This window comes from Meiothermus sp. Pnk-1, from assembly GCF_003226535.1.
In the GTDB taxonomy this organism is placed as follows: domain Bacteria; phylum Deinococcota; class Deinococci; order Deinococcales; family Thermaceae; genus Allomeiothermus.
The window spans coordinates 1-56,682 of record NZ_QKOB01000017.1 but is presented as its reverse complement, the minus strand read 5'-3'; the positions used below and the strand labels follow the sequence as shown (position 1 = coordinate 56,682).

Sequence of the window (56,682 nt, the reverse complement as noted above, 5' to 3'; positions counted from 1 at the left end):
GTGGGTGAGGAAGGGCAAGATCTGGGCTGATTACCACCTGCCCTTGCCCACGGAAGTGGAGCCCGAGGTCCTCCATGTCCTCTTCGTGCACCTATTCCAAAGCCTTGTCCAGTTCTCCGAGTGGCTTGCGGAAAACAGCGAACCGAGTTCCCCGATAGTTATGGCCTGAAAGGAGGGAACATGGAAAGCAAAATTCGGCCCATTACCCGGGATCTTATCTGTCAGGTTCTGGACGAAATAGATCTTCGTTATCTCCGAGACAAGGACGGGGACTTCATCCTGGCGTTTCGGGATGAGGGTAACCTGGGCATGTCCCATATGGTCTCTGTGGCCTTGCAGGGCCACAGAGAGGAGGTGCTCGCCTTAGCGGTCTTCTTTTCTCAGCCCCCTTCCCTGCCCAGGCAGGAAGTTTTGGAGAAGCTGAACCAGTGGAATGCGGAAAGGCGGTGGCCACGGGCTTTCATCAAGGATCAGCACATCTTTTTGGACTTTCACTTGGATCTTGAGGCGGGCGTGCATAGGGAGCTCTTCAGGGATACGCTCCTTTGCTTTCTCCGGGGGGTGGCCCTTTTTCACCTTTGGTGGGAAGGAAGAGAAGGGAAGGACCCGATGGAGAACCTGCTGCGGACCATTCTCCGTCGGCTTAGGGAAAGTTAGGAGGTAACAGATGCCGATCAAGTTCAACCCTTACACCGGAAAGTACGAGTTCGCCGAGGAGGACCACGAGCCCGTGCAGAACGAGTACGAGGGCGGCTACGAGATGGGTTACCAGGACAAAACGGGCTACTCCCCCTTCACGGGCCACTATAGCAAGAAGGGAGAGCGCCTGGTGGACAAGTTCAACCCCTACACCGGGCGCTACGAGCAGGTGCCGGAAGACTGGGAGATCCGCTATAACCCCTACACCGGAAAGTACGAGTTCGGACCCAAGGAGTAGGAGGGAATCTTGGAACTGGACCGCTACTTTGGCCTCAAGCTTTGGGAAATTGCCCGGCGATTGGTGGAAAAAGTGCGCTCCCTTCCCGTTCCCGCCGAGGAGGACGAAGAAAAACCGTTTAGGGCGTTCTTCATGTTCTCCGTGGAAGAAACCCCTTGGGATATCTATCTGCGCCGTCTGGAACGCTTTACAGAAAAGGGGGTGTGGGGGCTATAATGCCCCCCACTTCAGTGGGGGGATACATGGACCCCCGCTCAGTTCATCGAACGATACAATGAAGGAGATGACCAAAGCCGAGCGCATCCGGGCTTCTCTCCAAGCGACCAAAGAGCGCAGGAAGCAGCAGCGGCCTCTGGTCATCAAGCTCAAGCTCCAGAACCTCTCGAAGGAGCAGGAAGCCAAGGTGCACCGGGCCTTCCTGGAGGCGTATTTTCGCCGAGCGTAGCGAGGGGAAGCCAAGTGGCTCTACAACTGGCTTTTGGAGAACCCCGAGGAGAGGCTTAAGCTCGAGGCCGGGAAGCTCAAGACGGTCACGGTCAAGGTGGGGGAATCCCAAGAGACGAGGGAGCTTATCCAGCTAGGCTCTCAGGTCAAGCAGGGCATCCAGGAAGAAATCAGAAGGAGCCTGCGCTCCTTAGCCGCGCTCAAAAGGAAAGGACACCGTGTGGGCCGGCTCAGGTTCAAAGCCTTCGTCAACGCCCTCCCCCTCAAGCAGTTCGGTATCACCTATAGCTTCAAGGAAGGGCAGAAGGTTTCCATCCAAAACCTCGAGGAGTTCAGGGTCCTGGGTCTCCGCCAGATCCCCCAAGATGCCGAGATTGCCAATGCGGTTCTCGTCAGGAAGCCGAGCGGGTTCTACCTGCACGTCACAGTCTACACTCCCAAGAACCCGCCTTCCTCCGAAGGAACGAAATCCAAACCTATCGACAAACCTATTGGCCTAGATTTTGGAGTCAAGCACCAGTTAACCCTCTCCAACGGCCTCCGCTTCGGCTACGAGATCCCCACCTCCAAGCGCATCCAGAAGCTCCAGCGGAGGCTCGCGCGGCAGGAGAAGGGATCAAAAAACCACAACCACACCCGCCACCTGCTGCGGCGGGGGTACGAGCGGCTCTCTAACCGGAAGAAGGACATCCAGAACAAGCTCATCGCCTTCCTCAAAGGCTACGCTGTCGTTGCTTTCCAGGACGACCAGGTAAAGGGGTGGCAGGAAGGGCTCTTCGGTCGGCAGGTCCAGTCCACGGCCATCGGCGGGTTGAAAGCCAGGCTCAGGGAAAGCCTGGCGACGCTGGTGGTGGACCGGTACGAGGCCACCTCCCGGGAGTGCTTCCGCTGCGGGTCCCGGTTTGACCTCACCCTCTCCGATCGGTGGGTACACTGTTCGTGCGGGTGGGAGGCCGACCGGGACCGCAACGCGTCTCTGGTCATCCTCAGGAAAGGGCTTGGCCTGAGCCCCGATCAGGCCCTAGGGCTGGACCGGCCCGAAGCGACGCCCCTGGAGATGAAGGCCGCTGTGCGGACGGTGGGGAGCAATCCCTACGTGCGCATAAGCCTTGTCGGCGAAGGGGGAAGCCTCCCGCTTTAGCGGGGGGAGGAGGTCACTGAAGTGTTTTTCCGAAATCCCGAGGTACGCGAAGCCTTCCGAAAGGTGGGCCTCGAGGCGTGTGAGGTAGGCGGCTTCTGGCTCATGATGGACAGCCTACAGTTTTTCCGCCAGAAGGTGGAAGCGGAACTGGGACCGTCTTTCCCCGAAAAGTACTATCCCCATCACCTGGCCGAAGTCGTAAGCGGTTACTGGTCGGGGATCTGTAAGTGGCAGCGCTAAGGCCTTTTAGGAGGGGGTATTGGAGCTTCAGGTCACGGATATCATCAGCTTCGTGCGCCTACAGTTTTGCGACAGGCATCTGGCCTTCCGGCAGGGTAAGGCCCGGGAGCGGGTTGCGCCCATCCTCGCCCGCTTCCCGGTCGGGATGGACCCCACCCATCAGGAGGTGGGGCTGGGAGCTGAGGAGGCCCTGGAAAGGCTCCTGGCCAAGGAGGGCGTGCAGGAGGCGGGAAGAGGGCTTTCCTGGAAGGCGTGGTGTGCTCGGCTCCAAGAGGCTAGGCCCGGGGTCAACCTTTATGCCCGGGAGGTGGAGATCGAAGGGCGGGTGGGGGCCTTCGCCCTAAAGGGGCGCATGGACTTCGTCCTTCTCCTCTGGCAAAGGAGGCCTTCCTGGCCAGCCTCGCCCTCTCCGAGGAGCTGGCCGGAAGCCGCCTCGAGACCCTCTTCCTGGACGAGGGCTTTGGCACCCTGGACGCCGAGACCCTGGAGCTGGTGGGCGGGGTCCTGGAACGCCTCGGAAGCCAGGGCCGGATGCTGGGGGTCATCACCCATGTGCAGGGGTTGGCCGAGCGCTTCCCCCACCGCCTGCGGGTGCGCAAGGCCCGGGGGGAGAGCGAGGTGGTGTGGGAAACCTGAGCGACGACATCTGTCGCCCCCCTCCCCTACCCTGGGGGCAAGGAGGTAGAAGAGATGAGCCAAAAGCTTGCCCCCATTTCCCGGGTAGCCCTGTTTGTGGACGGTCAAAACCTCTTCTTCGCCATAAAAAAACATGGCCTTCCCCTCCCCCTGGACTACGAGCAGCTGGCCCAGGCCCTGGCTCTAGACCACGGCCTGTTGGTGAAAAAGTTTTATGTCACCGGAGTCTGGATAAGCCCAGAGGAGCGCATCGCTCAGCGTCCCTTCCTGGACGCCTTGCGCTATAGGGGCTGGAAGGTGGCGGAAACCCGGGTGGAGGAGAAGCCCAGAGGCAAGGTGGAGAAGGAGTCGGATGTGGCCCTGGCCTGGGAGATGGCGGCGGATGCGTTGGCGGACTGTTGGGACACCCTGGTCTTGCTCTCGGGGGACGGGGATCTGGCCTATGCCGTCCGCCAGGTGGGGCAAAGGGGGAAGAGGGTGGTGGTGGCGCAGTTCCAGGACTTCATCTCCCTCCACCTGGCAAAGGCGGCCCACGAGGTAAAGCTCCTGAGCGAGGCCGATCTGCAACGCTTCTCCTACCGCAAAAGCGCCTAATATGGAGCGGCCACCCCCTTTCCTGCCCAAAGCCCTAGCCTTGGCGGAAAACCCTCCCTTCTTCACCCGCCGCAAGGACGGCCTAATCCTCATCGGCTACCAGGAGGATGGCCTCGTCAGGGACCTCGCCTGGGACGAGGAGACCCGGGAGCTCCGGGGGATCATCTACCGCGAGGCCACGGGCGCGGTGATCTCCCGCCCCTTCCACCGCTTCTTCAACGTGGGGGACCCCCGGAGCGGGGTGGACCCCCAGCGGCCTCTAGGCCCAGGGGATCTCCTGGCCCCCAAGGTGGATGGGCGGCTCTTCCAGGTCTTCTTCCTGGAAGGGAGCTTGCGTCTGGCCACCCGGGGAAGCCTGGAGCTGGCCAAGGCGGAGCGGGCTTCTTGGCGGAAGGCCTGGACCGAGGACCACGAGCGCCTGGCCCAAAGGGCCCAGGAGGCCTTGGGACCGGTGACCCTGCTCTTTGAGGTGGTGGACCCCGAGCGCCCCATCCTGGAGCACCCCCAGGAGGCGGCCGCGGTCCTGCTAGCGGTGCGGCACGTGGCGACAGGGCGTTACGGGCTGCCCGGGGCCTCGGAAGTCCTGGAGGAACTCCTCAAGGGGCTTAAGGTCCCCCGCATCGCCTGGGCGCCCGCTCCTTTGGGGGAGACGGTGGGGTCCTTGCACGAGCACATCCGGAAAGAGGCGGGGCGGGAAGGGTTCGTCCTTTGGCTTGCGGAGGGGGACTTCCTCAAGCTGAAGACCGACTGGGCCCTGGGCATTCCCAAAGAGCGAGGGCGCGCGCGGGAGCTGCGGCAGGCCTTCCTCGAGGCCTTTCTGGAAAGGCGCCTGGACGACCTGCTCTCGGCCCTGGAGGACGCCCAGGAGAAGGGGGCGATGGCCGAGCTGGCCGCCAGGCTCGAGGAGCTCCTGGCCGAAGCGGTGCAGCGGGCAGAAGCCCACAAGGGCCTGCCCCCAAAAGAGGTCTACGTCCGCCTCGAGGCCACCCTCCTAGGCCAGCCCATGGGGCCTTTGCGCCTCCGCCTGACCATGGGCGCCCACAGGGCCGGGAGGGAAGGGGCCTGGAGGGTCCTGGAGGGGGCCCTTAGGGCCCGGAGGGTTTCTTTGCTGGAAGAACTCCTGGCCTCGCCGCCGGGATTTATGCTGGAATAAACCCCTTCAGGGGTGTATGGGGGAAGCATGGGCCACGCGGACACCAAAACCCGGCGGCTTTTCCAGATGATTCACCTTCTCAAGCAACGCCCTTGGACCACGGCGGAATTGGCGGTGCGGCTTGGAGTAGAGCAGCGAAGCGTACAGCGCTACCTGCACGACATAGAAGAGCTGGCCCCCGACCTCGGCCTGGAGCCGATCCAAGAGAAGGAAAGTTACTTCCTCAAGGACCGCACCCCCATCCTCACCCCCTTTGACCTCCTCTTCTACTTCGTGGCCCAGCGTTTCTTCTTTCACCAGGCCCCAAGCCGCAACCTCTTCTTCCTCCGCCGCCTCGAGGCGCTCCTGCAACACTTCCCCCAACACATCCGGCAGCTCGCCGCCTCGGAACTGGAGCGCTACCGGGATCGGGCGAAAAGCGGGGACCGGGCCTTAGAGCATGTGTTTCAGGCCTGGCAGGAGCACCGGGTGCTGGAGGTGGAGTACGAGGACTTCCAGGGAAGGGTGCGGAAGCGCCAGCTGGAGATCTGGTTCGTGGAGGTCAACCGCTGGAACCTGGGCCTTTACGCCCTGGCCCGCATCCGGGGAAGCTCCCACTCCCACCCCAGCCTCTACAAGCTCACCCGCATGCGCAACACCCGCGTTTTGGAGGAAACCTACGAGATCCCCCCGGATTTCGCCCCCCAAGACTACCTGGGCGGGGCCTGGGGTGCCTCCCTGCATACCCCGGGCACCCAACAGGTAAACGTGCGGCTCCGCTTCGCCCCGGAGGTGGCCCGCCGTCTCGAGGAAGGGGACCTGCCGGAACCCCTGCAACGGGGCCGCAACCCCGACGGGAGCCTGGAGCTGGTCTACCGGATCAACACCGACCAGAAAGGCTTTCCCTTCGAGATCCTGGGCTGGGTGCTCTCCTGGGGAAGTCTGGTGGAGGTCCTGGAGCCGGAAAACCTCAGGCTTCGCTGGAAGGAAGAGGTGCTGCGCCTGGCCGAGCGGCTCCGGGAAGAGGATTAGGCGACACTATCTGACGCCAAGGGAGAGCATCCTGGGGAACGAGGAGGTGCAGTACCAATGGGCAAGGAGAAAGCCGGGATCGGCCTCGAGCTGCGTCTGAACCAAGCTGTGGTGAAGGGGAAGGCCTTTCTGAAGGTAGAGGTGAAGGCCCGACGGCGCCGTCCCCTGACCCCCGGGGTGGCCCTGGTGCTGGATCGCTCGGGGAGCATGGCGGGAAGGAAGCTGGAGGAGGCGAAGGCGGCGGCCCGCCACCTCCTCTCGGCGCTCTCGCCCAAGGCCCGCCTGGGCCTGGTGGCCTACGACCACGAGGTTACGGTGGGCGGTTTTGCCCGCCAGGAGGTGGCGGGCTTCCTTCGGGACCTGGAAGCCCGGGGCACCACCGCACTTCACGCCGGCTGGGCCAAGGGGGTTGAAATTCTAAAGGACGAGAAGCGCCCCCGGGTAGTCTTCCTGCTCTCGGACGGGCTGGCCAACCAAGGCCTTACCGACCCCGAACGCCTGGCCCAGGAGGCGAAAAAGGCCGCGGCGCGAGGGGTGTACACTTTCACCCTGGGGTTTGGCGAGGCATACGATCGCCATCTCCTGGCGGGCATGGCCCAAGCCGGGGGAGGCACCCACCACTACGTGGCCCAGGGGGAGCTTCTGCCCACCCTGGTCACGGAGATGGCCTTTCTCGAGGGGCCGGTCAACCTGGGGGTGCGCCTGGCCCTGGGGAAGAACGTCCATCACCTGGCTCCCTTCGCTCCGGGGGAGGAGCGGGTCCTCCTCCTCCCGGTGGAGGGAGAGGCCCTGGAGGTAGCCGAACGCCTGCCCGAAGATGTGAGGCGTGTCCACCTTCCCCTGCCCGAGCCCACGGCGGAGGAAAGCCCGCTCTGGAAGGAGGCCGAGCTGGAGGTCTTGCTCCTGGAAGGAGCTCAGCTCCTGAAAACCGAGGCCACTTCCCCCGAGGAGGCCTCGGGCTTGAAGGAGCAGGCAGAGACCCTTCTTGCCCACCTCCGGGCTCACCCCTTGGGGAAAACTCCCCGGGTCCAGGCCATGGCCGAGGCCCTAAGCGCCTTCTCCGAGGGCACGGAGCTCTTGGCCCAGCGCTTCGACCCTGGAGTCTCCGACCGCATGGCCCGGGAAGGGCTGGCCTACTCCAGCCAGATGCTCTATCAAAGCCGCCCTCCGTCGTACAGGAGGCGCTTTTAGCCGCGTTCAAATCGCACATGAGTGGCGAGCCACCCTCAATATAATCCCCAGAAGGAGTCTCGGTTATGAATCGCCTTTTCTGGGGATTCTTCCTCGCTTGCACCCTCTCCGCTTGGGCGGCCACCTGCCAGGTGACCCCCACCCAGGCCAAGGTTCCTCCCCTTCTTCCGGAGAGCTATCGCTTCGTTTTCGTGGTAGACACCTCTGGCTCCATGATGGGCCGGGGGGACGGGAAAGCGGTGATCTTCCCCAAAGTACAGCAGGAACTCCTCCGCTTTTTCCGGACCCTTCCTCCGGGCTCCGAGGTGGTCCTTGTTCCCTTTCACCAAGGGCCGCAGGGTGAGGCCCGGTTTCGCTTCCCGGAGGAACGCGCCCAGGCAGAGGCCTACGTTCGCCGTCTTCAGGCCAACGGCCAGAACACCTGGATCTACCGGACCCTGGTCCGCTTGCTGGAGGGGTCTAACCAGAAGCCCGGTCTGGCCACGGCGATCTACATCTTCACCGACGGTGTAGACAACGACCGCACGGGACCTTACCGCATGCGGGACGTGGTGGAGCGCCTCAAGCTCAAGCAGGGGCCTTACGACTGGGTCTACTACGTGGCCTTGGGAGTGGAGGTTCCCCGGGAGGTCCGGCAGGGTCTGGGCAGCCTCCCCCGGACCCGCATAGAGGAGGCCCAAGTAGGGGAGGTTCCCAGGCTGGGTGCCTACACGGTTAAACCGACGGTTCTGCGCCTGGGTAACCTGAAGCTGAACCCGGTGGCCGAGGTTCCTCTCCTCCTGGAGGCCCAGGGCTCCCCGGGTCCTCTAAGGCTCCGGGTGGAGGACGCGGCCCTTCAGGAGAAGGGGGCTTTCCTCCAGGTGGAGCCCAAAACCCTGAGCGCCGGAAGCCACACCCTCCGCTTCCGCCTGCAAGCCAGCTCTCCCCTACCGGACGGCACCTACACCCTCCGGCTCTGCCTCGAGGCCCCCCAGGGCACCGTGCTGCGGCCCGAGGTGCTGCGGGTGGAGCTGGCCTACCATCCCCCGGCCACCTACCGCCTGGTGCCCCTGGAGGTCCCCCCGGCCCTGACCCTAGGACCGGGCCAGAGCGCGGTTCTGCGTTACCGCCTCGAGGGCAACCCCTGGGCCCAGGAGCCCCTGGTACTGGAGGCAGGGGTCCCGAAGGGGCTCGAGGCCCGGATCAACGGCCAGGAGGGGCCGGTCTCCCTCCGCCCGGGGGAAGAGGCGGCCTTGACGCTGGCCAACCAGGGCCTAGCCCCGGGGACGCCGGTGACGCCCACCCTCAAGGCCCAGGCCCCCGCAGGGGCCCAGGTGGAGGCCCTCCCCTCCCTTCCCTCCGTCACCCAGCCCATAACCTGGCTGGACCGGCTCCGGCAGCTGTGGTGGCTCTGGCTTCTCCTGCTCCTCCTCCTGGGGGGGCTTGTGTACTACTCCCGGCGGGGCCGCGGCCCCTGGGGCGATGCCACCCTCATCAGCCCCCCACCCGAGTGCGAAGAAATACCCCTCTCCCTAAAAGGGCGGGTGGATCTGGGCAAGACCTCCGGGAGGGAGGCACTCAACAGGGTCGAGCTGGAGCATAGACAGGGGAAGGCCTATCTGGTCGGTCTACCCCCAGGTTTCCAGGCACGAGCAAGCGGCTTGAGGGTACAGGAAAACGAGTCCCTCCAAAAGGGAGAGGTGCTGGAGCTAAAGGAAGAGGCCACCGGCCAGACCTGGACCCTCCGCCTAGACTGGATCCGGTAGGAAGGAGCGAGCATGCTCAAGGAAAGCCCCGAAAAGGAAGTCCGCAAGCTCAAGCGCACCGTGCTGATCGGCCTTGGGGGTACGGGGAAGCGGGCCCTGCTCCAGGCCAAAAAGCGGTTTCTGGAGACCTTCGGCGAGGAGCCCCCGCTGATCAAGTTTTTGCTCATCGACACCACCAACGCCAACACCGACTCCCTCCGGGTGGAAACCCCTGACGGACAGGAGGTCAAGGCCCGCCTCAAGGCCAGTGAGGTACTCCACATAGAGGCCCGAGGAGCGAGCCTCCTGCCCCAAGTTCACGACGAGGTGCGCACCTGGTTCCCCCCCAAGGCCGACCTCAAGGCCAATATCCTCTCCGGAGCGGGCCAGATCCGGGCCCTGGGCCGGTTGGCCCTCTTCGCCAACGCCGCCACCGTTTACGAGAACCTGCGCGATCTTTTGGCTTTGGCCCGGGACTACCTGGACGAGCGACCCTCGGAGGAGCGGCGCTACATCTACGAGACCTACTCTCCTCACCTCACCGTGGTCCTGGTGGGCTCCCTGGCCGGGGGCACGGGTTCGGGGATCTTCCTGGACATGGCCTTCGTACTCCGGGAGCTGATGAAGGACGAGGACCAGCTCTTCGGCTACTTCCTCCTGCCCGACATCTACCTGAACCGCCCCGGGACCCAGAACGTGGAGGCCAACGCCTACGCCGCCTTGAAAGAGCTGGACCACTTCATGAGCCGGGAGGACACCTGGTCCTATACCTTCGGAGGGCACAGGATCCAGGTGCGCAAGAAGCCCTTTGACATGCTCTTCCTGGTCAACCGGCAAAACCGGGCAGGCAAGACCTTCAACGAGGTGGAGGATCTGGCGGAGCTTTTGGGTCTCGGCCTCTATCTGATCAGCGGGCCCCTGGGGAAGGAGCTGGCCGACGTCTTTGACAACATCGTCCACCAGCTGAACGAGCAGAAGGGCAAGTACTACGGCAAGACCGCCCACTACGCCAGCTTCGGGGCAGCCGAGCTTCGCTTTGACCCGGAGAGCGTAGCCAGCGAGGCCAAGCGGGAGCGGGCCATCGCCACGCTGGAGGGGTGGCTGAGCTCCAGGGCCCCCTGGACGGCCTGGGTAGTGGGGAAATTCCTTGACCAGCTCAAGGACAAGATTTTAGAGCAGGACGAGAGGGGGGAACCCCCGATAAGCCCTCCTGGCTCCCCCGGAGAGGAGGCGTCAAGATGGTCAGAGTACAGGAGCGCCCTGGAGAGCCAGCGGCAGAAGATGAAGGAGCAAGCCCTCAACCGCTGGGAGGACCTGGATCTGGAAGCCCCTTTGGAGGAAGCCTTCCGGGACCACAACCTGCCCGACCTCCTACAGGGCCTCGAGGAGGCCCTGAACCAGGTAAAAAAACATATCGCCCAGCTCCAGCAGGAGGCTAAGGATGCAGACAATCGGTTTAAAGAAACGGTAGAACAGGCCGGTAAAGCCATATCTCAGGCAAATAACCGACCCAGGGGATGGTTCTGGCAGCGATCCCAGGCGCAAGAACCCTACCTCACCCGCAAAAGTATCGCAAACCTGTGGAACCTGGCCACCGAAGCAGGCATCGCCTCGGCCCGCCTGGAGCTGGCCGAAAGGACCAAGAGGCAGATCGCCGAGAGGAAAGAGAAGCTAGAGAACCTCCGCCGCCGTTTGCAAGAGGAGCTGGATAAGCTCCTCCAGCAGAAAGAGGCCCCAGGTGAACCGGGCCAAAGGGGCCAGGACCGCAGTCCTTTCATCCTGACCCTGCCACCCCCCTACCTGGAGGCCAAGGGGGGAACGGCTGCCAAACAGGTCCACCGCCCTAGCCCTGGCCTGAGGGAACTCCTGCAGGATACCCAAGGGACGGTCCAGAAGCTTTTGGAAGGCTCCAAGGTTTCCCTCCGCGAATGGCTGGCGGAGGTGGTGCGCCACCGGGAAACCGACGCCGCTCTTTGGGAGGCGGTGGAGCGCACCTTCCGCGAGCTGGACCAGCTCTCCTCCCCGGCCTGGGACTACGAGGACGCCTGGGTTTCCAACCCCGGGCTGGGCTACAGGGAGCAGGTCCATATCATGGGCCTCGAGGACGCCAGCAACCGGGACCACCCCCTGGTGGGCGATGAGGAACTCATCAACGTCTTCGCCGGCAACCTCCACGACCGGATGCGCCTGCAAGGGGTCTCCACCGGGGACCCTAGGCGAGTGCTCTTCTACAAGGTAGAGGCCTCCATCCCCGCCTTCGCCCTCCGAAACATAGAGCGTTACCGGGAACGTTCCGAGCGGCTCCGTGGGGAGCGGAGCTTCCACGTACACCGGGACTGGGAAACCACCCTTCCCGACCTCCTCCCCCTTCCGGAGCGGGAGGAGGCGGTGGCGGTGTGGACCAAAGCCCGCCTCTTCGGCCTCCTGACCAAAAAGGACGGACAGTACTGCTTCCCCGATCACCGCCGCGGCAAAGACCAGTTCTTCAGCCTGGGGAGTCGGCCGGGAGAGGCCTTCAAGGCCCTCTCCCAGGACTTCTTCGCCTTCAAGGACTTGGAAGCCCAGGTCCGGACAGAAGAGGCCAGCAGGAAGGCTTCCACGGAAGGGATCAGGGGGGTTCTGGACAACATCCTCCGCATGAAGGAAGACCGCCACACCAAGCTGGAGAGCGCCGCCGAAAACTGGAGCGAGGAGGACCGGGAGGTATTCCGGCTGGAGCTCGGCGTGCTCGAGGGGTTGGAAAAAGAGCTCGCCCACTACAACCCTTCCCACAGCGAAGACAACTTCATCCCCGTTTGAACCATGCTCCACCCCACCTTGGTGGTACCCCTACCCGGCTTAGGAGAGGAACTGGTAGAGCGGGCGGAACCCCTTTGGCGGAAGCGGCTCCAGAAGGAGGGATGGGAGGTGGGTGGCGCGGGGGAGTGGCGCCCAGCTCTGGAAAGGCTCCTCTCCTTGGACCGGATTCTGTCCCTCAGGGCCAAAGGGGTAGCGGTGGACCCCAGCCTGAACCTGGTCCTCTTGACCCGGGGCGGGGACGAGGGGTTACCAACCCTTGTGCAGGAGCTGGAGGAGACCCTTCTTCGGGACAAACACCGGGATCTGGAAGTGCGGCTCCATCTGGTCCTCATCCTACGGGAGCCCGAGGACCTTCAAGGCCTGCAGGCCTTTCCCCCGGATCCCCGGTACCCCCTGACCTGCCGGGTCTGGCCGGTGTCCTACTGGTCCCGCGACAGCCTTCACCTTGCCCGCGAGGAGTACCTATACCTCTGGGTACAGCACTTCGTGGAAGCCCTGGTCCAGACCGAGGCGCCCCTGGACCCCCAGATCGGCAGGGACTGGGTGGGTCTGGGCATCGCCCGCCTGGAATGGGCTAAGCCCAAGGTGGCGGAGATCGGCCAACTGCTCTGGGAAAAGATTCAGCACACCCGCCTGGGCCCCGCTCCGGAGATCCCCCCTCCCCCGGCCTGCCCGTCCCTGGACCACAAAGAACCCATCCTTCCCGAGAGAACCGAATGTCGGTTCTTTCCGCAGTGGCGGGGCAAGGACTGGGAGGAGTTCCGGCAGAAGCTCTTCCAAAAAGGGGAGAAGGCCTTGGACACCCTGCTGTTTCCCTGGGAGGCCTCCTACCCCTTGGAGGCGGGCCGCCTGGCCCTCCTCCGGGGCATCCCTGCCCTCAAGGAGACCCGGGAGACCCTGGACCAGGCCCTGGCCCAGGGAAAGCACAGGCGAGAGGCGGCCCTGGAGGAGTTGGACCGGGTGCTGGGCCTCGAGGGCCAGCGGGCCCGCCTGGCCCGGCTGGAGAGGCGGAAAGCCCGGGGAAAGCCCGTGGACCCGGAGGAACTCCGCCGCTTGCGGGAGGCCCTGGCCCAGGTGGACCGGGCGCTGGAGAGCGGAGACCTGAACCTCTTTCTGCAAAAGGACCCCGAGGCCTCCCAGGCCCAGGCCCGCCTGGCCGAGCTTAGGGCCAAACACTCGGAGTGGCAGGAAAAGTGGGACCAGATGGAGGAAAGCACCAAGCCGCCCGAACCTTCGGGGAGCCAGCGGAAGACGGTATGGGATTGGCTAAGGGCGAGGCTTGGGCAGCCGCGTCCCCAGCGTGAGGAGGCAGCGGAGGCCCAGTTCGACCGGAAGTATCTGTGCGACCGCGGGTGGGCGGTGCTGCGGGAGGCCCACGAGGTCCAGGGGGTGTACACCCGGCGCTTTCTCCATTACCTGGAGCTTCGGCAGCAGGTGATCCTCCTTGGCGGCTACCGCGAAGCCTTGGTCCGGGAGCGGAACCGGGTGGTCCACCTTTTGGAAGCGGTGAAGCATTTTGCGCCCCGCTTCCCCGCCGAGGAGGAAAACCCCCTGGTCCTGCGGGTGACCGCTGGGGAGATGCCCCCGGAGCTCCTCCGGGAGTCTGCCGGATCCTTGGTGGCCTCCGGAGCCCTGGAGGCCCTTTGGGACCAGGACGAGGACGCCCTGCATCAGGCCCTGGAGCAGGAAGCAGACCGCCTGGCCCAGGCCTTTTCCCCACCTTCCGCGTTCCGGGTGCCGGAAATCCCCTGGCAGGCTCTGGTGCTGGCCGCTTCTCCGCGGGTGCGCCTGTGGAACTGGCCCGAACACCGTCGCTACGCCTACGTGCTGGGAAACCCCCAGGGCCACCGCTGGGGCGAGCCCTACGGCAAGGAGGCCTGGCTTCCCGGGGAAACCGTCCTGCTGCGCATGATCTACTCCCTGGCCCCCGAGCACCTGGCGGAGGAAGCGGACCCCTTTGTACCCGGATTTTCCTCTAACCCCCCAGAGGGGATGGGCCCCGACACCCCTTCCGCGGTGGGGCCTCCCCTCAAACCCCCGGAGGAAGTCGTCCGCGACAACCCCTTGGTAGACGCCCTGTTGACGGAGGTGGAAGATGGCTGAGGACCCCCTCCTGGCCAAGGCCCAGGAAGCCTTTCCCAACCAGGTGGTGCTGAAGTCTCTCACACAGGAAACCCTTTTCCAAAGGGTGCCCCGGTTCGCGGTGGAAAACCTCCTGGCCCACGCGGGAGGCACCCCCGAGGCAGTGGGAAAGGTGCGCAAGATCCTGGAGACCCGTTACCTGGGACCGGGACACGGGGAGTGGATCAAAGACCAGCTGCTCCGCCACGGACGCTTCGTGCTCATTGACCGCCTCGAGGTCCAGGTGGATCTGGGCTCGGGCACCTACCGGGCGCACCTGCCCAGCCTGGGGGATTACCCGGTGGAGGTACCTCTCCAGCTCACCGAGGAACACCCTGGGACGCTCTTCGGCCTGTGGGGGACCGTAGAGCTGAGCTACGCCGCAGGGAGGGTTAGGCTGATGCAGTTTTACCCCTTCCAGGCCTCCCTCCTGAGCCTGGACCCCTACCTGCGGGGCCGGGCGCGCTTCTCCGAGGGGGAGTGGATGGACTTCCTCCTGGGTAGCGTGGGCCTCAACCCAAAGACCCTGTCCCGCCGGCTAAAGCTTCTCTACCTGGCCCGGCTTGCCCCCTTGGTGGAGCCGGGCCTCCACCTGATGGAGCTGGGGCCCCGGCAGACGGGCAAGACCTACCTGCTGCGCAACACCTCCTCGGAGACCTTCGTCATCTCCGGGGGCAAGGTGACCCCGGCGGTGCTCTTCTACAACCAGCTCACCCGGAAGCCCGGGCTGGTGCCCACCTACCAGGTCCTGGTCTTTGACGAGATCGACCACACCGCCTGGGAAGACCCCTCCATCGTCTCCATCCTGAAGGACTACATGGAGTCCGGCCAGTTCAGCCGGGGCGGGCGCACCCTGGTGTCCGAGGCCTCCTTGGTGTTTCTGGGAAACACCGACTCCGACCGCGTTCCCTTGACCAAGGTGCTCCCCTTTGGCCTGCGGGGGGACACGGCATTTCTGGATCGAATCCATGGTTTTCTTCCCGGGTACGAGTTCCCCAAGATCACCCCGGAGATCCTCTACTCGGGGCCGGGCCTGGTGGTGGACTACCTCTCGGCGGCCTTCCGGCTTCTCCGCGGACGGCCGGTCCAGCCGGACCTCGAGGCTCCCCCGGGCTATACCCAGCGGGACCTCCGCGCCCTGCGGAAGTGGGTTTCGGCCCTCTGCAAGCTGGTCTACCCGGCTGGGGACTGGAGCCCGGGCTTTCTGGAGGAGGCCCGGGAGTTGGCCCTGGAGCTTAGGGAGCGGGTTTACGCCGAGCTTCACCATTACAACCCGGAGGAGTTCCCCCACCGTCCCCTGGAAAACCTGGACCAGGACCGTATCTCCTGGGAAGAGCTCCCCTCCCTCCTGGCGGAGGAATACCGGGGGCTCTTCTCTGCCCTAAGGGACCTCGGCCTACCCCCACCCCACGAGGGGCCGGAGGACCTGGTAGAAAGTGGCCGGGTGGTAGGCCAGTCCCTGGCCCGCTGGGGTAAGCGCCGCCTGGTACCCCCGGGCCTGGGGCGGTTTGGCCTCGAGGTGGCCCCCGAGGCCGACCCGGAAACGGTGGCGCAGGCGCTTAGAGGAAGGTGAGTGAAGATGGGAACTCCGGTTATCGGCCTCAGCGAAAGCTTCTGGAAGGCGAGAAAGGCCCTCACGCCCGAGGAACAGAGTCTCGTGGATCATTCCCTGATGAAGTTCATGGAAAACCCGGAGCATCCTGGCCTTAGGCTCCACCGCCTAGACGCGCTACCGAAGTCGAAGGCCAAGGTCCTCTGGTCCCTTCGGGTCAACGACGACATCCGCATGATCCTCTACCGCCACGAAACGGGCTGGATCCCGGTCTACGTGGACCACCACGACCCCGCCTACGACTGGGCCAGGCGGCACGAGGTGGAGGTCAACGCCAAAACCGGCGAGCTGCAGATCTACCGCACCATAGAGCAGGTCAAGGTGGTCACCCGCGAGGTGCGCCCGGTCCTGGCGGGCCACAGTCGCGAGTACCTCCTGGACCTCGGGGTGCCGGAGTCCTACGTGGACCCCCTTCTCATGGCCGAGGAGGGCCAGTTTGAGGAGCTGATCTCCGGGCTCTCCGCCCTGGTACAGGAAAGGCTCCTGGAGCTGGCCACGGGCCGCCTGGTGCCTGTCCCCCCCAGGCTCCGTACCATCGAGGAGCTGGCCAACCACCCCTTGGGACGCCAGCAACTCCTCTTCCTCCGCAACCTGGAGGAGCTGAAACGGGCCCTCTCCTACCCCTGGGAGCAGTGGATGGTCTTTCTCCACCCGGCACAGCGGGAGGTGGTGGAGCAAACCTTCCGCGGTCCGGCCCGAGTGACCGGCAGCGCGGGTACCGGCAAGACCGTGGTGGTGGTCCACCGAGCCAAGGTCCTTGCCGAGCGCTACCCAGAGGAGCCCATCCTGGTCACCACCTTCAACCGCTTCCTGGCCGCCCGGCTGCGCCGGGCCCTGGAGCAACTGATGGGCCAACTGCCCCCGAACCTGGAGGTGGAGAACCTCCACGCCCTGGCTCACCGTCTGTACGGGAAGCTAGGGGGGACGGCAAAACTGATCCCGGAAACGGACGCCATCTTCCGGGAACTGCTCCATACCCATACCCAAAGCTTGGGCTTCCCATACGCCTTCCTGCTGAGCGAGCACGCCCTGCTGGATAGCCACGGCCTCTACACCTGGGAGGCCTACCGCTCCTTTCCCCGGGTGGGCCGGGGCGTGCCCCTCACCGCCCGCCAGCGGCTCGCCCTGTTCCAGGTCTTCCAGGCCTTCTGGCAGGACCTGGAAGCGCAGGGCTTCCTCACCTTCCAGCGCCTCCTCCACGAGGTGCGAAAAGGGGTGGAGGAGGGGAAGCTGCCCCGCTACCGGGCCATCCTGGTGGACGAGACCCAGGACTTCGGCCCCGCCGAGCTCCTCTTGGTGAAGAGCCTGGCCCCGGTCGAGGAGGACGGGCTTTTCTTCGCCCTGGACCCGGCACAGCGGATCTACCGCAGCCCGCTCCCTTGGCAGGCTCTGGGCCTGGACATCCGGGGACGTTCCCGTCGCCTCAAGGTCAACTACCGGAGCACCCGGCAGGTGGTGGGGTTGGCGGAGCGGATTCTCCCCAAGAAGCTGGAGGAGGAGCAGCGAGAGGTACTCTCTCTCCTCCAGGGCCCGGAGCCGGAGGTACGTGGTTTCACCCGGGAGGAGGAGGCCCTGGAGGAGCTGGCCAGGTGGATCCGCTGGCTGCTGGGCCTGGGATGCGAGCCCCGGGAAATCGCCGTCTTCGCCCGCGTGCGGGAGCTGGTGCGGAAGCTTGCCGATTACCTGAACCACCGAGACATCCCCGCCGGAGCGGCGGAGGAAAGCGAGGTGGAAGGGGTGTACTGCAGCACCGCCCACGGGGGCAAGGGGCTGGAGTTCCGGGCGGTGGCCCTCTTCGGGGCGCAAAAGGGACTCTTCCCCTTAGAAAGCTTGTTGCGGGACCTGGAGGGGGAGGAGCGGGCGGTGCAGGAGGAAAAAGAGCGCCACCTCCTCTACGTGGCCCTCTCCCGGGCCCGGGAGCACCTTTGGGTAGGCTACGTGGGCGAGCCTTCCCCCTTCCTCGGAGGTGAGGGATGAACCTGGAAGACCTCCTCCGCCCCGGGGCCCTTTTCCGCGCCCGGGGCCGGGATTTCCGCCTCGAGCACCGCCAGGGGGACGTGCTCTTCGCCCGGGCGGTGGACACCGAGGAGGAGGCCCTCTTCTACCTGCCCCTCGAGGGCCCCGGCCTCCGCCTCACCACCCTGGGCCTGCCCCCGGCCACCCCGGGGGACCCCGCCCTGCACGACCTCCTCCTGCGGGCTTTGGACCTCTCCACCCTCCACGCCGACGCCCCCTTCCTGGCCCTCCAGCGCTCCCGGGTGGTGCCCGCCAACTACCAGCTCGTGCCCTTGCTCATGGCCCTGCGCCAGCCCGAGGTGCGCCTCCTCATCGCCGACGACGTGGGCCTGGGCAAGACGGTGGAGGCCGGCCTCATCGTCAAGGAGCTCCTCCTCCGCAACAAGGCCCGGCGGGTGCTGGTCCTGGCCCCGGCCCACCTCCTCCCCCAGTGGCAGGAGGCCCTAAGGCGCTTCTTCCACCTGGAGTTCGCCATCCTTTCCGGGCCCAACCTCAAGCGCCTGGCCCGGACCCTCCCCCCCGGGGCCAACCCCTGGGCCCACTTTGACCGGGTCATCGCCAGCGTGGACTACGCCAAGCAGGACGGGGTGCGCCACCTGGTCCTCCACCAGGACTGGGACCTCCTCCTGGTGGACGAGGCCCACATGGCCGCCCGTCCCCCCACGGAGCGGGGCAAGCAGATGGAGCGCTACCGGCTGGTGCGGGAACTCTCCCGGCGGGTGCCCCACCTCCTCCTCCTCACCGCCACGCCCCATAGCGGCCACAGCGAAAGCTTCCAGAGCCTTCTTGAGCACCTGGACGCCGGGCGGCTCGGCCTTTTCAAGGGGGGCGTTCTGGACCGGGAGGCCGCCAAGAAGCACGTGGTGCAGCGGCGCCGGCGGGACGTGGAGGACTGGTTCCGCAGGGAAGGCAAGCCAAGCCCCTTCCCCGAGCGGGAGGCCCGGGAGGTGCCGGTGGAGCCCAACCGGGCCGAGCTGGAGCTCTTTGAGGCGGTGCGCCGCTACCAGGCGGAGGTCTACGACCCCGACCCCGCGAAGGTCCCGGTCCTTGGGCGGTGGCTTTCCATGCACCTCATGCGCCGGGCCACCAGCTCCCCCCGGGCCCTGGAGCAAAGCCTCAAGCGGCGGAAGGCCCTTCTGGAAAACGCCTTAAGCGCCCAGGAGGCCACGGACGAGGAGGCGGCGGCCCTCTTTGACGGCGTCCCCGACAAGCTCTTGCCGGAGGAAGCGGAGGTGGGCCTCGAGCTCACCCTGGCGGACCAGGCCCGCCTGGAGGCGGAGAAGGCCTACCTGGAGGTCCTCTTGCGCCACCTGCGCTCGTGGCGAAAGGACAGCAAGCTAGAAGCCCTCCTGGAGATGCTCAAAGACCCCTTGCGCCTAGGGCGGGGGCGCACCCTGGTCTTCACCCGCTACAAGGACACCCTGGACTACCTGGTGGAAAAGCTCCAGGAAGCCCTCCCCTACCCCGTCTTCGCCGTGCACGGAGAGATGCGGGAGGAGGAGCGGGAGGCGGTGCTGGAGGCCTTCGTCCGGGAAAAGCCCGCCGTCTTGGTGGCCACCGACGTCTTCTCGGAAGGCCTAAACCTCCAGCACCACGCCTCCCAGCTGGTCCACTACGACCTCCCCTGGAACCCCAACCGCCTGGAGCAGCGCAACGGGCGCATAGACCGCTTCGGCCAGCCCGAGCCCGTGGTGCGCATCCGCACCCTCTACTACGAGCGCTCCTTTGACGTGGCCGTCTTCCGCCTCCTCTTGGAAAAGGCGGAAAGGATCCGGCGGGAGCTCGGGGTGGTGCCCGCCTTCTTCGGGGAGGAGACCTACCTGAGGGCCCGCCTCGAGGCCCTCTGGCAAAGGGACTGGCGGGGGGAGCGCCGGCTGCAGGCCCCCCTCTTCGCCGAGGAGGAGGCGCCCGAGTGGGAGGCAGCCTATAGGGCCGTGCGGGAAGGCTTCTACGGCCACAGCGAGTTCAGCCTCCCCGACGTGGAAAACCGCCTGCAAGAGGCCCTGAAGCGGGCGGGAAGCCCCAAGACCCTGGAAAGCTTCGTGCTGGACGGGCTCCGCTACCTGGGCTGGCAGGTGGAGGGGCAGGACCCCTACACCGCCCAGCGGGGGGCCGGGGAGCCGGTGCCGGGGCTTCCCCCGGAGTTTGGCCCCTTTAGCTTTGACCCCCAGGCCCCCCTGGGCGTGGAGGTGCTGGACCTGGCTCACCCCCTGGTGGAGCACCTGGTGGGCCACCTCCGCTTCCGGGCCTACCGGGACCTGGACGGGGCGAGGACCGCCCTTTTGGCCCTGCCCCCCGGCGCCGGCGAGCCCGTGGCCCTCTACCACTTCCGGGCCCGCTTCCTCGGGCCCAAGGGGGAGGTCCTGGAAAGCCTCTTCCGCAAAGGCGTCCGCCTCCTGGACCTGAAGGAGCTCCCCCCGGAAAAGACGGAAGCCCTTTGGCAGAACCGCCGCAAGCAAGCCCCGGCCCTAAGCCGCCAACAGGCCCGTATCCTGGCGGAGGAGGCCCTTAGGGCCCCCCTGGAGGAGCTGGGGCCAAAGGGGGCCCTGGAGGTGCTGGCCCGGCTTAGGGCGGAGCGGGAGGCCCTGAAGCGGGACCTGGCGAGGGCCTACGGCACCCTGCCCGAGGCCTTCCAGGACCTGGACCGCCTCGAGCTTCTAGGCCATGAGCTTCTGGCCATCACCCTACTGGCCTAAAGGAGGGAAGGGTGTTCTACGCCATCCGCATTTCCGGAAGCCTTCTCACCGAGGAGTTTCTGCAAAGCCTCACCCGGCCCGAGGCCCTGAAGGAGGTGGGGCTTAGCCCGGAGGCGCTTCGGGACCGCTTCTACGCCCTTTTGAACCTCTGCGAGCGCCTGCCCGACCTCTTTGAGCTTCAGGACACCTCCCGGGCCCGGGAGGCCTGGCTTTTGCCCTTCTTCCGCGCCCTGGACTACAAGCCGGTCTACAACCGGGGCCACCTGGCGGTGGCGGACCAGACCTTTCCCATCAGCCACCGGGGGTGGGAGGCCGAGGACGCCCCACCCCTGCACCTGGTGGCCGCGGAGCTGGACCTAAGGCCTAGCCGCAGGGAGAAAAGCCCCCAGGCCCTCCTCCAGACCTACCTGAACCTCCACCCAAGCCAGGACTGGGGCGTTTTGGCCTGCCCCTGGGAGGTGCGCCTTTTGCGCAAGTACTACCACGTCTCCGTCCCGGGGTACGTGGCCTTCAACCTGGTGGAGCTCTTCAAGGCCCCCAGGGACCAGGCCCTGAAGGAGTTCCAGATCCTCTGGCTCCTCCTCCACCCGAGCCGCTTCCGGAAGGGCTCGGACGGGAAGACCCCCCTGGACCGCTACTACGAGGCCGCCCGGGAGACGGGCACCCGGGCCCGGGAGGCCCTGCGCAAGGGGGTGGTGGAGGCCCTCCAGGTCCTGGGCAACGCCTTCCTCAACGACGCCCTTCGCCAAAAGCTCCAGGACGAGGAAACCCTCAAGGCCTACCACGCCGAGCTCCTCCGGCTTGTCTACCGCATCCTCTTCCTCCTCTACGCGGAAAGCCGGAACCTGCTTCCCGCCGAGGGGCCCCTTTCCTGGGTCTACCAGCGGGAGTACAGCATCTCGGCCCTCAGGGAGCGGGCATCCCAGCCAAACCCCTTCGGCGAGGACGCCCACACCGACCTCTGGGAGAAGCTCCTCCTCACCTTCCAGCTGGTCCACCGGGGGGACGAGCGCCTGGGGATCCCGGCCCTAAACGGGGAGCTCTTTGACCCCGAGGGCCTTCCCCTCCTCACAGGGGGCGTGCTGGACCCCGGGGAGCGGGCGCAGAACCCCGACCTGCCCCGGCCCGCAAACGCCAAGCTCCTCCAGGCCATCCGGCTCCTCACCCACGTGGAGCGGGACGGGGCCTTGGAGCGCATCAACTACCGCGACCTCGAGGTGGAAGAAATCGGCCACGTCTACGAGGGGATCCTGGCCCTCGCCCCCCGCCTGGTGGAAGGGCGCTACACCCTGGAAAGCCACCTCCTGGAGCGGAAGGCCTCGGGCAGCTACTACACCCCCCGGGAGCTGGTGCAGCTGGTCCTCCAGGAGAGCCTGGTGCCGGTGGTGGAGGCCCGGCTCCAGGAGGTGGGGGAGGACCCCAAACGCCAGGAGGAGGCCCTCCTCTCCCTCAAGGTGGTGGACCCGGCCATGGGCTCGGGGGCCTTCCTCATCTCCGCCCTGGAGTACCTGGCGGAAAAGCTTCTGGAGGTGCGGGGGCAGGACAAAAGCGACCTCGAGGCCCTCTACGAGGCCCGCCACCAGGTGGCCGCCCGCTGCCTCTACGGGGTGGACCTGAACCCCATGGCGGTGGAGCTGGCCAAGCTCTCCCTGTGGGTGGCCTCGGCCGCCCGGGGCAAACCCCTCTCCTTCCTGGACCACCACTTCAAGGTGGGCAACTCCCTGGTGGGCGCCCCGCCGGACTTCCTCTCCTTGGGCATCCCCAAGGAGGCCTACGACCGGGAGGGGGTTCCCAAGGAGGCCCGCAAGGCCCTGCGCTTCGGCCCCGTGGGGGAAGGCCTCTTCTTCCAGCCCCCCGCGCCCCCGCCCCTAGACTTCGCCGAGGAAAGCGCCGCCCAGGTGGAGGAAAAACGGCGCCGCTACCAGGCCTGGCGGGAAAGCGAGCCGGTGCGCAAGCTGGAGCTTTTGGCCGACTACTGGACTGCCGCCTTCTTCCTGCGCCCGGCCCCCGGGGTGCGCCTGCCCGACGGGGAGGGGCTCAACTGGCTGGTGCAGCAGGCCCACGCCTCCTTGAGCCAGCTTGAGCAGAGCTCCTACCTCAACCCCCCCACCCGGGCCGCCATCCAGGTCGCCAAGGAGCGCCACCGCTTCTTCCACTGGTGGCTGGAGTTCCCCGAGGTCTTCGCCCGGGGGGGTTTTGACGTGGTCCTAGGAAACCCGCCGTGGGAGGTTCTGGAGCCCGACGAAAAGGAGTTTTTCTCGGATAAAGACCCCGCTATTGCCGCCCTCGCTGGGAGAGCCCGAAAGGACGCCATAGATAAGCTAAAGGAAACCAACCCCGATCTGCATCAAGCCTGGCTTCAGCATGTCCACGACGTTGAGGCCACGGTAGGGTTCACCCGGCATAGTGGCCGCTACCCCCTCACCGCCAAGGGGGACGCAAACACTTACCGCTACTTCGCCGAGCTGGCCCGAAGCCTCATAGCCCCCAAGGGGCGGGCAGGGATTATCGTCCCCACCGGCATCGCCACCGACGACTCCAACAAGGACTTCTTCGCCGAGGTGGTGGAACGGGGTCAGCTCTCGGCGCTCCTGGACTTTGAGAACCGCGAGAAGATATTTCCAGCGGTGGATAGCCGCCAAAAGTTCTGCGTCTTCGCCCTCCGGGGCAGGGCCCTGGGGAAGGACGCCCCCGCCAAGCTGGTCTTCTTCGCCACGGAGGTGGACCACGCCCGGGACCCCGAGCGCCTCTTCAGCCTGACCCCAGAGGAGTTCGCCCTCCTAAACCCCAACACCCGCACCTGCCCCGTCTTCCGCACCCGGCAGGACGCCGAGCTCACCAAGGCCATCTACCGGAAGGTGCCCATCCTCTGGCGGGAGGAGCCGGAGGAAAACCCCTGGGGCATCCGGTTCCGGCAGGGGCTTTTCAACATGACCAGCGACTCGGGCCTCTTCCGCACCCAGGATGACCTAAAAGCCCAAGGCTTCCGCCTGGTGGGCAACCGCTTCGTGCGGGGCGAAGAGGTCTACCTCCCCCTCTACGAGGCCAAGATGCTCTGGCACTACGACCACCGCTTCGCCACCTACGAGGGCTCCGACACCCGGGACATGACCCTCGAGGAGCACCAGGACCCCGCCCGCCTGCCCCTTCCCCGCTACTGGGTGCCCGCCCAAGAGGTGGAGGAGCGCCTAAGGCAAAGGGACCGGAGGGGGAATGTCCTTTGGGAGTGGAAGCGGGGGTGGTTGCTTGGGTTTAGGGATATCACCAACGCCACCAACGAGCGCACGACCATTTTCACGGTCCTCCCAAGGGTAGGAGTGGGTCATACCGTTCCCCTGGCCTTGACTGCCGAGGGGGCTCCGAAGATACTGGCCCTGATCGGCAACACTTCCGCTTTAGTCCTGGACTACGTGGCCCGGCAAAAGGTGGGCGGAACCCACCTCACCTTCCACTACCTCAAGCAGTTCCCCATCCTCCCCCCCTCCGCCTACACCCCCCAGGACCTCGCCTTCCTGGTCCCCCGGGTTCTGGAACTCACCTACACCGCCTGGGACCTAGCTCCCCTCGCCCAGGACGTGTGGAAGGAAGCGGACGAGGCCCTCCGCCAGGCGATCCTGGCTTGGAAGGCCCAGGCCTCCCTCCACCCCAACACGCCCCCGGAGTGGCTCCAGGGCCCTTACCCCTTCCCGCCCTTCGTCTGGGACGAGGAGCGGAGGGCCAGGATCCGGGCCGAGCTGGACGCCTACTACGCCAGGCTTTACGGCCTCACCCGGAAGCAACTCCGCTACATCCTGGACCCCAAGGACCTCACCGAGGGGGAGCTTGCCGACATCCTCTCCCCCTACGAAGAGGTGGAAGACCCCCTGGACGAAAAGGCCTACCGCAAGCGCCAGGGGGCGAGCACCTTCCCAGGCGAGACCTTCCGGGTCCTCAAGGAGAAGGAGGAAAGGCACCACGGGGAGTACCGTACCCGGAGGCTGGTGCTCCAGGCCTGGGAGCGGCTGGGAGAATGGGGGTTGCTCACTTGACAAAAAGGGTTAGCCAACCCTAACCTTGGAGGTGAGGTGTGGCGGGAAGATACCAAGTTGTGCTCTATGAAGACGCCAACGGGCGTTCCCAAATCAAGGAATGGCTCAGGCGCCTCCAAGAGGCTGACCCCAAAAAGTATGCCAAAGCCCGTCGGCTACTCAAGGAGCTCCTCCCCACCTTCGGACCTGAGCTGCGCGAGCCTCATGTCAAGCACATCCAAGGCCCTATCTGGGAACTCCGCCACCACTCGGGCATTCGCATCTACTACTGGCGCCAAGACGCCACCCTCTTTGTCGCGGCAGCGGGAGAAGTGAAGCAGAAGAACAAGGCCGACCCTAAACTCATCGCCTATGCGCTGCGGGCATACCAGGAGTTCAACTCGGAGGAATAGACCATGAAGCGCAAACTCACCAGCGTGGACGAGTTTTTCCAGGACGACCTCAACACCCCTGAGCTCCGCCAAGCGTACCGAGAGGTCCTGGACGAAGAACTGGGAGAGGTCTTGAGGTCCCTTCGGAAGAAGCGGGGCCTGAGCCAAAAGGACCTCGCCGAGCGGCTGGGTGTCCAGCGCAGCCGCGTGGCCCAGATTGAAAACACCGAGGGGCTTTCCCTCTCCCTGGAAACCCTGGCTCGCTTCGCCAGTGCCTTGGGGTATCGTCTCATCCTCACTTTCGCTGACGAGGGGGAGGCGGTCGCTCAGTACTCCCTAAGCGAGGCCCCGGCCCGGGAAAGGGAATGGGATTTGGCGGTTCTTCCGGCCATAAGAGTGGTTGACTTTAGCAGATCCGCCGCTTGAGATGACCAAGGCCGAGCGCATTCGGAAACTATTCCAGGAAGGTAAGAGCGTCTCCGAGATAGCCGAGGCCCTCGGGGTAACCTACCAGCACGCCTACAAGGTGCTCAGGCGGTCTGGGCTATTGAAACCGAAGAAGGCCCAAGGCTTCCCGGAAAATTACGAGGAGTTCATATCGGGCCTAGAGATCCTGGGGATCTCCCTTCAAGCCTTGTCCGCCAGGCTAGACCGCCACCCTCAGGGCAAGAAGGGAGCCAGGTTGGTGCTTAAGCCCTTTGGACCTGAAGCGCTGGAAGAGGGCTTCCGGGCTGGCCTTGCTCTGACCGTGGACCTTTTGGACGATAATCACCCCATCGGGCAGCTTCAGGTGAAGCTGGCAGCCACCTACCGCTCCCCCCGTTTCCTGGACGACAACCTATTCAAGGTTTTTGCTGAGCGCAACCTCCCCCTGAACCTTTGGCCCTACCTCCGTTTCTACGTGGACTTCCTGACCACTCAGATGGGGTTGCCTCCCCTCACCTTGCCCCTGTTTAAGGTATGAGCAAAAGGTAAGGCCTGCCGGATTGAAAGTTGGGCATGCGGCCTTAAATTGATCTGGAGCATGGGAGGGCGGAGATCTACTCCGACTTTTTCTTTGCCTTCTTCCTAGATTTTTTTGCCGTAGCTTCGTCGCTAGGGGTACTCGCGAAGGTCTTGGAGGGGTTAGGGTGCCGCTTATGCTTGTCTGAACTCGTCGGACTTTGAGGAGGAAGTTCTCTCTCAAAGAGGGGGGGTTGGAAACCTTTGAGGTTTGCCTCGGGCATACCAGCCTTATCCTGGGATTGCCTCTGTTGAAGCTGGAAGTGCTCCATTCCCATCTGATCTTCCACAACGGAAAACCGAGGCCCTTCGTCCTGAATAGGAAGGGGAATGCCTAAACCCTGCTTAATAAGAGAACGGTTCCCCTCCAAAGGAAGGTCTACTACGTAAACCCTTTTCCCCATGCGGTGGGCCTGTTCAACCGCATTCCACGTCCCACTCTGGTGCTTCTTATTATCCTTTCCCAAGGATTCCTTCAAGCCGCTCTGCACCACCAGAACCGCCTCAGAGAGCCCAACCACAAGGCGGTTCCTCGCCATGGCGTATTGAGCTTTCCAACTCGCCTTTGGAAACAAGTCGGAAATCAGTGTAAGGCGACCGCCAAAGATATCTTCGTGGTACTCCCTAATTAGGGGAATCAAGTCTTTTCTACTAAGGATTCCAAAAGGAAGCACCCCAACGACCTTACCTCCTACCTGAAGGGCTCCCTTGACAGCTTCTTGGTCCACCCCTCTAGCCATACCTGTGACGACGACGTAATCCTCACGGCCAAAATATTCTCCTGCATGTCGCGCAATTTTCTTCGCCTCCGGTAGCGCATTACGAGAGCCAATGATAGATATACTTCTCTTCGCTTGCAGCACGTTTTCTTCACCCAAGACGTACAGAATCGGGGGTGTACTACCTTTTAGGCTTTTTTTCAGCCTTTCGGGATAAGCAAGATCATGCACAGAAATCACCTTTGCGCCCTGCTCCCTTAGTTCACTCCAAAGCAGGGCCATAGGGGTGGCTTGCTCCAATAGGCCACGGACAATCCGTTGAAGTTCTTCGGGCAAATCGTCCAGACGATTGTCAATCAGCTCTTCCAAAGAGCCTGTTTTACGGGCGTATCTCAGTATTTCCAGCCGTACTTCACGAGCCCTGCTCTTATAGTCGGACGGCAGCTCACCGTGGGCAAGCAGCATCCAATAAACGGGTTTCATAGGTCGTCCGAATGCCTAGTCTTGGCCAATGCTAGGGCGAAAAGGCTCTTAGCACCAGCTTTCTTCAACACCCTTCCCACCTCCTCCAGAGTAACACCCGAATCACAAACGTCATCCACCACTAGGAGAGTTTCAGGAACGCGGCCCCGACAGGCAAAGGCGTTCCGAAGGTTGTTTTTCTTTTGCACGCGGTTAGTGAATTCCTTCTGGGGTTCCGTGCATCTTACCTTATAGACCAGATCTAAGTGGGGCAGTCCGAGCTTAGAAGCGAGCTTGGAAGCGAAGTGCTTCACAAGGTCGCCACTCCTAGTGGAAGGGACGTGAACCACGCCCTCAAAAGGGACCCCCGGCCAGTACTTCCTCACGACCTCAACTGCCGAGTCCACAAGCCAATCGGCAAAAGGTTGTCCGTCTTGTTCGTACTTGGAACGGTGAATAGCCTCCCCCACCCTTGTCCCACTATAATAAGCCAAGGCGCGTCCGTCCTGGTAAATAGGGGTGTGCCCGTGAGTACCGCGCAGGTGGAGCTTGGGATGAGCAATAAACTGCTGGGCTTGAGTAAGTATGCTCTCGCTTACGGCAGGAGTAGGTTGTTTTTTGCAATTATCACATTGCCCGCAGTGTTTTGCTGTCTCGTCTCCCAAATAAACACATATAAGCATCATTCTGCACTGCGAGGTCGTGATGTATTCTATCATTTTTTCTAGCTCTTTTTCCTTAGCGTCCCTAATCTCTATAAGCGCAGAAAAGTTGGGCCTTGCAGAGGAAATAGTCCTATAGAGTCCATTCATTTTAGAAACCAACCCTTGTTCCTTAAGATCTTGGAGAATGTTACGTAAAGCTGTTTTCGCCAGCCCGGTTTTTTCTAGTATTTGGTTTTCTCCAAGTGCCTCCTTTTGCAAGAGAGTGAGGACCCGCTTGTAGTCTTCCTGAGGGGGCTTGCTGTTGTTGATGAAGTGTTCCTGTATTTTCCGGTCCTCAGGGTCGTACAGAAGAACGATATCCGCAGGATTACCGTCACGACCCGCGCGTCCGATCTCCTGGTAATATGCTAGCAACGATCCCGGGAATTCCGCATGTATAACAAAGCGGATATCTGGCTTATTAAGGCCCATACCCAAAGCGTTAGTAGCAGTGACTACCTTGACGGTGTTGTTCATTAAATTTTCCTCTATAGAATGGCGCTCCTCAGCGGGGAGTTTTGCATGATAGAAGGTTGCGTTAACACCCATTTCCCTTAGAAATTCTGCCAACGCTTCAGCGGAAGCCTGCGTAGCGGTATAAATCAATCCGGTTCCTGGAAGTCGTTGTACCCAGGTATACACCTGCGCAAACTTTTCAGCTTCCCTCGACACCTGTATCACTCTTAAACGCAGGTTATCCCGTGCCAGACTCCCCCGCATCACCAAGAGGGAATTGCCTACCTGTGACCGGATGTCTTCTATAACGCGCTGCGTAGCCGTGGCAGTAACGGCCAAAACAGGGGTTTGCGGAGGGAGGGAACGCACCACCTCCACGATCCTCCGATAGTCGGGCCGAAAGTCGTGCCCCCACTGAGAGATACAGTGAGCCTCATCGATGACCAAAGCGCTGATAGGGAGTTTCATAAACCACTGCTGCCATAAGTGGTTGTCCAACCTTTCTGGGGCAATGTAGAGCAAGCCCACACCGCCTTCGCTGGCTTCTTTTAGAATCTGTTCTTGCTCCTCCTGACTTTGATCGGAATTGAGTACCCGGGCAGTAAGCCGATACTTTGCAGCCTCCCGAACTTGGTCCCGCATCAGGGCCCGTAGCGGACTGAAAACAAGGGTCAACCCCTTTTGTGCAGCCAGCATCTGATACACCAGGCTCTTGCCCCAACCGGTGGGCTGCACCAAGAGCACGCGTTTACCGGAAAGGACAGCCTCCAAAGCTTCCCATTGACCTGGACGAAAAGCTGTTAGACCGAACCGCTCGCGCAACAGCGTGTGGAGCTCACGTTCTCCCATCATCATTGAGACTGAGGATAGCTCTTGGAAAACCGAGGCGGCGTGAAATATGAGCACAAAAACACAGGCAATTGTTCCCTGGACCTTGTTCTGACTATGCCGAAGAGTTCGCGTAAAGAAATACCTTCGTGTGCTACCTCATAGCTCCACCCCAGCCATTTTGAGAAGTACCCGGCTCCGAATCAGGTTGTGCACGCTGCTTTCCCGGTAGGGAAACACCTCGAGGACGATGAGGTTCAGCCCAGTAGGAGCGGGCTTCTATCCGGTAGAGCCCCAAAGAGCGCACCATCACGCTGCACCGGGTCTTGATCCATTTGGTGCTTTTGTTTCTTGGGGAAGCGGATGCCTTGGGCTTGCGTCACGCGAAGCGTACCTTGCGGGCCTTGAGCGCATCGTCAACGCAGGCGTAGGTAGCCACCAGGGTCAGCCCCGGAGGGGCTACCTTGTGGGTCTCTGCGTCACAATGGTAAAGGGGGTGCTCGCGATCAGGTTGCATAGCACCCCCTTTTTTCACATCTCAGGGGTTTGGGTCAAGTAGCACACGAAGGAATAAAATGACCCCATGGCCCTTAGCTTGCGGCCCGAAGACCTTAGGCCCGAGCGCTGGCTGGCCCACGTGTTGCCCGCGGTGGTCCAGGGCACGGCCCTGGACTGGTCCGAGGTGGGGGAGGCGAACCCCTCGGACCTCGAGGCCCTCTTCCACCCCCTGAAGGTCCTGGGTCTTCCTCCCGAGACCCTGGTCCACCGCCTGGGCCTCGCCACCATGCCCCCCGAGCTCAGGGCCTGGGCGGTCCGGTTCTTTAGCCTGGACCCAGTCCAACTAAAGGAGCAGGAAGAGGTGCGAGACCCCTTCGCCCAACTGGAGGCCATCCAAACGGGCTTCCGCAACTACGCGGAGAGCTTCGTCGGGCCACGCAATCCCGCCATAAGGGAGTTCATCCGCAAGGGCATAAAGGAGGAGGACCTCCTCTGGCGCGAGCCCTTCGTGGCGCAGAAGCGACGCTACCGCCTGGGCAAGTCCCTGGACGACCTCATCCGAGAAGGCCTCCTTCCCCCCGAGGCCCGCCCCCTCCTCCGCCGCAACCCCGAGGACTTCCAGGACCTCACCCCCATTCACCCCTACGTCCACCAGGAGGAGGCCCTGCGGGCCGCCCTCCGGGGCGAGAGCTTTGTGGTGGCCACGGGCACCGGCTCGGGGAAGAGCCTGGCCTTTGGCCTGCCCATCCTGGCCTACGCCCTCGAGGAGAGGCGGCCTGGCATCAAGGCCGTCCTCGTCTACCCCATGAACGCCCTGGCCAACTCCCAGTACCGGGACTTCGCCCTGAGGCTTCACGGCTCGGGGCTCCGCATCGCCCTCTATAACGGGGAAACCCCCCACACCCGCAAGGATGGGGAGGCCCTCCGGCAAAAGCTCCTCCAGGAGCGGCCCGTGAGCGACGCCGAGGTCCTAAGCCGCGAGGAGATCCGGGAAAACCCCCCGGACATCCTCCTAACCAACTACGTGCAGCTGGAACTCCTCCTCACCCGGGGGGAGGACCGCTTCCTCTTCCCCCCGGAGCACCGGGGCGTGCTCCGCTACCTGGTCCTGGACGAGGTCCACACCTACGCCGGCCTCCGGGGGGCGGACGTGGCCTTCTTGATCCGGAGGCTCTGCCAGCACACGGGCACCACGGAAAGCCTCCAGGTGATCGGCACCTCCGCCACCGTGGACCGGGGCGAGGAGGCCATCCGCCGCTTCGCCGAGAACCTCTTCGGATCCCCCGTGGCCCGGGTCATCGGCGAAACCCTGGAGGACCCGCCCCCCCTGGACCTAAAGGCCCTGCCCCCGGAGCTGAAGGAGGCCCTCGAGGCGGCCCCCGGGGGCGAGGCCCGGGTGCGCCGGGCCCTCCTTTTCGTGGAAGGGCTCCTGAAGGAGCCCAAGACCCTGAGCGAGCTGGCCCAGGCCTGGGCCAAAGAGGCTAAAGTCCCCGAGGAGGAGGCCAGGAAGGAGGTGGTCCTGGCCCTTCGGGTAGGGGCGGCCACCGGGTACCTGGCCCCCCGCATCCACGCCTTCTACGCCCAGGCCCCCGACCTCACCGCCACCTTGGACCTGGAGGCTCTCTCCTTAAAGGGGGAGCGCCACCTCCAGGGCAAGCCCGCTTACCCCGTGGTCTTCTGCCGCAACTGCGGCCAGGAGTATCTGGTGGCCCGGGCGAAAAACGGCCACTACCTGCCGGGCCCCTCCCTGCTAGACCCCATGGGGCCCGAGGTGCGCTACCTCCGCCCCGGAGCCTGGCTTCCCCAGGAGGAACCCCTACCCGAGGACTGGCTGGAGGAAAGCGGCGAGCCCAAGAAGGGCCGCCGCTCCCTGCTGCCCACCAACCTCGCCCTGGACCCCTACACCGGAGCCCCCCAAGAGGGAGGGGTCCCCGTGGCCGTCCTTCCCTACCCCTTCCAGTACTGCCCCACCTGCCAGGTGGCCCACTCCCGCCGGGGAGGGGAGATCCGCAAACTCACGGCCTTCGGCCTGGTGGGCCGCTCCACCGCCACCGACCTCCTCCTCCTGAACACCCTAAGCACCCTGCCCCCAAAGGAGCGCAAGATCATCGTCTTCAGCGACAACCGCCAGGATACCGAGTTCCAGGCGGGCCACTTCCAGGACCTCTTCCGCAAAGCCCTCTTCCGGCAAACGGTGCTGGAGCTTTTGGAAGGGGGGCCGGCCTACCTCTCCCAGGTGGGGCGCCAGGTCTACGAGGCCTGGGCCCGGGCGGACGCCCGCGAAGAGGTGCACCCCCTGTACGACCCCTATAGCCCCGAGGGGGCCGCTTACCTGCACCTCCTCTCCTTGGCGGCGGTCTTGGAGGCCGTCCGGAACACCCAGCCCAACCTCAAGAACCTGGAGGCGGCGGGCCTGGTGCGGTACCGCTACCGCCACCTGGAAGAAGTGGCGAAAGACCCGGACCTCTGGGAGGGTCTTGCGGTCCCCGAGGAGGTGCGCCGGGACTACCTCACGGGGCTTTTGGACCTGATACGGCGCCGAGGGGCCATCCGCCACGATCTCTTCAACCCCTCCCGGTTCCGCCTGGAGGTGGAAGAGCCCCTGGCCACCCTCCCCCACGAGGTCTTCGTGGAGCCCCTGGGGGCCGCCCTGGTCCTGGAAGTTCCCACCCCCTCCAACCCCCGCTTTGGCCACACCTTCCTCCTCCATGGCACCCGGCGGCCGAGCCTCTTTGAGGCCTGGACCATGCGGGCCTTGGGCTTGCCGTGGGAGGAGGCCCGGGCCCTCCTGAAAAAGGCGGTGAAGCGGCTCAAGGAAAAGGCGGTCCTGATGCCCTGGGAGTTCCCGGCCTGGGGCCGGGGCAAGGTGGAGGGGGTGGCCCTGAACCACAACGCCATCCTCCTGGAAAAGACGGAGGGGGAGTACCTGGTCTGCCCCCGGAGCGGCTACACCGGCCCCCTCCACGCCCTCCAGATCTCCCCCGAGTTCCCCGGCCAGCCCCTGGAGAAGCGGCGCGTCCATCCCTTTTACGAGCACCTCTACCGGCGGCGCGCCTTCGCCACGCCCCTCGAGGCCCGCGCCCACTCCGCCCAGGTCTCCGGGGAGGAGCGGCGGAGGCTGGAGGAACGCTTCCGCAACCCCCAGGACCCTTTAAGCGTCCTGGTGGCCACCCCCACCTTGGAGATGGGCATTGACATCGGGGCCCTGTCCTCGGTCTTCCTGCGCAACATCCCCCCTTCCCCCGCCAACTACGCCCAGCGCTCGGGCCGGGCGGGCCGGAAGGGGCAGCCTGCCCTGATCCAGGCCTTCGCCGGGTCCCTGGGGCACGACCAGTACTTCTACCGCTTCCCCGAGAAGATGGTCCGGGGAACCATCCAGGCTCCCCGCTTCCTCCTGGACAACCCCCGCCTGGCCCAGGCCCACGTGCGGGCCCTGGTCCTGGAGGTTCTGGCCCAGAAGGGGTTCTCCTTGCCCGCCAAGGTGAGCCAGGCGGTGGACTACGAGGACCAGGCCCGCTTCTACCCTTTGCGGGCCTCCTTCGCCCAGGACCTGGCCCAACTCCTCGCCCACCACCGGGAGGAGGTGCTCCAGGCGGTGCGGGAGGCCTTCGCCCGGGAGATGGCCCGCTTCCCCTGGTTCTCGGAGGACTTCCTGCAGGAGACGGTGGGGGGCTTTCCCCAGGCCCTGGACCGGGAGCTCAACCCCTGGCGGGAGGAGTACCAAGACGCCCAGGCCCGCTACACGGAGTACGCCAACCGCCTGCGCCACATGGGCCCCCACCATCCCCACAAGGACGAGGTCCAGGCGGAGATGGAGCGGGCGGACCGGCAACGAAAGCACCTGGTGGACCTAGACCTCCGGGGCTACCTGGCGGGCCGGGGCTTCCTCCCCAACTACGCCTTCGGCCGGGCCACCACCTGGGTGGAGCTCCTCACCCCCGGCGGGGAGGTGGAACGCCTGGAGCGGCCCACCTTCATCGCCCTCACCGAGTTCGCCCCCGGCAACACCCTCTACTACGGGGCCCGCCGCTACCACCTGGACCGCCTGGCCTTTCTGCCCAAGGAGGAGGACCTACGCCTGGCCAAACGGTGCACCTGCGGGCACGTGGAAGCCTTAGGGCCCCGGTGCCGCTGGTGCCACAAGGACCTGAGCGGGGAGGTTCCCACGGTGCGGCTCCTCCCTCCTCCCGTGCTCATGGGCACCCCCCGGCGGCGCATCAGCAGCGAGGAGGAGGACCGGGCGCGCCTGGGGTACGAGGTGGAATGGGACTGGAGGCCCAAAAACCCCAAGGCCTTCCGAAGCGGGGCTTACCGCCTCCTCTACGAGCACAACGCCGAGGTGGTGGCCATGAACAAGGGGCTTCGCTCCTGGCTTTTGGAGGAGGAGGAAAACCCCTTGCAGGAAGGCTTCGTCTACTGCCGCAAGTGCCGCCGCTTCCTCCTCACGGAAAAAGAGCTCCAGGAGCACCCCTGGCGCGAGGGCAGGGAGGGGCGGTGCCCGGCGGGCGGGCAGGAGGGGGACCTGAGGAAGGGGGTAGTCCTCGAGGCCCGGGCGGAAAGCGACGTCCTGGCCCTGGAGGTGCCGGCGCCCCCTGGCCTTGACCCCCAGAGGATCCCCGCCTTCTACAAAAGCCTCCTCGCCGCCTTTCGCAAGGCCGCCCTGGTGGTTTTGGAGCTGGCGGACGACGAGCTTTGGGGCTTCCTCCAGCCCACCCCGCAAAGGGAGGTGCCCTACCGGGTGGTTCTGGCGGAGGGGCAGGAAGGGGGGCTTGGGGCCTTGGCGGCCTTGGCCACCTGGCCCAGCCAGGAAACCCCCCATCCCCTCCAAGAGCTGGCCACCACCGCCCTCCGCCTCATGCACGAGGGAGAGGAAGCGGCCTGCGAACGAGCCTGCTACGAGTGCCTGATGGACTACGGCAACCAGGGGGACCATCCCCTCCTGGACCGCACCCTGGTCATGCCCGTCTTCGCCCTCCTGCAGGAAGCCCACTTCCAGGCGGAAGAGGAAGAGGACCTCCCCCCACACCTGATAGAACTCCTCAACCGGTGCGAGAGCGAGCTGGAAAAGCGCTGGGTCCTGGAGTGCTACCGCCGGGGGCTCCCCTTGCCGGACCAGGCCCAGTACACCCTGGACCTAGGGGGCACCCACACCCGCCTGGACTTTTACTACGCCAGAGGGGTCGGCGTGTATGTGGACGGCCCCCACCACCAGGACCCCGGGCAGGCCCAAAAGGACGGGGAAATCCGGAGGAGGCTCACCCTCATGGGCTTTCCCTTCGTGGTCTTCCGGGAAGGAGAAGCCTGGGACCCAGGCTTCCAGGAGCTGGAGGCCCTCCTTGGCCCTCAAGAAAGCCTCGCCTGGGACGAGGCCCTGGAGCTGGTGGACCCCGCCTACCGGCCCCTGCTGGAAGCCCTCCGCCGATTGGGCCTCAGGCCCCCGGACGAGGTGGGAGAGGACCTGCTGGAGGAAGGGCGGGTGGTGGGGATTTCCCTGGCCCGCTGGGGTAAACTCCGCCTCGTACCCCCGGGCTTTGGGGAGTTTGGCCTCGAGGTCATGCCAAAGACCGATCCCGAAACCGTGCGCGCCTATCTGGAAAAGAGGTCTTAGAGAAAAGAGGGGGTGTGGGGGAGCTATAATCCCCCACCTCTTCAGAGCGGGGATACATGGACTCCCCCACGTGCTCCGAAGGAGCACATAGCATGGTGGGCGGTCGTTTTGTGGTATTTTGTGCATGCGCCTGAATGGACGCCCTCCTTTTACGTGGGCAGCGCCGGGAACATCTCGGCTGCGGGGATAGAACGCTACATCGAGGAGCGGAAGACGGATGCCGATGCTGACGATCAAGGCGCAGATCCACGCCGATCCCGAGACCGAGCGGGTCCTCCGGGATGCGATGTTCTGCGCCACCAAGGTCTACAACGGGCTGATGTGGCACCTCCGCCGCCGGCAAGAGGAGACCGGCCGGGTCGATGTGCGCCGGTCCAACCTCAACCGCATCCTGGCCGCCCTCCCCAGGGCGAAGGGCTACTACTCCATGTCCGCGCAGCTCACCCGCGACGAGGTGCGGCAGGCGTGGCAGTCGTTCTTCGCCCTCCGCCGCAACGGGCAGACGGGCCATAACGCGCCTGGGTTCCGGCCCAAGGCCAGGCTCTCCCCGCTCAAGTACGTCCAGAGCGGGTTCACGCTAGAAGGCGACCGCCTGACGCTCTCCCTGGGCAAGGGACGGGCGGATGGCGTCCGCTCCGTCACCTTCCGGATCGGCCACCGCCCTGACGTGGAGTACGAACGGGTGCGGCAGGTCTGCATCACCTACGACAAGTTGACCGGGCAACTGGAAGCCCGCCTGGTGGTGGAGGTCCTGCCCCGTAAGAACCACGGCACGGGTCGTGTGGCGGTGCTCCTGGCCGCCGCCTTCGAGGACGGCGCGGCGATTCAAGGCGGTTCGGCGGTACGGGCAGAAGGTGCGGGCAAAGGTTAAGCCGCCGTCGCGGGAGAACCCCCGCATGTCCCGACGGTACAGGGAGATCGCCCGCAAAGAACGCCGACAGGTCGAACACCTGCTGCACATGGTCACCGCGCACTTCGTCCGCGCGTGTGTCCAGCGTGGGGCCAAGGAGATTGCCATCGGCGAGCTGACCGGTATCCGAGGGGCTATCGACTACGGCGATCGGCTGAACCAACGCCTCCACAACTGGTCCTACCGGAAGGTCGTGGACATGATCCGATACAAAGCGGAGATCGCCGGGATCGCAGTCCGAACCGATGTGGATGAGCGGAACACCTCCCGCACGTGCCACGCCTGCGGCAGGGTGTGCGAGGCAAGCCGGATTCATCGCGGGTTGTACCGCTGCCAATGCGGGTGGACAGCCCAAGCGGACGTGAACGGCGCGCTGAACATCTACGAGCGCGCATTCCAGGTATCTCCCATCCAGGGGAGTAGTGGCCGCGTGGCGCGGCCCGTGGTCTTGTCATTCCGGCCGGGATGGCATACGGTCCACGAACCGAAGCGCAGGTCGGACCTGCGTGCCTCTTGAGGAGGCCCCCGAATGAATTCGGGGGAGGACGTCACGCCAGGAAGTCAAGGGACGTATCGGTAGATCTCTATTTTTTGCCCGCCGATCAACTTGAAGCCCAACAGCAGGTTCCCCGCGCCGTCCCGAACCAGGGTGGGGGCGTTGTACCCGTTGCCAAAGGCCCCGCTGTCGGAGCCCACTCCGGTCCAGACCGAGCCGTTCCAGCGCTGAACGTAGAGGACGCTGAGCTCTACCCAGGCCATCAGCGGGTGGTTGCTGGCGTCGAGCACCAAAGCCCTTCGCCCCGGTCTGTTCGAGAGATACCCGTTGGGGCTAGCGGTGTGCCCCCCGGACGTCTGCCACTGGGTTCCGTCGTAGCGGTAGATCGCCACGCCCATGTAAGCCGAGCCACACGACGGGCTGCTGCAGATATCGGCCGCACCCGCTGCCACCGGGTTACCCGAGGCATCCAGGATCAGGCTGGTCGGGTAGAACCCGAGCAGCGGGAGCGACGTGGGCAAAAGCCCGTTGTTTGGCCCGATGGCCTCCCAGGAGGGGGTGGGGGTGGGTTTGTAGCGCAGGGCGTAGCTGTCGGAGGTATTGTAGGCCCGCCAGATCACCACCGGGTTCCCGCTGGAGTCCAGCACCATGACGACGTGGTTGGCTGGGATGGAGCCGTTGAGTTTCCCCTCCGATGGCCCCATGCCCACCCAGTTGGCCCCGTCGAAGCGCCGCACGTAAGCAGCGCCGTTCAGCTCGTAGGCCACAATCGGCTGGTTGTCCGCCCCCACGGCCAGCGAGGGGCTCTCGCTACACGTAGAGTACCTCTGGCCCGGAAGCTTCCCGCCGTCCGGCCCCACCGCCACCCAGCCGCCGGGTTTCCAGCGCCGCACGAAGTATTCGTGGTACGAGGTGTTCGGGACTGGGTACGTGTACACTACCACCGGGTTATCGTCTTGGTCCAGGACAAAGTCTGCGCAAGCGAAGGGCGCAGCGTTGACTTCGCCCTCGAGGTCGTCGGTGACCTTCGACCAGGCGCTCCCGTTCCAGCGCTGCACCGAGATGATGGGCCTGGAGTTGTTCCCTTCCCATCGCCTGGTCGAGACGATCGCCACGAGCCGCTTCTGGCTGTCGGGCAGGATCCGGTACTCAAAGATGTCGTTCGTCCCCGGCAGGGTGGCGAAGGACGTCCAGTAGTCGCCGGTGAGGGTGAGGGGTCGTAGGGGGATGAGGATCTCGTCGCTGCTGTTCTTGGGCAGGTTCACCGTGGCCTGGCCGGCCCAGGAGCCGCCGAGCGCCGAACCTTTGAGGATCACCTTGACCCCGGCCGGGATGGGAAGCGGCACCCCCCCGCCGATGGGGATGGTGGTCGTGGCGGCGTAGCCGGGAAGCGTCGAGTTCCCCGACAGTCCCCGGTCTATTTCGGCCAGCATATTGCAAATTTGAGCCTGGGCGAAGATATCGTCATACTGCCCCGGCACGTCGTTGACGCAGCGGAGTTTGGGGTTGGCCCGATCGGGTACGTAGTCCAGGTTCCACCAGCCAAAGTGCGCCACCCGCGCCTGCACCGCCAGTTTCGTGGGGGAACTCGCGCTCGCCACCACGGTTCCCTCGCCCTCGTTGATCCAGGTTCCGCTCCGCTCGTCCAGCGACCACAGCGGCACCTTGTCCCCAACCTTGAGCACGCTTCCGTCTATAAAGGCGTTGGCGTAGAGGGGCAGCTCGAGGCTCGCCGTCTTCCCCGGGGCCACCTGCAAGCGCTGCCCGTTCTGGGAAAGGACGAACTCCACCGTGCCCAGGCTGACGATGGGGTTTCTCGAGCCGTCCGGCTCGATCCCCTCAAAGCGCCCCGGGAAGGCGGGCAGGGCCGCGCCGGTCACGTCCACCGGGGTCATGCTCACCTGCACTGCGCCGGAGACGGGTTTGCCGGAGGGGTCCAGCAGCCCCCCTGCCGGTAGGCCGATCTTCACCCCGTCTTTTCCCTCCAGATTCCCGCCCTTGGCCGCGTCGGCGAGGGTTTTGGGAGCCTCGCGGGGTATCAGGCGGGCTTCAAAATACCCATCCTCCCCGACGTTACCGGGGAGGTTGACGACCTTGAACTGCTCGGCATAACCCTCCTTGGAGAGCCTGAGGGTCACATCCACCCCGACGCCCAAATTCAACGTCACCGTCCCGTCCGCTCCGGTCGTCCCGGTGGCCGAACCCCCAACGACCGAGACGTTGACGCCCGCCAGCGGCCCGTCGTCAATCCCCTTTACCAGCCCTCGCACGGCTACGGTCTTACTCGGGGCCGGAGGCGGGGAGACGGTGATGGTTTTCTCGCTGCTGTGGACTCCGCCCTTGCCGTCCGCGACCGTGAGCGTCACCTTGAAGCTGCCTGCCTTGGGGAAGATATGGGCGATCCTGGCGGTCCCGCCCCTTGAACCGTCGCCGAAGTCCCAGCTAAAGCTCAGCGGGTCATTGTCAGGGTCGGTGGAGGCCGAGCCGTCAAAGGCCAGCGGCGTACCGGCCTGTACGGTGTCTGCGGCGGTGAATCTGGCGGTGGGCGGTTGATTCGAGCCGGGGTTGGGGTTCCCGCCTCCGCAGGCCACGAGCCCTACCCAAAGCAAGGCCAGTAAAACCGAGGGGTTCAGACCGACCCCGCGCCGGGTTTTGAATCGGGTCAGGGTGGGGGCGGTTGCCGATGCCAGGGCCGGAATGCACCATCGCCGATCGAACATGCTTTCTCCTTTCGACCCTCAAGGTACGGCCGGGCCGGTCAGATGGCGGTCAGAAAAAGGCCGGGTTTTGCCGGTGGGCGGAGGGGGGGCTCAGGCAGGAGCCGGGGTGAGGAAACTCTGCCAGCGCTCCGGCAAGGCCTCCCCGACCTCGAGCATCCTCGCCCGGGCCTCCGCGTACAGCCGGCTCAGGCTCCGGTGGTTCCCCGTGCGGCGCAGGGCCTCGAGGGTGAGCCAGAGCGCCTCCCGGTCGTAGGGCTCGGCCTCGAGCAGAATTCGGCCCAGACGGGACGCTTCCCTGGAGTCGGGCTCGAGCAAAGCCTCGGCCCTCGAGCGCGGCAGCTACCACCTGGGGGCCCAAGGCTAGATGAGAATAGCTTCGCCCCCACCCCCCTTTCCAGTAACAGACGAGCTGACATCCTCCCCGTCGCCTCGCCACGGCGAGTCGGGAACGGGGGTTCCTACGCGGAACTTTCAAGGTTGGAGTCTGTATGCAAAGCTTGCGCCTCACACACCTTTACTCCATCCAGCCCCCTCCCCACGGAAGGAGCCTGTCCGGGTCGCCCCGGACGGGCCGTGTCAGGCGGCCCTTGGCGCAGCAGTCCAGCCGCTACGCCAGCGATGTTGAGAGAAGCTACCACGTCGGCGTTGCCCTGGTAGCCGCAGGCCACACATCGGAAGTGGCCCTGCTCAGGTCGGTTGGCCCGGGTAGCGTGGCCGCACTTTGGGCAGGTGCGGCTGGTCCGGCGGGGATCCACGAAGATGACCCGCACCCCCGCCCGCTCCGCCTTGTACAGCACGAAGTCCACCAGTTGCCGGAAGGCCCAGGAAGAGACCATCCGGTTGAACCGCTTGCTCCCCCGCACCCTATCCCGTATCCCGTCCAGCTTCTCGAAGGCGAGTACCGGATTGGGGTACTGAAGGGCCAGGTCCACCAACCGGCGGCTCACCTTATGGTTGAGGTCGGTCATCCAGCGCCGCTCCTTGCCCCGCATGGCCCGCACCCGGTCGGTGCGGCGGTGGCGCTGGAGGCGCTTGCGGAGGGAGGCTCGGTGTTCGCGCTTATGGCGGACGGGCTTGCCGTTCACGACCAGGCAGCCGTGGGGATGCTTCGCGGTCAGGAGGCGTACAACCCCGAGGTCAACCCCGATGACGGTGGATTCACCGTCGCCGTCACGGACGGTTGGGGTGTGGGGTACGCGCAGGGGCAGCATCACGTACCAGTCTTCGCCCCGCTTGAACAGCCTTGCATCACCTTTGACGTGTTGCAGCTTGTCCCGCCAACGGGCGGGGACGCACAGGGGGAGCCAGAGGTAGTCACCTTGCACCCCGGTGGAAAGCCGAAGGGCGGAACCAACCACCCGGTAGGCGTTGACCCCGAGCCCGATCCCCTGACTACGAACCGTCGTAGGTTTGCCCGCCCGCCGCTGGCCCTTGCGCAGCCCGAAGTGGCTCCGGGCGAGCTGCACCGCCTGGTTGACCGCCATGCGGCAGTAGTCGGAGGGCAGGCCCAGGGCGCGGATCTTCGGGTAGGTGGCGGCATGGATCTTCCCCCTATTACTGGTTTGGTTGCTCAGGGCATAGTCGAGTCCCAGCTGCGTCCCCTGGCGGAACAGCTCGGCGGTCTGGTCGAGCCAGCGTCGCTTGCCCGCCCCGGGGTCGCGCAGCTTTAGAATGACGGTTTCTGCCCTGGGCATGAGTACACGGTAGCTCACCGGCGGATGGGTGTGCTACACCGCGCTTCGCGCGGCTCTAAGACGTGTTTGCCCTACGGGCAAAACAACCGCTTCCACGGCTTGCGCCGAAAAAAACGTCTCTCCGCATTGAAATGCGGGGCATCCACGATTAGTATGGAAGCGTTCAACTGGGTGGAGCCACCCCAAGAGGTGGGGATATCAAACCAGCCCTCGAGCGCCATGCTGACAGGCCACTGAAACGGCGCCCATATGGTTTGGACGGGGAACCAAGGCCCCAGGAGGAGACATGAAGCCTATCGCGTTGATCACGGTGTTATCAGGGATTCTCTGTACCGCCAGCCTGGCCCAAAGCGTGGCCGTAGAGTTCTGGCATACCTTTGGCGACCCCAAGCGAGGCGGTTGGATCCAAGCCAAGGCCGAGGCCTTCAACAAGGCCAACCCCAACATCAAAGTGAGCCCCGTGTTCAAGGGCAGTTACCCGGAAATCCTCCAGGCCGCCACCCTGGCGGCGCGGCAGGGTAAGCCTCCGGCGCTGGTACAGATGTACGAGATCGGCAGCCAGTTCGCCCTCGACTCAGGCATCTTCCAGCCCGTCGGCAACGTAGGCCCCATCGACACCGCCGACTACATCAAACCGGTGCTCAACTACTACACCATCGGCGGCCGGGTCAACAGCATCCCCTTCAACTCCTCTTCGCCGGTGCTCTACTTCAACAAGGACCTGATGAAAAAAGCGGGCTTAGACCCGGCCAATCCGCCCAAAACCTTCGGCGAGCTCACCGCGGCCTGCGCCAAAGTGGCCGCCGCCAACCTCGGGGTTAAGTGCTTCGGGATGAGCCTCAACGGCTGGTTCTTCGAGCAGTGGATGGCCGAGCAGGGGGCGCTGCTGGCCAACAATGGCAACGGGCGCAAGGGCCGGGCTACCGAGGTGCTCCTGACCAGCGAGCCCGCCAAGCGGATTTTCTCCTGGCTCAAGGAGATGAACGACAAGGGTTACTACACCTACACCGGCAAGCTCGAGGACTGGGACGGCAGCGATGCCATCTTCACCGATGCCAAAGTGGTCTTCCACATCACCTCCACCGCCGACATCGTCAACATCAACGACGCCGCCAAAAAGACCGGCTTCGAGATGGGGGTGGGCTTTTTGCCCATTCCCGATGGGGTCAAGCGCAATGGGGTGGTGATCGGCGGGGCCAGCCTGTGGATCAGCAAGGGAATCCCCAAGGAACAGGCCGAGGCCGCTCTTAAGTTCGCCCTGTTTATGACCAACTCCCAAAACATGGCCGAGTGGCACAAGCTCACCGGCTACTACCCGGTGCGGCTCAGCTCGGTGGAGCTTTTGAAGAAAGAGGGCTGGTTGAACGAGAAAGCGCCCCAGCTGGTGGCTTTCAATCAGCTGCTCGAGACCATCCCCAACGAGGCTACCGCCGGGGCCCTGATCGGCCCCTTCCAGCAGGTGCGCCGCCTCGTGGAGGAGGCAGCGCAAAAGGTCTTCTCCGGTACCCCGGTAGACACGGCGCTGGCCGAGGCCAAGGCCAAAGCCGACGCCGCCCTCAAGGAGTACAACGCCAGCGTGAAGTAAACCCCCCAGCAGCAAGGGGCCGGGAGCGAAGCGCTCGCGGCTCCTTGCCTCTAACCCCACGCCATGAACGCCCTCGCCGTCTTCAAAAACCGTTGGCTAGCCCTGTTGCTGCTCCTGCCCACCCTGGTGGTGCTCGGGGTTTTCCTCTACTATCCGGCCCTCGAGACCCTACGCCTTTCGCTGTACCGCGCCAACTTCGTCTTTCAAACCGAGACCTTTGTGGGGCTGTCCCAGTTCCAGCAGCTCCTGACCGACCCCGCGTACTTTCAGAGCCTGGCGCAGACGGTGCTCTTCTGCGCTTTGGTGGTGGGTCTGGGGCTGGCCCTGGGACTGGGCCTGGCCATCCTGGCCAACCAGCGGATCCGGGGGGCAGCCGTGTACCGCTCGTTGCTGCTCTACCCCTACGCCCTCTCCCCGGCCATCGCCGGGACGCTGTGGCTATTCATGTTCAACCCCGAGGTGGGGCTGGTCAACGAGCTGCTGCGCACGTGGTTTGGCGTCGCCCCTCGCTGGCTGGACAACCCCATCCTAGCCTTTGTTTTGGTGGTGTTCGCCGCGGTATGGAAAAATATCGGTTATAACCTGGCCTTCTACACCGCCGCGCTACAGAACCTGCCCGGGGAGTTGCTCGAGGCCGCGGCGCTGGACGGAGCGACTCCCTGGCAACGTTTCCGCCACATCATGCTGCCGCTGCTCTCCCCCATCACCTTCTTCCTGGTTTTCGTCAACCTGACCTATGCCATCTTCGACACCTTCAGCCTGGTGGACATCCTCACCGCGGGGGGGCCCACCCTGGGAAAAACGGGAGTCACCACCTTCTTGATCTACCGGGTGTACCAGGACGGCTTCCAAAACTTTCAAACCGGCTTCGCTGCGGCCCAGGCTATCCTCATGTTGGTAATGGTGGGTGCCCTCACCGCTTTGCAGTTCCGCCTGGGAAGGAGGATCAACTATGGCGCGTAAAGCCCTGCAGGCCCTGTGGATCCACCTCACCCTGATCCTCGCGGTGCTCTTGGTGGGATCTCCCCTGCTGTTTGCCGCCATCAAGGCCACCCAAAGCGGCGCGGCCGTCAACTCCGCCGACCTCATGCCGGGCGGCCACTTCTGGGACAACCTGCGGACCGCCTGGAACGGCGCCAAACTGGGCGTATACCTGCGCAATAGCCTCGTGGTGGCGACAGGGATCACCCTGCTCAAGGTCGTCACCTCGGCGCTGGGGGCGATGGCGCTGGTATATTTCCGCATACCCGCCAAGGGAGTGCTGTTTTCCCTGATCCTCCTGACTTTGATGCTGCCCACCGACCTCCTGGTGGTGGCGCTGTTCGACCTGGTGAACCGCCTGGGTTGGGCCAACACCTATCCGGCCCTCATCCTTCCCTTCGCCGCCTCGGCCACGGGGATCTTCCTGCTGCGCCAGCACTTCATGGGCATCCCCTCGAGCCTGCTGGACGCCGCCCGGATCGACGGAGCAGGGCCTTTGCGCTTCCTCCTTTCGGTGCTGGTTCCCCTGAGCTGGAACACCATCGGCGCGCTGGCCCTGATCCAGTTCATCTACGGTTGGGAGCAGTACCTGTGGCCTTTGATCATCATCCGCGACAGCGACCACCAGGTGATCCAGGTGGGGCTCAAAAGCCTTATCGGGCAGGCCAGCGGACAGACCGACTGGGGCATGGTGATGGCCGGGACCCTGGTGGCTATCCTCCCTCCCATGGTGGTGTTCACCCTGCTGGGGCGGCAGTTCAGCCGGGGTTTTGTCCTCTCGGAGAGCAAGTAGGGCTGCCGAGAAAACCGCCTCGCCCCGGGGTGTGCGCGCCGCTGGCCGAGCTAAACCATCCGGAGCAACACCCCCACCAGCAACCCCGCGCTCTCCCCTACTTCGATCAGCGCCCCGTACACGTCACCGGAAAGCCCCCCGCCCAGCCGGCTTGCCGCCCAGCGGGCCAGCAGCAGCATGACCAGGAGCACCGCCAGGGCCTGCCAGGGAAACGAGGCCAAAGCCGGGAGGGCAAAGAGCAGGGCCAGGCCGAGGCGGCCTTCCCTCGAGCCTGCCCCCAGCCCCTCCGGCCGCGCTGCCGGGTAGAGGTTCATGGGAACGAGCAGCGCGAAGCGCACGATGGCCGGGAGGCCCAATAGCAGCCAGGGGGAAGGCCCCAGGGTCAGGAGTTGCCACTTGAGGAGCAGATGGGCGAAGCCCACCCCGAAGGCGAAGCTGCCCAGGTGCGGGTCGGAGAGGACCTTCAGGCGCTCCCCGGGCGGCTTCATCGCGAGCAGGGCATCGGCGCAGTCCAAGAGGCCATCGAGGTGGAGCATCCCGGTGAGGCCCAGCCACAAGGCCAGCAGCAAGGCCCCTTGCAACCCCTCGGGGAGAGGCTGGGCAAGCCAGGCCACCAGGGCCAGCGCCCCACCCAGGCAGTACCCGGCCACGGGGTAAAAGGCCGAAGCCGAGCGCATCTCGCCGGGCCGGATCTCACCTAGCCTGGGCACGGGGAAGGTGGTGAGGAAGCCCAGGGCCAGCCAAAAGGGGCGCATCCTAGAGCCCATCTTTAGACGGTCCTTCACGCGGATCCACCGGCAGCCCGGCCAGGCAGCGGATGGCCTCGGCCCGCACCTCTTTGGGGTAGGGGCGGCGCCGCGAGCCGCAGCCGCGCCTCCGGCGATAAGCCGCGGTGAAGACGTAGAGCCCACCTTCTCCGTAGCAGTTGGTCTTCGCCATCTGCTCAACCTCGCTCCGCAGACACTCCGGCCTCCTCAAAGGTGGCCATGCCGGCCAGGACCCTCGCCGCTGCACGCAGAATAGGGAATGAGAGCACCGCTCCGGTGCCCTCCCCCAGGCGCAGACCCAGCTCGAGCACGGGTTTGAGCCCCAAAGCCTCCAGCTGCCGGGTGTGGCCGGGCTCGGCGGAGCGGTGCCCGGCAAAGAGGTAGCCCCGCACCTGGGGAGCGAGCCTCGAGGCCACCAGCGCCCCCGCCGTGACCGGGAAACCGTCGCTGACCAAGGGCAGCCCGGCCTCGGCTCCGGCCAGGAAGACCCCGGCGATGGCCGCGATCTCCAGGCCGCCCAGCTCGGCCAGGATGGCCAGGGGGTCGGCCCGGGTGAGCTCGCCCAAGCTGCCCTCGGCCCGCCGCAGGGCTTGTGCGACCACCTGCACCTTATGGCGGTGGTGGGCCTCGTCCACGCCGGTGCCCCGCCCGGTGACCGCCTCGGCGGGGAGGCCCAACAAGGCCGCGGTGAGCGCGGCGGCCGCGGTGGTGTTGCCGATGCCCATGTCCCCCGCCGCCAGCAGGGTGGCGCCCTCCCGGATGGCTCGCCGCGCCGCTTCCATGCCGGCCTGGATGGCTTCCTCGGCCTGAGCGGGGGTCATGGCCGCCTCGCGGGCGAGGTTGCCCGTGCCAGGGCGCACCTTGGCGCGGATGAGCCTCGGATGCTCTTCGAACTCGGAACATACCCCCACGTCGAGCACCCAGACCTCGGCCTGAGCGGCCTGGGCGATCTGGTTGATGGCCGCGCCGCCCGAGAGGAAATTGCGCACCATCTGGGCGGTGACCTCGCTCGGATACGCCGAAACCCCTTCGGCGGCCACCCCGTGGTCGGCGGCGCAGACGATGACCCCTCCTTGGCCCAGCTCGGGGTGCAGGCTCTGCCCGATCGCCGCGAGCCGCACCGAGAGTTCCTCCAGGTAGGCCAGGGACCGGGGAGGCTTGGTCAGGCGGTCCTGCCGCGCCCAGGCGGCCTCGAGCCAGTAGGTCTCTATGGGCCTGATCTCGGGTAATTGCATAAGCTAAACCCCTTCTGCTCAGCCGATCAGCCGCAGTTCGGGGAAGACCTCGGCGTAAATGGCGTCGTCGAAGCTCATCACCTCCAGCCCGTGATGCTCCGCATGGGCCGCGATCAGGAAGTCTGCCAGGATCCGCCTGGGCAGCACGCCTCCGCGCCGCAGCCGGGCATACTGTCCAAAAGCTCTGCCCGCTGCCTCCCAGACTGCCTGGGGCATTTCCCAGAGGGTGGTGATCTGGGCCTTCTGGAGAAACAAGCGGATGCCCGCTGCATCGGATGAGGCCATCAGCTCGGCGTACACCACCGGCGAGAGGACCAGCACCTCCGCAGCCCCATGCTCCCTCAGGAGCCGCCTCGCGCGGGTGTGGTGAAGGTCTGCTGGGTTCAGCGCCGAGAATATCACGTTGGTATCCAGGCTAATCATCCCGGCCCCGCAGCTCCCGCACGTACTGTACCGCGTCATCCTGGGTCTCGGTTCGCAAAGCGGCAAAGTCATGCTCTGCGAGGACTTCGTCGAGCACCCGGGATAAGTCGGGGCGGATCACCCGTATCTCCAGCCGCCCACCCTTGACCACATACTCCACCCGGTCGCCAGGTTTAATCCCCAAAGCCTTGCGAACTTCTACCGGGAGCGTAAGTTGGTACTTTCCGCTGACTATGCCTTGCGCCATACGCTTACTATACCCAAGGTGATGACTCCTCAGACCGGAAGTCTGAGGCCAGATGTCAACTGCTGGATCTCCTCTCGGGTCGCCCAACACCTCCAGGTTAACCCACGAAACAAGCGACGTTATCGCGAGGGGTTCCGGGCGACAAAGCGGGGGCACCGGAGGGCGCTGATGGACTTCCACCGCCGCAGCGACGGGGTCTTCCTCCCCGCCTGGAGCCCCTCCTCCGCTCGAGGGCGGTGGCGACTTGGTCTACTCTTCCCTTGGCACGAGGGGCTCCACTCCGGCTTGCGCCATCTTGCGGTCGAAGCTGACCACCCGCTTCCCCTCGGTCCGGGCGAGTTTGGCCAGGAAAACATCGGGAAAGTCCAGGCCGCTTTCGGGATAGGCTTCGAGGGCGGCCAGCAAGGCCTCCTCTTCCCGGGGCACAAAGGGGCGGGCACCGAGAAGGGCCAGGAGCTCTTTCGCCGTCTCCCTGGGGGAGAGGCCGTAGATGCGCCCTTCCAGGACGTAGACCGCCTCCGCCACGTGCATGGGGTGCACTTCGATGAGGAGGCCGCGCCGCTCCGCCTCCAGGGCGAAGGCGCGGGCCGCACGGTACATCGGCTGGGGGTGCTTGGTGATGAGCCGGAGCAGGAAGTTGGCGTCGGCGATCACCGGTGCCACCTCTTGCGGGCCTCCTCCCGTTCGGCGGCGAGGAGCGCCTCTGGGCTGGAGAAGGCCTCCTTGGGGACGTGGCCGGGGAGGGTATCCAGAACTTCGCCAAGGCTTCTTTTTCTCCGGGGAACGAGGCGGATGGTGTCGCCCTCCACCTCGACCCGGAGCTCGTCCCCGGCCTCGAGGCCCAGGGCCTCCCGCACCGCCTTGGGCAGCACCACCTGGCCTTTGCTGGAGAGACGGGTGAGGGGCATAGCTTTATCTTACCTCATGTAAGACAGAAGGTGTTTGTGGGCAGGCTTTTATCATGAGGTCCTATGACCCCAATACTTAGGCGTAGGGTGGTTTACTCCCGCAACACCCCAAGAACCACCGTGGAGCCTTCGCAGGAGTCCAGCCGCAGCGATACCCGCCCTCGAGCCAGTTGTTGCGCCACGGCGCAGGGGTCGGCCTGCGCGTCTAGCGTGGCCACCAGGATCGCGGTGCGGCCGGGTTCGTCGTAGGCGTGGGAGTCCACCCGGATGACGCCGGGGATGGCCGCCAGGGTTTCGGCCAGGGTGAAGCGGTTTCCCCCGCGCCGCAGCCCTTCAATCCTGAAGGTGACCTGGCGGGTTGCCACGGCGAACTGGATGAGCCACTGCCGGGCGATCTCCTGGGCGAGCCGGTCGGCGGCCTGGGCCAGGGCCTGCTCGCTGCTGGCCCCTACCCCGCGCGTGCTGTAGCTCACCGTACCGACCACCGCCAAGCTACGTAGGTCGAAAAGGACCAGGTTCCCCTGCAGCTGCGCAGCCACGATGTTCCCGTTCGTGACGAACGACGCGCCGGAGTCGAGGGTGCCCGCGTAGGTCGCGCCACTTGCGAGCACCTCGGTCAGGTAGTCCTCGAGGGAACCCGGCCGCCTGGCAAGGGCGACGAGCTGCCACCCTTTGGGCAGGTAGCGGCTCAGCGCGGCCAGTACTGGTCCGTCGGCGAACAGGGCGACAACGGGGTCCAAGCAGACCGAGGCCCGCACTCGCACCCGCACCCCGTTCGCCTCGGGGCTGCGCTGCAGGATCTGGTAGCGAAGGGTCAACTACCCCACGGCTAAAGCCGGGGGCTTGCACCTAGCCCGCTGGTGCGGGCTGGCACGATGGGCCGGTTGACGGCGGCCCGCCAGCGGCAGGCATGCCACCGCCGGCAAGGTACTTCCGGGCGATGTTACGGGCAGCGTTCAAGTCGGCGTTCAACTCGAACCCGCAAGCCCGGCATAGAAAACGTGATTGGGAGCGACGATTAGAGCGATGGACGTAGCCGCAACGCGAGCATGTTTGCGAGGTATGGCGGGGATCTACACCAACGACCCTGCACCCCATGGCTTCCGCCTTGTAGACGAGAAATGCCTTGAGCCGGGCGAAGCTCCAGGAATGCAGGCGGCGGCGCGATTCCCTGCCCCGCTGCTTGGTGCGGCTGCGGATGTCCACCAAGTTCTCCACAACGATCACGGTGCCGGGCTGGACGGAGTTGACGATGCGCCGGCTCAGCACGTGGTCGCAGTCGCGCCGGAAGCGGTTGACCTTCCCGGCCAGCCTGCGGAGATGCCGCAGGGCCGAGTGGGTGCCTTTGCGCTGGAGACCGCGACGCAGCCGGAAGTACCTGCGCTCTATCTCCTTCCAGCGACGCTCGCCGAAGAAGCGGTTGTTGGAGCCGACGGCGGGGCGCGAAAGCCCCAGGTCCACGCCCACGACCAAGCCGGACGGCTGGAACGCGGGGTCGGGCAGCGTCACCGCGACGTGGAGCCACAGCCGTCCCCTACGAAAGATCAGGTCGGCGCTGCCAAAGCCGACGGCCCGGTCCAGAATACCTTGAGCGTGGGGATTAGCAGCGAACGGAATTTTGAGCCGTCCTGCCACAGAGGCGAAGCTTACATAGCCCTTGGCGGTGCAAAGCGTATAGGTGCGGGCGTCGTACCGAATAGGGCACAGGCGGCTTCTCGGCTGGGACGCCTTCTTGCCTCGTCTTGCGCGGGTGAGCGCGCTCCTCAGCGCCTCGCGGGCGCGCTCCCTGGCGGCGATCACAAGCTGGGCAGGAAGCGCCGGGAACCGTTCCCGCAAGGCGCGGTAGGTGGCGTGGTGGAGACGGACGCCGTTCTTCTCCCTGTGCTGCCAGCCATAGGCGGACACGGCGTTGAAGCATTCCGTGTGCTGGCGAAGGGTTTCCAGGAGGGCGTCTGCCTGCTCGCGGGTTGGTTCGAGCCGGAGCCGACTCGTCCGCTGCATGCTCATATGTTACGACATTTTACGAAAGGAGGTAAGGCGGCGCTCCCCAGGGTGTTCGCTGCGCGAAGCAGCCCCAGCCCTGAAGGGCGGGGTCTCCGCGCTGCCGTAGTCTGATGAAGTCCGCGTACCGGGTGCGGATCTCCTCCTCGAAGGAACTCTCTCCGCGTTCCTGCAAACGCCCGTCCTGAACCACCGTGCTGGCGTACTCCAGCAGGCGCTGGCGGGTGCTGACGAATACCCCTCGCTCCTGAGCAATCGCCTCCGCGAGCGCCCGGCTGAGGGCCTCGGGTTCGGCGCCGGCGATGCCCTCGCTCATCGTGTCCACCGCCTGGGCACATTCAGCCCAGGCGGTGGGAAAGAGCAGTCCCAGGCTAAGCAGCAAGCCTACGAAACAACTCGTTGAGAGCCTCATAGCAGATCTTGTTGAGCGCGTCGGTCACGGCCTTCTCGGGCAGGGTGACCGGGGTGGAGAGCTGGAGTGTCCAGGAAACCCCAACCCCGGTTTGGGTGAGCACCGTCTCGGTGCGGTCGGCGCTGACCCGCGCGAGGACTCGCCCGCTCTCGGTCTCCACCAGCGTCAGGGCCACCCGCACGTGGAGGCTCAGGGTGCTCACGTTGGCGAGGAGCACCTGACTGCGGTTCTCTTTGGCATCGAAGCTCACCAGCTCACCCAGCAGGATGTAGCGTGCCCCCAAAAGCTTGCCGAGTTCGGGTGCATTGCGGGGGTCAATCCCCTGGCTGATCACGAAGTTTTGCTCCCTCAGCACCGGCTCGATGCGGCTGCGCTCGAGAAGGTCGAAGCGCTTGCTGATGTAGGGGTGGTTGAAGACGGCAGCCTGCACCGCGTCGTCGAAGGCCCGCCTGAGCTCTTCGTTGACGCCGTAGGAGCCGCGGAAGCTGACGTAGGCCAGCGTCTCGATGGGGCCGTCGTAGGTAGGGTTGACGATGGTGGTGGTAGTGCTGGGTGCGCAGGCGGCGAGGAGGAGGAAGAGCCCTAAGCGGCCCTCGAGTGCCGGCGCCCACCTGGGGCCGAGGACCCTTCACCGGCCGCCTCAATGCCCAGGTACACCCAAGCCACCCTAGCTCCACTCGGCGAAAAAACCTCTCGCTCATCGCAGGCCGCTCCTCCGTCGGTGTCCGCTCCACCACCCACCGGAATCTCCGTGCGGAAGTAGGGGTAGACCATGGAGCAAGAGCATGGCCCGCCCCAGGGCGTTGACGGTCTCCCTCGTGGCGGGCTCCGGGGTTTCAGGATGCCCCACTCCTCACCCCAAAAGTCGCTGGGGTAGGAGTTGCGTGCAGGTGTTATGCTTCAAGGGTGCCAAACTTTTGCGACCGTCTCTCACAGGATGTCGGGCCACACCTCTAGACCCCTTCTCTTTGCAGCCATCCAAAGATCCCGGTCAAAGGTGGCCGTGATCACTGGCACTTCCAGCATTCCTTGCCAAAGAAGGGCTGCGGCTAGATGGGTAGCATCGCATCCCCTTAGCCCCTCCTCCCAGGCCAGGTTTGAGGCCCACTCCAAGAGAAGATCTGTGGCCTTCAGGCGATACAGTCGGGGCCAATCCGCAAGGAAGGCCTCCAGAGCCGCCTCAGCCTCCTCCCGGGTAAGGAACCCCATCCGCGCTGCCTTGGATAGGGCCGCGGCCATCTCCACCCGGGTCAGGACCGAGGTGCCGAGCACATCTGCTCCCCCGATGAGGGCCTGGACCCCGGGGGTTCCGGCTTCCTCCACGTACCGCTTTACCAGAGCACTGGTGTCCAAGTAGACCATCCGGGTCATCCGCGCTCCGCAATCAGGAGCTCGGCCACGCTTCCGCGGGCTCGGGCCACGGGGGGTTGGGGCGAGAGCCTTCCCTCCCCCGGCTCCAAGAAGTCCAAGATGACCATGGCCTGGAGGCGCTCCGGGAGGCCGGTTCCCTGGGGCACCAGCCGGGCTACAGGCCGGCCCCGATCCGTGATCTCCAGGCTCTTCCCCTCCCGCACGAGCCCGAGGTAGCGCCCCAAGCGATTCTTGAGTTCCCGTGCGCTTATTCGCTCCATGTAGCTGTCATACCACCTAAAATGGCTACCGGGCTTCTGAGGCGGGCTTCTTGCCCCCGTGGTCGGAGTCGCCAGGCCTAAACGGGGGCAAGAAATCCCCCTCGCCAGGCCGGGACGGGTGCACCGTCGTGCACCCAGAGCCGGGTAGCGTAGCTTGGCCCGAAAGCGTCCGGCTTGTTCGGCGCAGAGAGCGGGCAGCCTAGCCATCTTGCCCCCGGGGGCAAGATGGCCGGGTAGGCCTTCTACCTACTAGACCGCCCTGAGGGGATTCCTCAGGTGCTCCCGGACGAGGACCTTCGGTGGAGGGAGCGGTGCGGCTCCCTCGGCCAAAGCTGCGCTCCTGCCAACGTTCGTCCGTCCTTGCAGGATTGTATCTTATAGGATACAGTATGCTGTGTGCCGCAGATTGTCCAAACCGAGGTTTTCGCAAGATGGTTCGCCAGTCTGCGGGATGCCAAGGCCAAGGCGGTCATCAATGCCCGTCTGCGTCGCCTCGAGCTGGGTAACTTTGGCGACTGTGCCCCGGTAGGGGAGGGAGTGTCAGAACTACGGATTCACTACGGGCCTGGCTACCGAGTGTACTTCGTGCAGCGAGATTTGGAGGTGGTGGTGCTGCTGGCAGGTGGCGATAAATCCAGCCAATCCAGGGACATCAAACGGGCTCGGGAGATCGCTCGTAACTTGTAAGGGGAGTATGAAAAAGGTGAAGCTGAAAAAGTGGGATGTGGTGGAACACCTGAAAACCGAGGAGGATATGCTGCTCTACCTCGAGGCCTGCCTAGAAGAGGGTGACCCCGCGCTCATCGCGGCTGCGCTGGGCGATATCGCCCGGGCTCGAGGGATGTCGCAGGTGGCGCGCGAGGCCGGGCTTTCACGCGAGAGCCTGTACAAAGCCCTCTCTGGCGAGGGCAACCCGGAGTTCGCCACGGTGATGAAGGTGCTAAAGGCGCTGGGGCTCAGGCTGCGGGCCGAACCCGTCAGCGCTTGAGCGGGCGATGCCGCCCAGGTCGCGCACCACGCCGGCGGTTGTCGGGCGCGGCGGAAAAGCCATCACGACAGCCACTTGCCCCACTCCTACCCACCGCGGGGGCAAGAGGTTCGCGCAACAGCTCCCTTCCGCCACCTCCCGGACAGGGCCGAAAAGAACCCCCGTCGCAATGCCCTGCTCAGGGGCTTAGATGCTGAGACCAACACCCGGCTGGCCAAGATATAACAAGTCCGAAGGCGCATAGCCTGCACCCACCTGCAGCCTTACTCTCCTATCCTATCGAGTTCGAGATAGCTTCTTTATAAGGCAATTCCTTACCCGAATCGAGCCCTCGGCAATGAAGCGCAACAGGCTCAGGCGGTTAGCTTTCGACCTGCCGACAAACGCGTTGAGTTTCAGTATCCGTACCCGGTAGACTTGGTCAGCATCAGCTTGAGCTCGTGCGGGTTGGTGGCCGAGCCTTCGGCGTCCTCGAGGCTGATATGGCCCTGGGTATAGAGTTCGACCAGGTGCTGATCGAAGGTTTGCATTCCGCGTAGGTTATCTTGCAGCATGGCGTCCTTGATTTGAGGCGTCTTGTTCTCATCTTTGATGAGGTCGCGCACAAAAGGCGTAGCCAACAAAATCTCTAGCGCCAGCATGCGCCCCTGTCCGTTGGCTGGCGGATGGTGTCTGGCGAGCCTAGGGGAAGTGTCTTCCGGAAATCAGGAGTTTACCCACAACTCTTCTTCCCCTTCCGTGCGCGCTCCAGATGTTCCTGGATTACCTGGTGGTTTAGCAAGCGGACCAACCCCCGCAAGAGCAGATAGGGACCGTCCCTTTCACCAGCAAGCCCTAGCTTGCCCCCAAGCTCCAGCAAAAACGCCTTGAAAGACCCCTCCGCCCCCTGAAGCTCCCACACAAACATCGCCAGCCCCAGCACCACCGCCACCACCTTCCGAATCCGGACCAGCCCGCACACCAAAAACCCCTCAAGGCCTAACCCCACCTTTAAAAGCCGGATGAACCCCTCAATCTCCCACCGCCTGCGGTAGATCTCCACCACCCGCAGCGCCTCCTCCGGACCCCTCACCGGCAGGCTGGTCAAAGGATATGACCCCCTTAACCTAGACGATACTTTTGATGTATCCTGCAGAGATCAGGAGGTCCAGATGAAGAAGCCCAAGGCAGTAGCACCCCAGGTCAAGTTCCAGGCCGCCCTGGAGGCGGTCAAAGGGGAAAGGAGCCTGGTGGAGCTGGCCCGTGCTTACGCGGTCCACCCCAATACCATCGTGAAGTGGAAGGCCGAACTCATGGAGCGGGGGCCCTCGGTCTTCTCCAACCAGACCCAGGAGCAGGAACTGGAGAAGAAGATCCGGGACCTGGAGCAGCTGATCGGGAAGAAGGAAGTGGAGATCGCCCTCCTAAAAAACTTCCTCGGGCAGGGGAGGTGAAGAAGATGCTTCTGGGCGAGCGCATTGACCTGGCCCGTCAGGCGCTGGCTCAGGGCCTGGCCCCCCTGCCCATCGTGCTGAGCGCCTTGGAGATTCCCCGGGCCACCTGGTACTACCACCACAAGCAAAAGGTGGAGGCGCAGAGGAAGCGGGAGGAGGAAGATCAAAGGGCCAAGGAGCTCATCGAGGCCATCCTGCTGGAGCACCCCGAGTACGGCTACCGGCGCATCGACCAGGAGCTACGCCGCCGGGGCCTGGTCCTCAACCACAAGCGGATCCAGAGGTTGCTCAATGATTTCCAGCTCTCCCTCAGGCGCACGGCCAGAAAACCCAAGCCCAACCCCCTGCTGGAGATCGTCCTTCTGGCCAGAGCGAAGGCGGACCTGCGCGCGGCAACCCTCAAGGAGGGGGAGCCTGGACCCTTTGCCCTCTTGTACACCGACTTCAGCCTGATGGCCTACGCTGGGGGAAAGGGGAAAGCCTGGTTCATGCCGATCCTGGATCACTGCACCCGCACGGTCCTGGCCTGGGGGATCGGCCCCTCCCCCACGGCGGAGCTGGCCTTGGGGGTATGGCAGCGGGCCAAAGCTGTCCTCCAGGAAGGCCTGGGCCACCTGCCCCCAAGCCTCATCCACCACGACCAGGGGGGCGCCTTCTTGAGCCACGAGTGGGTGGGGCAGTTGCTTCTGGAGGACGGGCAGCGGGTTTCCTACAGCCTTAGGGGGGCGAAGGGCAATCCGGTGGTGGAGAGTTTCTTTGGGCGGTTCAAGGAGGAGGGCAGGGAGCTGTTTTTGGAGGCGCGGGACCTGGAGGAGCTGAGGAGGGTGATCGCGGAGCGGCTGGGGTATTACCACGAAGCCCGGTTGCACTCGGGGCTGGGGTATCGGACGCCTCGGGAGGCTCTGGAGGAGGTGCTGAGCAGGGTTGACCAAGGACTCACACGGCAGACAGGTAGGAGTGTCTAAGTTCAGGGGTTCGGATCAAAAAGCCACCATGAACCCCGCCTCCCCAGCACCGGTACCCGGCTGACCACCAAGGAAAGCCGTCGCCCCTCCACCGCTACCTCCGTCCACCCAAAGTGGACCTCCACCCCCCGGCGCCGACCCTCCCCCTTCCTCTCCCACGTCCCACGGAAGGGAAGGGGCAAGGAGGCCACCAGCGCCCGCAACCGCTGCCCGTCGTCCAAACCCCGGTTGCGGTACACCTACACCACAAAAGCCGCCCCCAACGAAAGCACCTGACGGAACACCTTGCGCTCGTCAAAGCCCCGGTCCGCCACCCACACCCGCCGGCGGCCCTCGCCCCCCAACCGCTCCGTCGCCCCCTCTATGGCCCGCTCCACCTCCTTCGGCAGGCTTAGGAAACCCTTTTCCCCGTAGGCCAACAGATGGGCGTACCCCACCGCCAGATGCCCCGCCGCATCCACACCCAAGGCGGTGAGGAGTTCATAGCCTGCCTCTCGCTCCCCCCCTACGGGGTGAAGCCCCTCCAGGGCTCGGGCATAGGGCTTGTGGAGGGGGCTCGGGTCCAGAAGAACCAGCACCTCCTCCCCCACCAACGCCTCGGTGCTTTCCTCGCAGATCCGCTCCAGAAGGGCCTCGGCCTTGACCCGGGGGTTATCCAGGAAGCGGTACAGGGCTTTGGCCTGGTGGAAGCGGCGCTGCAGGTGGGAGGGGAGGCTGGCTACCATCTCGCTCACGCGGGTGGAGCCGGTAGCCAAAATACCCCGAGCCATCTCTTCAAACCGGCGGCTGCTTTCCCCCGAAGGGGGAAACACCGAGCAGACCTTGAGGCGTTTGCCCTAGCCATGTACGCCGCCGGCATCTCCACGCGAAAGGTGGGCGAGGTCCTGGGGCATCTCTTGGGGGAGACCTACAGCGCCAGCACCATCAGCCGCATGGCCGAGGAGGTGTTGCCCAGGCTAGAGGCTTTCAGGAAGCGCCCGCTTAAGCAGCGTTACGCCTTCGTCTACCTGGACGCCCTGTTCGCCAAGGTCTTCCGGGAGGGGGAAGGTGTAGCTACCGAAGCCGCTTACCTGGCCCTGGGGATCACCGAGGAAGGCCACCGGGAGGTCCTTGGTTTCTGGCTTCTGCCCACGGAGTCGGGCACGGGCTGGGGCGACCTGCTCCTTGAGCTCAAGGAGCGGGGGGTGGAAGAGGTGTTGCTTTTCATCACTGACGAGTTGCCGGGGATAGAGACCGCCATCAAGCGCGTCTACCCCAGGGCCCAGTGGCAGCTCTGCACCGTGCACAAGGTGCGTTCCACCCTGCGGCGGGTGCGCAAGACGGATCAGGAGGCTGTACTGCGCCCCTAAATTTGCACCACCTCACCGGTCAGTTTAGTCAGGGCTCCCACCCCCTTTCAACAGGCTGTCCACAAAAGCTTCAGGCGTCAGGTACCCCAAGGCCGAGTGCGGACGCTTGCGGTTGTACACCTCAAAGACGAACGCCTCCACCGACGCCCGCGC

The 56,682-nt window shown here is 64.8% G+C and carries 54 protein-coding genes and 3 pseudogenes (1 of these 57 only partly in view); 33 read left to right on the top strand and 24 right to left on the bottom strand.

The window, feature by feature from the left end:
- From DNA98_RS15560 to DNA98_RS15455, 22 genes and pseudogenes are all read left to right on the top strand, one after another.
- Positions 1-169, top strand: the final stretch of a protein-coding gene (locus DNA98_RS15560; RefSeq protein WP_158531663.1) for a YbjN domain-containing protein. It extends 242 nt beyond the left edge of the window; the window shows 169 of its 411 coding nt (coding positions 243-411); its start codon lies off the left edge, out of view; its stop codon occupies positions 167-169.
- Between the two features lie 11 nt (positions 170-180).
- Positions 181-657, top strand: coding sequence for a YbjN domain-containing protein (locus DNA98_RS15555; protein WP_110532313.1), 477 nt, complete (start codon positions 181-183; stop codon positions 655-657).
- A gap of 10 nt (positions 658-667) precedes the next feature.
- Positions 668-937 (top strand): hypothetical protein, encoded by a 270-nt coding sequence (locus DNA98_RS15550; protein ID WP_110532312.1) that lies wholly within the window; start codon positions 668-670, stop codon positions 935-937.
- A gap of 9 nt (positions 938-946) precedes the next feature.
- Positions 947-1,153: a hypothetical protein gene (locus tag DNA98_RS15545; protein WP_110532311.1), complete on the top strand. Its 207-nt coding sequence runs from the start codon at positions 947-949 to the stop codon at positions 1,151-1,153.
- A gap of 67 nt (positions 1,154-1,220) precedes the next feature.
- On the top strand, positions 1,221-1,382 hold the full coding sequence (locus DNA98_RS17955) for a hypothetical protein (RefSeq protein ID WP_199489403.1): 162 nt from the start codon (positions 1,221-1,223) through the stop codon (positions 1,380-1,382).
- Positions 1,383-1,415: 33 nt separating this feature from the next.
- Positions 1,416-2,522, top strand: coding sequence for a zinc ribbon domain-containing protein (locus DNA98_RS15540; RefSeq protein ID WP_199489402.1), 1,107 nt, complete (start codon positions 1,416-1,418; stop codon positions 2,520-2,522).
- Positions 2,523-2,543: 21 nt separating this feature from the next.
- Positions 2,544-2,762: a hypothetical protein gene (locus DNA98_RS15535; RefSeq protein ID WP_110532310.1), complete on the top strand. Its 219-nt coding sequence runs from the start codon at positions 2,544-2,546 to the stop codon at positions 2,760-2,762.
- A gap of 381 nt (positions 2,763-3,143) precedes the next feature.
- Positions 3,144-3,398 (top strand): annotated as a pseudogene (locus DNA98_RS15525) (hypothetical protein); the annotation flags it as partial.
- Between the two features lie 54 nt (positions 3,399-3,452).
- A complete protein-coding gene (locus tag DNA98_RS15520; protein ID WP_110532309.1) occupies positions 3,453-3,992 on the top strand; it encodes an NYN domain-containing protein in 540 nt (179 codons plus the stop codon).
- A 1-nt stretch (position 3,993) separates the two neighbouring features.
- A complete protein-coding gene (locus tag DNA98_RS15515; RefSeq protein WP_110532308.1) occupies positions 3,994-5,145 on the top strand; it encodes an RNA ligase in 1,152 nt (383 codons plus the stop codon).
- Between the two features lie 27 nt (positions 5,146-5,172).
- On the top strand, positions 5,173-6,156 hold the full coding sequence (locus DNA98_RS15510) for a YafY family protein (protein ID WP_110532307.1): 984 nt from the start codon (positions 5,173-5,175) through the stop codon (positions 6,154-6,156).
- Positions 6,157-6,213: 57 nt separating this feature from the next.
- Positions 6,214-7,347: a VWA domain-containing protein gene (locus tag DNA98_RS18435; RefSeq protein ID WP_110532306.1), complete on the top strand. Its 1,134-nt coding sequence runs from the start codon at positions 6,214-6,216 to the stop codon at positions 7,345-7,347.
- Between the two features lie 65 nt (positions 7,348-7,412).
- Positions 7,413-9,092: a VWA domain-containing protein gene (locus DNA98_RS15500; protein WP_110532305.1), complete on the top strand. Its 1,680-nt coding sequence runs from the start codon at positions 7,413-7,415 to the stop codon at positions 9,090-9,092.
- 12 nt (positions 9,093-9,104) lie between these two features.
- Complete coding sequence (locus tag DNA98_RS15495; RefSeq protein WP_110532304.1) at positions 9,105-11,870, top strand: tubulin-like doman-containing protein; 2,766 nt, start codon at positions 9,105-9,107, stop codon at positions 11,868-11,870.
- Between the two features lie 3 nt (positions 11,871-11,873).
- Complete coding sequence (locus DNA98_RS15490) at positions 11,874-13,973, top strand: hypothetical protein (protein WP_110532303.1); 2,100 nt, start codon at positions 11,874-11,876, stop codon at positions 13,971-13,973.
- Positions 13,966-15,564, top strand: a complete 1,599-nt coding sequence (gene brxL, locus DNA98_RS15485) for a BREX system Lon protease-like protein BrxL (RefSeq protein ID WP_110532302.1) — start codon at positions 13,966-13,968, stop codon at positions 15,562-15,564. The genes DNA98_RS15490 and brxL overlap by 8 nt, the downstream gene beginning before the upstream one ends.
- A 6-nt stretch (positions 15,565-15,570) precedes the next feature.
- Positions 15,571-17,580, top strand: coding sequence for a 3'-5' exonuclease (locus DNA98_RS18430; protein WP_110532328.1), 2,010 nt, complete (start codon positions 15,571-15,573; stop codon positions 17,578-17,580).
- Positions 17,577-20,315 carry a helicase-related protein gene (locus DNA98_RS18425; RefSeq protein WP_110532301.1) on the top strand — a complete coding sequence of 913 codons (2,739 nt, stop codon included), beginning with the start codon at positions 17,577-17,579 and terminating at the stop codon, positions 20,313-20,315. Before DNA98_RS18430 ends, DNA98_RS18425 begins: the two co-directional genes overlap by 4 nt.
- 11 nt (positions 20,316-20,326) lie before the next feature.
- Positions 20,327-24,343, top strand: a complete 4,017-nt coding sequence (locus DNA98_RS15470; RefSeq protein WP_110532300.1) for an N-6 DNA methylase — start codon at positions 20,327-20,329, stop codon at positions 24,341-24,343.
- Positions 24,344-24,381: 38 nt separating this feature from the next.
- Complete coding sequence (locus tag DNA98_RS15465; RefSeq protein WP_110532299.1) at positions 24,382-24,735, top strand: type II toxin-antitoxin system RelE/ParE family toxin; 354 nt, start codon at positions 24,382-24,384, stop codon at positions 24,733-24,735.
- A gap of 3 nt (positions 24,736-24,738) precedes the next feature.
- Complete coding sequence (locus DNA98_RS15460) at positions 24,739-25,140, top strand: helix-turn-helix domain-containing protein (protein ID WP_110532298.1); 402 nt, start codon at positions 24,739-24,741, stop codon at positions 25,138-25,140.
- On the top strand, positions 25,115-25,678 hold the full coding sequence (locus DNA98_RS15455) for a helix-turn-helix domain-containing protein (RefSeq protein WP_233493247.1): 564 nt from the start codon (positions 25,115-25,117) through the stop codon (positions 25,676-25,678). Before DNA98_RS15460 ends, DNA98_RS15455 begins: the two co-directional genes overlap by 26 nt.
- A 76-nt stretch (positions 25,679-25,754) precedes the next feature.
- On the opposite strand, the gene DNA98_RS15450 is transcribed toward DNA98_RS15455, so the two are convergent.
- The 3 genes from DNA98_RS15450 to DNA98_RS17845 all read right to left on the bottom strand — a co-directional run bounded on the left by DNA98_RS15450 (position 25,755) and on the right by DNA98_RS17845 (position 29,402).
- A complete protein-coding gene (locus DNA98_RS15450; RefSeq protein ID WP_110532296.1) occupies positions 25,755-26,918 on the bottom strand; it encodes a DNA-processing protein DprA in 1,164 nt (387 codons plus the stop codon).
- Positions 26,915-28,963, bottom strand: coding sequence for a RecQ family ATP-dependent DNA helicase (locus DNA98_RS15445; protein WP_129865676.1), 2,049 nt, complete (start codon positions 28,961-28,963; stop codon positions 26,915-26,917). Before DNA98_RS15445 ends, DNA98_RS15450 begins: the two co-directional genes overlap by 4 nt.
- 301 nt (positions 28,964-29,264) lie before the next feature.
- A complete protein-coding gene (locus DNA98_RS17845) occupies positions 29,265-29,402 on the bottom strand; it encodes a hypothetical protein (protein ID WP_158531662.1) in 138 nt (45 codons plus the stop codon).
- A 66-nt stretch (positions 29,403-29,468) separates the two neighbouring features.
- Here DNA98_RS17845 and DNA98_RS18420 point away from each other — a divergent pair, with 66 nt between their 5' ends.
- The 3 genes from DNA98_RS18420 (at position 29,469) to DNA98_RS15425 (ending at position 36,418) form a co-directional block, all read left to right on the top strand.
- Entirely contained in the window at positions 29,469-34,991 is a 5,523-nt protein-coding gene (locus tag DNA98_RS18420; RefSeq protein WP_110532294.1) for a DEAD/DEAH box helicase, read from the top strand.
- Positions 34,992-35,208: 217 nt separating this feature from the next.
- Entirely contained in the window at positions 35,209-35,862 is a 654-nt protein-coding gene (locus tag DNA98_RS15430; RefSeq protein ID WP_158531661.1) for a hypothetical protein, read from the top strand.
- A complete protein-coding gene (locus tag DNA98_RS15425; RefSeq protein WP_370444453.1) occupies positions 35,771-36,418 on the top strand; it encodes an RNA-guided endonuclease TnpB family protein in 648 nt (215 codons plus the stop codon). Before DNA98_RS15430 ends, DNA98_RS15425 begins: the two co-directional genes overlap by 92 nt.
- Before the next feature lie 44 nt (positions 36,419-36,462).
- On the opposite strand, the gene DNA98_RS15420 is transcribed toward DNA98_RS15425, so the two are convergent.
- From DNA98_RS15420 to DNA98_RS15410, 3 genes are all read right to left on the bottom strand, one after another.
- Positions 36,463-39,117 carry a PKD domain-containing protein gene (locus DNA98_RS15420; protein ID WP_110532291.1) on the bottom strand — a complete coding sequence of 885 codons (2,655 nt, stop codon included), beginning with the start codon at positions 39,115-39,117 and terminating at the stop codon, positions 36,463-36,465.
- A 90-nt stretch (positions 39,118-39,207) separates the two neighbouring features.
- A complete protein-coding gene (locus DNA98_RS15415; RefSeq protein ID WP_110532290.1) occupies positions 39,208-39,432 on the bottom strand; it encodes a hypothetical protein in 225 nt (74 codons plus the stop codon).
- A 143-nt stretch (positions 39,433-39,575) separates the two neighbouring features.
- Positions 39,576-40,811: an RNA-guided endonuclease TnpB family protein gene (locus DNA98_RS15410; RefSeq protein ID WP_110532289.1), complete on the bottom strand. Its 1,236-nt coding sequence runs from the start codon at positions 40,809-40,811 to the stop codon at positions 39,576-39,578.
- A gap of 286 nt (positions 40,812-41,097) precedes the next feature.
- On the opposite strand from DNA98_RS15410, the gene DNA98_RS15405 reads away from it, so the two are divergent.
- From DNA98_RS15405 to DNA98_RS15395, 3 genes are all read left to right on the top strand, one after another.
- On the top strand, positions 41,098-42,396 hold the full coding sequence (locus tag DNA98_RS15405) for an ABC transporter substrate-binding protein (protein WP_165364006.1): 1,299 nt from the start codon (positions 41,098-41,100) through the stop codon (positions 42,394-42,396).
- A gap of 63 nt (positions 42,397-42,459) precedes the next feature.
- Positions 42,460-43,359 carry a carbohydrate ABC transporter permease gene (locus tag DNA98_RS15400; RefSeq protein WP_165364008.1) on the top strand — a complete coding sequence of 300 codons (900 nt, stop codon included), beginning with the start codon at positions 42,460-42,462 and terminating at the stop codon, positions 43,357-43,359.
- Positions 43,349-44,170 (top strand): carbohydrate ABC transporter permease, encoded by an 822-nt coding sequence (locus tag DNA98_RS15395; RefSeq protein ID WP_110532288.1) that lies wholly within the window; start codon positions 43,349-43,351, stop codon positions 44,168-44,170. Before DNA98_RS15400 ends, DNA98_RS15395 begins: the two co-directional genes overlap by 11 nt.
- Positions 44,171-44,220: 50 nt before the next feature.
- On the opposite strand, the gene DNA98_RS15390 is transcribed toward DNA98_RS15395, so the two are convergent.
- The 13 genes from DNA98_RS15390 to DNA98_RS17840 form a co-directional block, all read right to left on the bottom strand.
- Positions 44,221-44,925, bottom strand: a complete 705-nt coding sequence (locus DNA98_RS15390) for an adenosylcobinamide-GDP ribazoletransferase (protein ID WP_174720027.1) — start codon at positions 44,923-44,925, stop codon at positions 44,221-44,223.
- A 1-nt stretch (position 44,926) separates the two neighbouring features.
- The gene (locus DNA98_RS15385; protein WP_110532286.1) at positions 44,927-45,109 is read right to left on the bottom strand and encodes a hypothetical protein; all 183 of its coding nucleotides are present in this window, start codon (positions 45,107-45,109) and stop codon (positions 44,927-44,929) included.
- A gap of 4 nt (positions 45,110-45,113) precedes the next feature.
- Positions 45,114-46,172, bottom strand: a complete 1,059-nt coding sequence (cobT, locus tag DNA98_RS15380; protein ID WP_110532285.1) for a nicotinate-nucleotide--dimethylbenzimidazole phosphoribosyltransferase — start codon at positions 46,170-46,172, stop codon at positions 45,114-45,116.
- 18 nt (positions 46,173-46,190) lie between these two features.
- Positions 46,191-46,595, bottom strand: coding sequence for a type II toxin-antitoxin system VapC family toxin (locus tag DNA98_RS15375; RefSeq protein ID WP_110532284.1), 405 nt, complete (start codon positions 46,593-46,595; stop codon positions 46,191-46,193).
- Entirely contained in the window at positions 46,588-46,842 is a 255-nt protein-coding gene (locus DNA98_RS15370; protein ID WP_110532283.1) for an AbrB/MazE/SpoVT family DNA-binding domain-containing protein, read from the bottom strand. The genes DNA98_RS15375 and DNA98_RS15370 overlap by 8 nt, the downstream gene beginning before the upstream one ends.
- 249 nt (positions 46,843-47,091) lie before the next feature.
- Complete coding sequence (locus DNA98_RS15365; RefSeq protein ID WP_110532282.1) at positions 47,092-47,505, bottom strand: PIN domain-containing protein; 414 nt, start codon at positions 47,503-47,505, stop codon at positions 47,092-47,094.
- Positions 47,493-47,750: an AbrB/MazE/SpoVT family DNA-binding domain-containing protein gene (locus tag DNA98_RS15360; RefSeq protein WP_110532281.1), complete on the bottom strand. Its 258-nt coding sequence runs from the start codon at positions 47,748-47,750 to the stop codon at positions 47,493-47,495. The genes DNA98_RS15365 and DNA98_RS15360 overlap by 13 nt, the downstream gene beginning before the upstream one ends.
- Positions 47,751-47,842: 92 nt before the next feature.
- Positions 47,843-48,568, bottom strand: coding sequence for a hypothetical protein (locus DNA98_RS15355; RefSeq protein ID WP_110532280.1), 726 nt, complete (start codon positions 48,566-48,568; stop codon positions 47,843-47,845).
- A 31-nt stretch (positions 48,569-48,599) separates the two neighbouring features.
- Positions 48,600-49,757, bottom strand: a complete 1,158-nt coding sequence (locus DNA98_RS15350; protein WP_110532279.1) for an RNA-guided endonuclease TnpB family protein — start codon at positions 49,755-49,757, stop codon at positions 48,600-48,602.
- Positions 49,758-49,770: 13 nt separating this feature from the next.
- Positions 49,771-50,133 carry a hypothetical protein gene (locus DNA98_RS15345; protein ID WP_110532278.1) on the bottom strand — a complete coding sequence of 121 codons (363 nt, stop codon included), beginning with the start codon at positions 50,131-50,133 and terminating at the stop codon, positions 49,771-49,773.
- Positions 50,123-50,662, bottom strand: a complete 540-nt coding sequence (locus DNA98_RS15340) for a CsgG/HfaB family protein (RefSeq protein WP_255418289.1) — start codon at positions 50,660-50,662, stop codon at positions 50,123-50,125. The genes DNA98_RS15345 and DNA98_RS15340 overlap by 11 nt, the downstream gene beginning before the upstream one ends.
- Positions 50,663-51,093: 431 nt before the next feature.
- Complete coding sequence (locus DNA98_RS15335; protein ID WP_110532276.1) at positions 51,094-51,534, bottom strand: type II toxin-antitoxin system VapC family toxin; 441 nt, start codon at positions 51,532-51,534, stop codon at positions 51,094-51,096.
- A complete protein-coding gene (locus DNA98_RS17840; protein WP_158531659.1) occupies positions 51,531-51,794 on the bottom strand; it encodes a type II toxin-antitoxin system Phd/YefM family antitoxin in 264 nt (87 codons plus the stop codon). The genes DNA98_RS15335 and DNA98_RS17840 overlap by 4 nt, the downstream gene beginning before the upstream one ends.
- Positions 51,795-52,190: 396 nt before the next feature.
- Here DNA98_RS17840 and DNA98_RS15325 point away from each other — a divergent pair, with 396 nt between their 5' ends.
- On the top strand, positions 52,191-52,481 hold the full coding sequence (locus DNA98_RS15325) for a type II toxin-antitoxin system RelE/ParE family toxin (RefSeq protein WP_110532274.1): 291 nt from the start codon (positions 52,191-52,193) through the stop codon (positions 52,479-52,481).
- Positions 52,482-52,488: 7 nt separating this feature from the next.
- The gene (locus tag DNA98_RS15320) at positions 52,489-52,782 is read left to right on the top strand and encodes an addiction module antidote protein (protein ID WP_110532273.1); all 294 of its coding nucleotides are present in this window, start codon (positions 52,489-52,491) and stop codon (positions 52,780-52,782) included.
- A 395-nt stretch (positions 52,783-53,177) separates the two neighbouring features.
- Here DNA98_RS15320 and DNA98_RS15315 read toward each other — a convergent pair.
- Both DNA98_RS15315 and DNA98_RS15310 read right to left on the bottom strand, forming a co-directional pair.
- Positions 53,178-53,447: pseudogene (locus tag DNA98_RS15315) on the bottom strand (type IV pili twitching motility protein PilT); the annotation flags it as partial.
- 47 nt (positions 53,448-53,494) lie between these two features.
- Positions 53,495-53,869, bottom strand: a complete 375-nt coding sequence (locus DNA98_RS15310) for an IS4 family transposase (RefSeq protein ID WP_233493245.1) — start codon at positions 53,867-53,869, stop codon at positions 53,495-53,497.
- Between the two features lie 64 nt (positions 53,870-53,933).
- On the opposite strand from DNA98_RS15310, the gene DNA98_RS15305 reads away from it, so the two are divergent.
- Both DNA98_RS15305 and DNA98_RS18415 read left to right on the top strand, forming a co-directional pair.
- Entirely contained in the window at positions 53,934-54,215 is a 282-nt protein-coding gene (locus tag DNA98_RS15305) for a transposase (RefSeq protein WP_110532272.1), read from the top strand.
- 5 nt (positions 54,216-54,220) lie between these two features.
- Entirely contained in the window at positions 54,221-55,180 is a 960-nt protein-coding gene (locus tag DNA98_RS18415) for an IS3 family transposase (RefSeq protein ID WP_110532324.1), read from the top strand.
- A gap of 2 nt (positions 55,181-55,182) precedes the next feature.
- Here DNA98_RS18415 and DNA98_RS15295 read toward each other — a convergent pair whose 3' ends face one another.
- Together DNA98_RS15295 and DNA98_RS15290 are read right to left on the bottom strand one after the other, a co-directional pair.
- Entirely contained in the window at positions 55,183-55,419 is a 237-nt protein-coding gene (locus tag DNA98_RS15295) for a hypothetical protein (RefSeq protein WP_110532271.1), read from the bottom strand.
- A complete protein-coding gene (locus DNA98_RS15290; RefSeq protein ID WP_199489405.1) occupies positions 55,420-55,950 on the bottom strand; it encodes a hypothetical protein in 531 nt (176 codons plus the stop codon).
- Positions 55,951-55,995: 45 nt separating this feature from the next.
- On the opposite strand from DNA98_RS15290, the pseudogene DNA98_RS15285 reads away from it, so the two are divergent.
- Positions 55,996-56,523, top strand: a pseudogene (locus DNA98_RS15285) (transposase); the annotation flags it as partial.
- Between the two features lie 30 nt (positions 56,524-56,553).
- On the opposite strand, the gene DNA98_RS15280 reads toward DNA98_RS15285, so the two are convergent.
- The coding region (locus tag DNA98_RS15280) for an integrase core domain-containing protein (RefSeq protein WP_146237991.1) at positions 56,554-56,682 on the bottom strand (129 nt) is incomplete at its 5' end.

Bases quoted from the DNA above. Each gene is read 5' to 3' on its own strand.
- DNA98_RS15555 (WP_110532313.1), top strand. From the start codon at position 181: ATGGAAAGCAAAATTCGGCCCATTACCCGGGATCTTATCTGTCAGGTT.
- DNA98_RS15550 (WP_110532312.1), top strand. From the start codon at position 668: ATGCCGATCAAGTTCAACCCTTACACCGGAAAGTACGAGTTCGCCGAG.
- DNA98_RS17955 (WP_199489403.1), top strand. From the start codon at position 1,221: ATGACCAAAGCCGAGCGCATCCGGGCTTCTCTCCAAGCGACCAAAGAG.
- DNA98_RS15520 (WP_110532309.1), top strand. From the start codon at position 3,453: ATGAGCCAAAAGCTTGCCCCCATTTCCCGGGTAGCCCTGTTTGTGGAC.
- DNA98_RS15515 (WP_110532308.1), top strand. From the start codon at position 3,994: ATGGAGCGGCCACCCCCTTTCCTGCCCAAAGCCCTAGCCTTGGCGGAA.
- DNA98_RS15510 (WP_110532307.1), top strand. From the start codon at position 5,173: ATGGGCCACGCGGACACCAAAACCCGGCGGCTTTTCCAGATGATTCAC.
- DNA98_RS18435 (WP_110532306.1), top strand. From the start codon at position 6,214: ATGGGCAAGGAGAAAGCCGGGATCGGCCTCGAGCTGCGTCTGAACCAA.
- DNA98_RS15500 (WP_110532305.1), top strand. From the start codon at position 7,413: ATGAATCGCCTTTTCTGGGGATTCTTCCTCGCTTGCACCCTCTCCGCT.
- DNA98_RS15495 (WP_110532304.1), top strand. From the start codon at position 9,105: ATGCTCAAGGAAAGCCCCGAAAAGGAAGTCCGCAAGCTCAAGCGCACC.
- DNA98_RS15490 (WP_110532303.1), top strand. From the start codon at position 11,874: ATGCTCCACCCCACCTTGGTGGTACCCCTACCCGGCTTAGGAGAGGAA.
- brxL (WP_110532302.1), top strand. From the start codon at position 13,966: ATGGCTGAGGACCCCCTCCTGGCCAAGGCCCAGGAAGCCTTTCCCAAC.
- DNA98_RS18430 (WP_110532328.1), top strand. From the start codon at position 15,571: ATGGGAACTCCGGTTATCGGCCTCAGCGAAAGCTTCTGGAAGGCGAGA.
- DNA98_RS18425 (WP_110532301.1), top strand. From the start codon at position 17,577: ATGAACCTGGAAGACCTCCTCCGCCCCGGGGCCCTTTTCCGCGCCCGG.
- DNA98_RS15460 (WP_110532298.1), top strand. From the start codon at position 24,739: ATGAAGCGCAAACTCACCAGCGTGGACGAGTTTTTCCAGGACGACCTC.
- DNA98_RS15450 (WP_110532296.1), bottom strand. From the start codon at position 26,918: ATGAAACCCGTTTATTGGATGCTGCTTGCCCACGGTGAGCTGCCGTCC.
- DNA98_RS17845 (WP_158531662.1), bottom strand. From the start codon at position 29,402: ATGCAACCTGATCGCGAGCACCCCCTTTACCATTGTGACGCAGAGACC.
- DNA98_RS18420 (WP_110532294.1), top strand. From the start codon at position 29,469: ATGGCCCTTAGCTTGCGGCCCGAAGACCTTAGGCCCGAGCGCTGGCTG.
- DNA98_RS15430 (WP_158531661.1), top strand. From the start codon at position 35,209: ATGCCGATGCTGACGATCAAGGCGCAGATCCACGCCGATCCCGAGACC.
- DNA98_RS15420 (WP_110532291.1), bottom strand. From the start codon at position 39,117: ATGTTCGATCGGCGATGGTGCATTCCGGCCCTGGCATCGGCAACCGCC.
- DNA98_RS15410 (WP_110532289.1), bottom strand. From the start codon at position 40,811: ATGCCCAGGGCAGAAACCGTCATTCTAAAGCTGCGCGACCCCGGGGCG.
- DNA98_RS15405 (WP_165364006.1), top strand. From the start codon at position 41,098: ATGAAGCCTATCGCGTTGATCACGGTGTTATCAGGGATTCTCTGTACC.
- DNA98_RS15400 (WP_165364008.1), top strand. From the start codon at position 42,460: ATGAACGCCCTCGCCGTCTTCAAAAACCGTTGGCTAGCCCTGTTGCTG.
- DNA98_RS15395 (WP_110532288.1), top strand. From the start codon at position 43,349: ATGGCGCGTAAAGCCCTGCAGGCCCTGTGGATCCACCTCACCCTGATC.
- DNA98_RS15390 (WP_174720027.1), bottom strand. From the start codon at position 44,925: ATGCGCCCCTTTTGGCTGGCCCTGGGCTTCCTCACCACCTTCCCCGTG.
- DNA98_RS15385 (WP_110532286.1), bottom strand. From the start codon at position 45,109: ATGGCGAAGACCAACTGCTACGGAGAAGGTGGGCTCTACGTCTTCACC.
- cobT (WP_110532285.1), bottom strand. From the start codon at position 46,172: ATGCAATTACCCGAGATCAGGCCCATAGAGACCTACTGGCTCGAGGCC.
- DNA98_RS15375 (WP_110532284.1), bottom strand. From the start codon at position 46,595: ATGATTAGCCTGGATACCAACGTGATATTCTCGGCGCTGAACCCAGCA.
- DNA98_RS15370 (WP_110532283.1), bottom strand. From the start codon at position 46,842: ATGGCGCAAGGCATAGTCAGCGGAAAGTACCAACTTACGCTCCCGGTA.
- DNA98_RS15360 (WP_110532281.1), bottom strand. From the start codon at position 47,750: ATGCCCCTCACCCGTCTCTCCAGCAAAGGCCAGGTGGTGCTGCCCAAG.
- DNA98_RS15350 (WP_110532279.1), bottom strand. From the start codon at position 49,757: ATGAGCATGCAGCGGACGAGTCGGCTCCGGCTCGAACCAACCCGCGAG.
- DNA98_RS15335 (WP_110532276.1), bottom strand. From the start codon at position 51,534: ATGACCCGGATGGTCTACTTGGACACCAGTGCTCTGGTAAAGCGGTAC.
- DNA98_RS17840 (WP_158531659.1), bottom strand. From the start codon at position 51,794: ATGGAGCGAATAAGCGCACGGGAACTCAAGAATCGCTTGGGGCGCTAC.
- DNA98_RS15320 (WP_110532273.1), top strand. From the start codon at position 52,489: ATGAAAAAGGTGAAGCTGAAAAAGTGGGATGTGGTGGAACACCTGAAA.
- DNA98_RS15305 (WP_110532272.1), top strand. From the start codon at position 53,934: ATGAAGAAGCCCAAGGCAGTAGCACCCCAGGTCAAGTTCCAGGCCGCC.
- DNA98_RS18415 (WP_110532324.1), top strand. From the start codon at position 54,221: ATGCTTCTGGGCGAGCGCATTGACCTGGCCCGTCAGGCGCTGGCTCAG.
- DNA98_RS15290 (WP_199489405.1), bottom strand. From the start codon at position 55,950: ATGGCTCGGGGTATTTTGGCTACCGGCTCCACCCGCGTGAGCGAGATG.